Genomic DNA, 55678 nt, shown 5'->3' with positions numbered 1-55678 from the left:
CGCCTGCATCTTCCTCAATCGTCCCGGATTCGCGGCGGGCCCCGGCTGCGCGCTGCACATCATGGCCGTGCGCAAGGGCATCGAACCCCTGGAAGTGAAGCCGGACGTGTGCTGGCAGCTGCCGATCCGGCGCACCCAGGACTGGGTGGAACGCCCGGATGGCGAGCAGATCCTGCGCACGGTGGTCACCGAATACGACCGGCGCGGCTGGGGACCCGGCGGCCTGGATCTGGATTGGTACTGCACCGGCTCTCCCGACGCCCACGTCGGCGCGAAGCCGGTCTGGCAGTCCTACGGCCCGGAACTGCGTGAGCTGCTCGGTGCGCCCGCCTACGACGAACTCGCCAAGCACTGCCGCCGGCGCGAGGGCCTCGGCCTGGTCGCGGTGCATCCGGCGACGGTCGAAGCCGAGCGGATGAACCCCGAACCTCACAGATCGAATCACGCGGAGTGAAAGCCTCGTAACCATTCGGTTCATCTGTAGGTCGTGCATCCGTCACCGAACTCGGGTTGGATAGCTGTTCATGTCCAAGAAAGCGATCTACGCAGCGACCCTCGCGATCGGCGCGACCCTCTCCATGACCGGCCTGGCCAATGCCGAACCGAACGGTGATCCGGCCGCGTACGCGGACTTCACGGCCGACTTCGTGAACTACAACGACCCGGCAGCGATCGACGCCGCCAAGAACGGCAAGTACATCATCATCAGCACGAAGGGGACCTCCTCCCCCATCGGCTGCCGCGGCAACGGCGCCGACGTGCCGATCTACGACTGCAAGCAGTTCGACGGCGTGGAAGTGGTCTCCCTGAAGAAGATCGAAACCCCCCTCGGCACCGCGTGGAGCGTGCTCTGACCGAACGACAAGGATCCCGCCGGTGCGCCGGCGGGATCCTTTCGTTTTCGGGGTGGTGTCAAGCTTCGAGTTTGTAGCCGAGGCCTCGTACTGTCACCAGGTGTTCCGGCTTGGCCGGGTCTGCCTCGATCTTCGAGCGCAGGCGCTTGACGTGCACGTCGAGGGTCTTGGTGTCGCCCACATAGTCGGCGCCCCAGACCCGGTCGATCAGCTGCCCGCGGGTGAGCACGCGGCCGGAGTTGCGCAGCAGGTATTCGAGCAGGTCGAACTCCTTGAGCGGCAACGTGACCTGACCACCGTTGACGTGCACGGTGTGGCGGTCCACGTCCATCCGCACAGGTCCGGCCTCGAGCACGCCGTTCTCGCTGCCGGAGTCGAGCTCGTCACCGGCGCCGCGGCGCAGCACGGCCCGGATCCGGGCGATCAGCTCGCGCGCCGAGTACGGCTTGGTGACGTAGTCGTCGGCGCCCAGTTCCAGCCCGACGACCTTGTCGATCTCGCTGTCGCGGGCGGTCACCATGATCACCGGCACGCCGCTGCGCGTGCGCAACTGCTTGCATACGTCGGTGCCGCTCATGCCGGGCAGCATCAGGTCCAGCAGCACGATATCGGCGCCGGAGCGGTCGAATTCGGCCAGCGCGGACGGGCCGTCGCCGACGACGGTGACGTCGAAGCCTTCCTTGCGAAGCAGGAACGCCAGCGGCTCGGCCAGCGAATCCTCGTCTTCGACGATCAACACACTCGTCATCTGCGTGCCTCCACACCGTTCGTTCGTCCCGCGAGAGTGCGCGGGACGGTGGTTTCTCTCGTGGTGGACTCCGGCGTCTGTTCCGCGTCCTCGTCCCCATCGGTTTCCAGATGGGCGGGGATGCGCAGCGTGAACGTCGAGCCGGTGCCCAGTTTGCTCCACAGGGTGATTTCGCCGTTGTGGTTGGCCGCCACGTGTTTCACGATGGCCAAGCCGAGCCCGGTGCCGCCGGTCGATCGGGAGCGGGCCTTGTCGGAGCGGAAGAACCGCTCGAACACCCGTTCCTGGTCTTCCTTGGCGATCCCGATGCCACGATCGGTGACCGCCATCGCGACATGATCGCCGCGCAGCGACCGGCTCACCGACACATGCGAACCCTGTGGTGAATACGCGATCGCATTCTCCACCAGATTCGACAGTGCGGTCACCAGCAACGTTTCGTCGCCGAGCACTTCCAGCCCGCTGGGCCGGTCGGTGCTGACGGTGATGCCCGCGGCCTCGGCGGCGGTGCGCGAGCGGTCGACCGCCTGCTGCACCACCGTGTCGACGTCGACCACGGCCAGATCGGGCAGTTTCTCGGCGCCCTGCAATCGCGACAGCGCGATCAGCTCGGTCACCATCTTGCCCAGGCGCCGCGATTCCCCGAGTACACGGGAGCCGAAGTGACGGACGGCCTCGGGATCGTCGGCCGATTCCAGCATGGCCTCGGCCAGCAGGCTCATCGCGCCGACGGGGGTCTTGAGTTCGTGGCTGACGTTGGCGACGAAATCGCGCCGCGTGGCCTCCATGCGGGCCTGCTCGGAATCGTCGTCGGCGAACAGCACGACGAAGCTGGTTTCCTCGCGGGAGAGTTTGCGGGCCACACCACGCACGGCGATCCGGCCGCGGCCGGGTAGCGGGTTCTTGGCGGTGAGGTCGTATTCGGCGGATTCACCGGTCGCGAGGACCTTCTCCACGGCGGCCCAGGCGCGTTCGTCGAGCAACCGATTGCGGACCAGCCCGAGTTCCTCGGCGCGCGGATTCACCAGCACCACATCGCGGTATTCGTCGACAACGGCGATGCCGGACTCGGACGCGAGCACGATCAGGTCGAGCACCTGCGACATCGTCAGCCCGGTGTCTTCCTGGGTACGGGCGGCCTGCCTGGCGTTGACGAACGGGATCAGCAGACCACCGACTGCCAGTCCGACGACAGCCGCGAGGACTGCCAACAGCACGGCCTGCGGAACACTCACAAGATTGATCGTACGAGTGCGGACCGACATAACGTCGGCGGGTCGACGAAGTTTCGCGCAGGTCACAGGCACTTGGCATGGCGTTCTTTTGCCGTTCACCCGGCAGGCACCTGGACCTTCGCCGGGCGTGTCAGTCGGGCGGTTCGCCGTACATCGCGGTGGTCACCGCGGGCCCGTGCCGGTCGACCCATGCGCCGAGCGCATAAATCGGAACGAGCAGATCGCGGCCGGCTTCGGTGAGTTCGTAGTCGACTCGTGGGGGCGCTTCGGCATACCGCCGCCTGCGTACGAGTGTCATCTTCTCCATGCGCCGCAACGTCTGGGTGAGCATCTTCTGGCTGATCCCACCGGCGCCCGCGAGAAGTTCGCTGTGACGTTGCGGACCATCGCGCAGCAGGTACACCACCACCGGCAGCCACGAATTCGCGAACAGATCCACCGCCATTCGCGCGGGACAGTCGGCCTCGTAGGCACCGTAGGGCGGGTACTGCACCGGTTCGGCGGTGGTCATGAGAACCAGCCTGCCACCGACGATAGGCACCCGCGGGTGCCTATCGAACTTTCTAGCGTCGGTGTGGTCGATGCCATCGGGCTCGGCACCTGCCAATCACAGGAGTTCTCATGCGAATCGGAATCATCGGCGCGGGCGCGATGGCAGCCGCGTTGGGCGGCGGCTGGGCCGCGGCGGGTCACGAGGTGCGGATCGGCGCCCGCTCGGTCGACGCGGCACGGGCGCTCGCGGCCGAGATCAATGCGATCAGTGGACCGGACGCCGACCGGGCGAGCGGATCTCCGGTCGACGTGCGACCGGCGACGATCAGCGCGGTGATCGCCTTCGCCGAGGTGGTGCTGTTCGCGGTGCCCGTGAGCGCACTCACCGAACTGCTCACCACGCACGGCGCCGAGCTGGCCGGAAAGATCGTCATCGACTGCACCAACGCGTTCCTGCCGGACGAATCGGCCCCCGACGGCACCACCGCCTTCGTCCTGAGCGAGGACGCGGTAGCCGAGCGCATCGCCACCGCCGCGCCGAAAGCCCACGTGGTCAAGGCCTTCAACCTGCTCGCCGCCGAGGTGTGGGCGGGCACCGACCGCGTCTTCGACGGTGTGCGCCTGGCCGTCCCGATCTGTGGCGACGACGCGGCGGCGGTACGGACAGTGGCCCTGCTCGCCGAAGACCTTGCCCTGCAACCGTTTACCGCGGGCGGCTTGCACCGCGCCAGATACCTCGAGGCGACCTCGGTCTTCACCGTCGGCCTCTGGTTCGGCGGCCTCGATGCCCGCGCGATGCTGCCGCCGCTGTCGGCGGCATTCGCCGTCACCGACGCCTGACACAGGTTCAGGCGGCGATCCCCAGCCCCAGCGCTACGGCGACCGGCGCCAGATACAGCACCGGGAACGCGACCGTCTTGTACGACCGCGCCCGCAGCACCGTCACCACCGCACCCGCGAAGTACAGGATCAGCCCGATCGCGGCGAGAACCCCGATCACCGGCACGAACAGGCCGATCAGCAGTCCGATCGACCCGAGGGCCTTGGCGATACCCAGCGGTGTCCACCAGGTCTGCGGCACGCCGTATTCCACCAGCGGCTCCACCACGAAGGGGGCCAGGCGCAGCAGTGAGAACGCCGAGAACCCCACCCACAGTGCGGCGACGACAGTGACGATGACGTAGGCGGTGAACATGTTCGTAACTCCTTCGGCAGCCGCGTGTTTCGCGGTATCTACCGAGGTGACGACACAGCCCTCGCGAGTGTGACATCGCCCGGACAGCACAGCGGCCCCGCACCGTCGGACGGTGCGGGGCCGCAGCGTGGGAAGTTACTTGCCGCCCTGATTGGCGACAGCGGCGGCACCGGCGGCCGCGGCTGCCGGGTCCAGGTACTCGGCGGCCTTCACCGGACGCATGTTCTCGTCCAGTTCGTAGACCAGCGGAATGCCGGTGGGGATGTTCAGCCCGGAGATGTCCTCGTCGGAGATGCCGTCGAGGTGCTTGACCAGCGCGCGCAGCGAGTTGCCGTGCGCGGCGACCAGCACGGTCTTGCCGGTCAGCAGTTCCTTGGAGATGGTGTCTTCCCAGTACGGGACCATCCGCTTGACGACGTCGAGCAGGCACTCGGTCTTCGGGACCTCGATGCCCGCGTAGCGCGGGTCGCCTTCCTGGCTGTACGGGTTGTCGGGCTGGATCGGCGGCGGCGGGGTGTCGTAGCTGCGACGCCACAGCATGAACTGCTCCTGGCCGTACTGCTCGCGGACCTGTTCCTTGTTCTTGCCCTGCAGGTCGCCGTAGTGGCGCTCGTTGAGGCGCCAGTCGCGCACGACCGGGATCCACAGCCGGTCGGCGGTGCCGAGCGCGTTGTCAGCGGTGCTGATCGCGCGGCGCAGCAGCGAGGTGTAGACGACATCGGGCAGGATGCCTGCTTCTTTGAGCAGCTCTCCGGCCCGCTTTCCCTCGGCGATGCCCTTGTCGGTGAGTTGGACGTCCACCCAACCGGTGAAGAGGTTGAGGGCATTCCATTCGCTCTCGCCGTGGCGCAGCAGCACGAGGGTGTAGGTCATAGGGGTCATTCTGACATTGCGGTGATGTCAGGCCCACTCCACCTCGTCGAAGCCGATGACGATCTCGTACGGCCCGCCCTTGACCAGCGCGTCGACCTGTAATCGTGACGCCACCGAGTCGACTTCGCGCACTACGGCGCACACTCCTTGGAACGGACCCTCCGGAATATGGACGACATCGCCCGGCACGTAGTCGGCAGCCACCTCATGGAGGCTACGCCCGCCGGTGACCAGGCAGAACGAACGCGCCGAGCACACTGTCGGCCGGACCGAAGAGTCCTCACATCGCCTCAGTCCGCGGTGGCCTCGACCGCGAGCACCCCCGCACCGACCAGCGTGGCGCCCTCGCTCAACGTCGACAGTTCCACCGACAGCTCGTCGATGAACTCGAGCCCCGCATGCCGGGCGACGGCAGCGCGCAACGGCCCCCACAGCGGCTCGCCCGAATGCGCGAACCCGCCGCTGATCACCACCCGATCCACATCCAGGAGCGCGGCAGCCGACGAGATTGCCTGACCGAGGGCGGTTCCCGCACGAGCCATGGCGGCGAGCGCGATCCGGTCGCCACGATGCGCGGCCTCGGCGAGCTCCATCCCGCTCTCCCCCGCCCAGCCACGCGCCCGCGCCCAGCGCACCGACGACATCCCGCTCGCCACCGCCTCCACGCACCCGAATCCCCCACAGGGACAGGCGGTGTCGTCCCCGGCCACCACGATGTGCCCGAGATGACCGGCATTTCCCGTGCGCCCCACCACAACTCGACCGTCGGCGATGATCCCCCCACCGACTCCCGAGGACACCGTCATGGCCAGCCCGTCGTCCACCCCGCGCAACCCGCCCACCCGATGCTCGGCCAGCACCAGACAGGCGCCGTCGATGGCCAACCGCACCACCGCGTTCGGGAACAGCGCGCGCACATGGTCGACGATCGCGAACCCGCCGCGCCACGCCGCCAGGTTCAACGGCCTGATCGTTCCCGCGGGCACGTCGACCGGCCCCGCCGCTCCGATCCCGACCGCGCTCACCTCGTTGTCACCTGCCACAGCGACCAGAAGGTCTCGACACGCCGCCCACGGGTCGTCCGAGGCAGCGGCCGCCCGGCGCACCCCGTGCAGCCGGTAGTGCGGGTCCACAAGTCCCGCAGCGAATTTCGTCGCCCCGATATCGAGCGCAAGCACCGCCATCACCACTCCTACCTACCGTGCCGGACCACACCGCCGCACACCCCACCACGCCCGGTGTGAACCATCACAACATGTGGCACGGGACACTTTGACTACTGGTCGGTACAAATCTCAGGTTTTCGTTAGATACTTCGACACGGGTCGGGTCATTTCGTTGGGCAGCACTACTGTTGATGAAGGAAAGCTGTGTCGAGAATCGCTGTATTGGTGTTGAGTCTGCTATCTGTGGGGCTCTTCGCCGCGCCTGCGGGCGCGAACCCGCTATATCCGACGCCTGATCCGGATCCGTTCTTCACCGCACCCGCCGACATCGCCGCGCTGGCGCCCGGCGACGTCGTGCGGACCCGCCACATCGACACCTGGATGTACCCGGGCACCGAAGGCCACCAGGTCGCGTTCCGCTCCACCAATTCGGCGGGCAACGCGATCATGGGCATCACCACCGTGCTCATGCCGATCGGCGTGAAGAACCCGCCACTGGTGTCGTACCAGGCGCTGATCAACTCCATCGGCACCCGCTGCAACCCGTCGCAGTCGCTGTTCAACGGCGAGCTGCAGGACGCGCCGGGCGCCATGCTGCCGCTGGCGCGCGGCTGGGCGATCTCGGTGCCCGACTACCTCGGCCCGACGGTGGCCTACGGTGCCGCCAAGCTCAGCGGCATGGTCACCCTCGACAGTGTGCGCGCGGTGCAGAAGGTCGCCGAGCTGGGCGTCGGTAACTCGCCGGTCGCGATCGCCGGCTACTCCGGCGGCGGCATGGCCACCGCGTGGGCGGGCGCGCTGCAGCCCACCTACGCGCCCGAGCTGAAGCTCGCGGCCGTGGTCTCCGGCGGTATCCCCGCCGACCTCGAGTTGATGGCCGACGCACTGGGTTTCGCGCCGCACCCCGGCTTCGGTCTCGCCTTCGCCGCCGCGATGGGCATCGAGCGCGAGTACCCCGACCAGGTGCCGGTGTCGGACCAGCTCAACGAGAACGGCCTGTGGTTCCGCGAATTCACCAAGGACGCGTGCCGTCGCTTCCTGCTGTTCCACGGCGCCCTGCGCAACGCCGACCAGATGGCGGCGTCCAAGGAACTGATGGGCAGCCAGGTGGCCCGTGGCGTGCTGCGCGAGAACAGCCTCGTGCACTTCCAGGGCGCGCCGACCGCACCCACCTACATCTGGCAGGGCAAGTACGACATCCTCACCCCGTACGCTCCGGTCGCCGAGACCATCGCCCGCTGGTGTGGTCAGGGCGCACCGGTTCAGCTGAACACGGTCGAGATCTCCGAGCACATGACCGCCGCCGTGGCGGGCTTCCCCGACGCTTGGAACTACGTCGAGGCCCGCTTCCGCAACGAACCGGTCCCGACCAACTGCTGAGCTGAAAAACGATGCCGGACAGGAACTTTCCTGTCCGGCATCGTTTGGTTTTCAGACCTTGTCGACGTCGTCGATGATGTGCTCGAAGGCGCGCAGGTTCTTCAGTGACTCACCGCGCGAGACCCGCCACTTCCATTCCTTGCGAATGGATTCGGCGAACCCGAGCTCCAGCAGGATGTTGAAGTCGTTGTCGACGGCTTCGAGGATCTGGCCGAAGACACGGTCGAGTTCGTCGGCGGTGACCGACTCGGCGGACATCCGACCGACCAGGTAGATGTCGCCGACATTGTCGAGGGTGTAGGCCACGCCGTAGAGGCGGCGGTTGCGGCGCAGCAGGTATTTGTAGACGCCTTCGAAGTTCTCGTCGGGCTTGCGGCACACGAACGATTCGATGCGAACACCGTGCTTGCCGACGGTCAGCATCACCGTGGTCTTCAGCTTGCGCTCACCGGGCAGCACCACGATGAAAGTGTCGTCACCGTGGCGGGTGTATTCGATCTCGCGATCGCGCAGCGTGTCGTCGATAACCTGTGAAACGGCGCTCACCTGCGCACTCCCGTCCGGCGCCGCAACAGCGCCCGCGATCTGGCCTGCCTGTTCTCGCCCGCGTGCAGGGCGATGGGTCCACGTTCGGTGCGGAACCCGGCCATCGCGGCAGCGTAGCTGTCGAGCAGGCCGTCGGCGGTGTGCGCCCAGGAGAACCTGCCGGCGTGCTCGACGGCGGTGGCGGCCATGCGGGTGAGCCGGTCGGGATCGTCGAGCAGGGCGGCCAGCGCGTCGGCCCAGTCGGGCGTGCGATGCCCCGGCACGAGCAGGCCGGACTCGTGATTGCGGACCGCGGTGCCGAGGCCGCCGACATCGGCGGCGAGGACGGGGGTACCGCTGGCCTGTGCCTCGATGGCGACCAGGCCGAAGGATTCGTTGTAGCTGGGCACGGCCACCACATCGGCCGCGCGATACACCTGCACGAGCTTGTCGGCGGGCTGCGGCGGCAGGAACGTGACCCGTTCGGCGATGCCGAGGTCGGCGGCCAGTTCGATCAGCGCGTCGGGCCTGGCCAGTCCGGTGCCGGACGGCCCGCCCACGATCAGCACGCGCAGCTTGCGGCTCGGATCACGGCCGAGGAGCTCGGCGGCCGCGCGCACGAGCACATCGGGAGCCTTGAGCGGCTGGATCCGGCCGATGAACGCGACGATCTGCTCGTCGGCGCGCAACCCGAGCTCGGTGCGCGCGGCGAGCTTGTCACCGGGCCGGTAGCGGGTCAGGTCGGCGCCGGGCGGCACCACGTCGATGCGGTCGGGCGAGGCACCGTAGAGCTCGACGAGCTGACGGGCTTCGTCACCGGTGTTGGCCACCAACCGGTCGGACTCCGCGATCACCTGCTTCTCGCCGATCACCCTGGTCTCGGGTTCAGGGGTATCGCCCTCGGCCAGCGCGGCGTTCTTCACCGCGGCGAGGGTGTGCGCGGTGTGTACCAGCGGCACCCGCCACCGGTCGCGCGCCAGCCACCCGACCTGGCCGGACAGCCAGTAGTGCGAGTGCACGAGGTCGTAGTGGCCGGGCAGATGCCGCGCCTCCTGGCGCAGTACCTCGGCGGTGAACGGGCACAGCTGGGTGGGCAGCTCGTGCTTGTCGAGTCCTTCGAACGGGCCCGCGACCACGTGGCGAACGATCACGCCGGGTGCGGCTTCGGCCACCGGCGGCAGCTCCGAGGAGGTCGCCCGGGTGAAGATCTCCACCTCGGTGCCCCGTTTGGCCAGCTCGAGCGCGGTTTGCAGCACGTAGACGTTCATCCCGCCCGCGTCCCCCGTACCGGGCTGCGCCAGCGGCGAGGTATGCACCGACAGCACCGCGATGCGATGGGGCAAAAGATCGGTACGACGCTGGCTCACACCCTCCAGTGTGCACGCCGCGACGCCGCCACCGTTGCCCCTACCGGGTTCGGTGACGGCTGTCACAGCGTGTTCGTGAGTGAGTTCACGTCCTCGTCGTGGTCGAGCCTGCCCGATCCGCGGTCCGCGCGCGAGCGGATTTCGGCCCTCGTGTTCGGCCGTCACGCGCGGTGCAGCGCCGCCTCGAACACGGGCCACGATTTGTGCATGTCCTGCTCCCAGTAGCCCCACGAGTGGGTGCCGTTGGGGCGCATGTCCACTGTCGCGGGAATGCCGAGCGATTGCAGTCGATCGCGCAGCTGCTGGGTGCACAGATTCGTGACGGCTTCGAGCCCGGCGCCGAACAGCAACTGCATGGTCAGCTGCGCCGGGTCGCCCTGGGCGGCGGTGATGGTGTCGTACGGCCCGGGAATGCCGGTGCCGGAGGAGATGTAGACGTCGGTGCCGCGCAACGCTTCCGCGTGCAGGTAGGGGTCGTTGGCCGACCACGCGGGATCGGTGGGTGGGCCCCACATATTGGCCGCGTTGCCGAGCCTGCTGCCCACCACGGTCCGCACGATCGCCTGTCCGCGTGGATCACTCGTGCGCACGCACCCGCTGTAGGACCCGATCGCCCGGTACAGGCCCGGCTCGGCGAGCGCGAGCTGGAACACCGAGGTGCCCGCCATCGACAGTCCCGCAATGGCATTGGCGCCGGTGCCGCCGAACTCCGCGTCGATCACGGGCGGTAGTTCCTTGGTGAGGAAGGTGGTCCAGCGCTGCTTGCCGAGCACCGGATCGTCGGTGCGCCAGTCGGCGAAATAGCTTCCGGCCCCGCCGAAGGGGATCACCACGTTGACCTGTTTGTCCTTGAAGAACTCGACGACATCGGTGCGATCGAGCCAGTTGCCGTCGGCACCCCCGCCGACCCCGTTGAGCAGATACAGCGTCGGCGCAGGCGCTTTCGGATCCGCGGCCCGCAACACCCGCACCCGGGTGACGATGTCCATCGCCGGTGAGTACACGCCCACATCGATGGTGTGATCCGGCTCGACCCGCTGATCCTCGATCCGCGCTCTCGGCTCGGCACCGGCGGGCGCCCCGAGCACCAACCCGGCCAACACGACCGACACGGCTACGACAACCCGCACGCCCACTGCCCGACCAAACATCATCGAACTCCGTTCTCGACGCCGAATCCTCTTCTCCACATACGATCCAACGACATTCCAGAACGCTACACACGAATTCAACGGAAGTCTGTGACGATTCCCAGAAGATTTTCCTGAACTCTGGAGGTTCGATCCCATTGGTTAGCGAGAACAATCACAGGCCGATCACATCAGCGCGGCAGACCAATCACACCGATGACCCTACCTGCGTAGACGCCTGTCCCGCTCGGTACGACCCGCGCACCCGTCGGCAGATATCGTCCACATGAATAGACCGACCGGACCTTTTCATACGATGCCGTGAATTGTGAAATATGACGCAACAAGCGTGCAAACATATTCGCATCACCGGAATCGGCGGTGAAGTCCGCACCGAAACCGCAGGCAGGTCGCGTCGGCACAGGCCGCCGACGCGACCGCGCGCGCGGCGTTCAGCCGACGCGCAGGGCCGCGGCGAACAGCGGCCAGGAGTGACGAAGATCCTCGCGCCAGTAGCCCCAGGAGTGAGTTCCGTTGGGGCGCAGCTCGACCGTGGCGGGGATGGCCAGGTCGCCGAAGCGGGTGGCGAGCTGCTGAGTGCACAGCGCCGTGACCGCGTCGAGTGCGCCGCCGATGATCAGCTGGTCGACGAGCTTCATCGAATCACCGTGTAGCCCCGGCCCGTCGACGGTGTCGAGCACACCGGGAAGGCCGGTGCCGGAGGAGACGTAGATCGCCAGGCCGCGCAGGCGCTCGGCGTGCAGGAAGGGGTCGTTGGCGGCCCAGAGCGGGTCGCCGGGTTGTCCCCACATGTTCACAGGGTCACCGTTCTGGCCGGAGACGACGGTGTTGACGATGGCGTGACCCTGTGGACCGCTGGTGGAGACGCAGCCGCTGTAGGAGCCGACGGCTTTGTAGAGCTGGGGCGCGGCGAGCGCCAGCTGGAAGGCCGCGGTGCCCGCCATCGACACGCCCGCAACGGCATTGGCCCCGGTTCCGTGGAACTCGCGGTCGATGACCCGGGGCAGTTCGCGGGTGAGGAACGTGGTCCAGCGCTGACGGCCGAGAACGGGGTCGTCGGCCCGCCAGTCGGCGTAGTAGCTGCCCGCGCCGCCGATCGGCATCACGATGGTGACCTGCTTGTCGGCGAAGAAGGTGTCGGCGTCGGTGCGGGTGAGCCAGTTGCCGCCGTCGCGCCAGTCACCGGCCGGGCCGAGGCCGCCGTCGACGCCGTTGAGCAGATACAGCACCGGCGCCGTCGCCGAACGGTCGGCCGCGGGCAGCACCGCGACCGTCACCGGTTTCGCCATGGCGGCGGAGTGCACCACAAGCTCGACGACGCGGCCGGGACCGGGCTCGACGGAGATCAGCCGCACGGCGTCGGTGGCCGGACTCGCTCCGGCGACCGGGGCGGCACACACCACGCCTGCCACGAGAGCCAGCACACATCGCGTCAAGACGCTCATGCGCCACCTCCATGCCCGGCCGCAGGACATGGCCGTCGAGCTCAGAGTAGGTCGCCCTCACCTGGCCCGGACATGTTTCTGAAACATTGTCGATTCAGAGCAGGTGCGGTCCACCGAGCTCACTCCAGCGCATCGATGAACGCGCTGACCTCGGCGAGGAAGCGTGGCCGGTCCTCGATGAACAGCCCGTGCAGCGCGCCTTCCCAGAAGGAACCGCGAGCGTCAGGGGCATTGTCGAGGATGTACTGACCATTGACCGCCGGGACCACCGGGTCCTCGGTGCCGTGCAGCACCAGAACCGGAACATCCAGAGCGCGCAGGGTTTCGGTGTTGTCGATCGTGCGGTAGAACAGCGCCTTGCGCACCGAGGGCGGAGTCGCGAGACTGCCGCCGAACAACCGCTGCGCGTCGACGCCCTTGTCCGCGCCGGGGCCGGTATTTGCATTGCCGAACACCGAGAACGCCCGCACGGCCCGCCCGGCGGCCTCGTCGAACACACCCGGAATCGCCTTCTCCATCGACGGCCCGGGTGCCGCACCGGGCACATCGCGTCCGATATGGGCGGGCGCGCCGCAGTAGACGACACCGGCGACAGCCGAGGTGCCGTAGGTGGCGAGGTAGTCGGTGGCGACGATCCCGCCGTAGGACCAGCCCAGCAGCACCGCACCGGCGTCGACACCCTCGGCGGCCAGCACCGCGGCCACATCGCCCGCCCATGCCTTGGGGTCGTCGTAACCGGCGCCGGGATCGTCGGAGTACCCGTGTCCACGCAGGTCGACCGCGATCACCCGATAGCGCTCGGCCAGCTCGTCCGCGGCCGCACCCCAGCACCGCAGATTCCCGGCCCACCCGTGCAACAGCACCAGCGGCCTACCGGTACCGGTCACCCGGTACACGATCCTCGTTCCATCGGCACTGACAGCATCGCGAATAGCCATACCGACAGGCTAATCGGGCCCCCAGCGAAGGCACAGCTACGCCTGGCGTCACCGTGATCGTAGCCATGGCGGCCGGGAATCCCGGGCGAATAAGATCGGCAAACATGAGCATTCGCACCGCTGTCGTCACCGGGGCCAGCTCGGGAATCGGTGAAGCCACCGCCCGGGAACTGGCGAAGCAGGGTTATCACGTCTATGTCGGTGCCCGCCGGTTCGACCGTGTCCGGCGCCTCGCCGAGGAGATCGGCGGCACCGCCGTCGAACTCGACGTCACCTCCGAGGAATCGGTGCGCGCGTTCACCGACGCCATCGACCACGTCGACGTGCTGGTCAACAACGCGGGCGGCGCGAAAGGCATGGCCGCGGTCATCGACGCCGACCTCGACGACTGGCGCTGGATGTGGGAGACCAACGTCGTGGGCACCCTGCGCGTTACCAAGGCGCTGCTCCCCAAGCTGATCGCGTCCGGCGATGGCCTGATCGTCACCATCACCTCCATCGCCGCCCTGCACACCTACGACAACGGGTCCGGCTACACCTCCGCCAAGCACGCCCAGGCCGTCGCCCACCGCACCCTGCGCGGCGAGCTGCTCGGCAAGCCGGTCCGCCTCACCGAGATCGCCCCCGGCGCCGTGGAAACCGAGTTCTCCCTGGTCCGCTTCGACGGCGACGCCGACCGCGCCGCCAAGGTCTACGAGGGCATCGATCCCCTGCACGCCCAGGACATCGCCGAAATCGTCGGCTTCGTGGCCACCCGGCCGCCGCACGTCAACCTCGACACCATCGTCGTCAAGCCCCGAGACCAGGCGGGCCCCGGCTCCTTCGCCCGCCGCTCCTGAGTACGTTTTCCCAGTTCCGCACCATTCACTCCCCTCAAACGTGAGACTCGACACCCCGACCGGTCGGGTTCGCCGCCCGGCCCATCGCACGCCGCGATGAGCCGGGCGGTCAATCTGCGCGCGGGACAGGCGAATCCGGGGCTACAGCGGTTCGAGTGGCGGGGGCGGCGGTGGGAATTGATACTGGGAGCGGGCGGTTCGAGTGTTGCTGCTAATTCGCCGCAACAACCGAACTGGCATTAACATCGCCATTTGCCGTTAGCCAGTCTTAGGAGTAGAAGTTCGATGCTCGGTATGAAGTCTGTTTTCAGTGGGTTCAAAGATTTCCTGATGCGCGGGAACGTCATCGACCTCGCGGTCGCGGTCGTGATGGGTACCGCGTTCACCGCGGTGGTCACCTCGTTCAGCAAGGGACTCATCAATCCGCTGCTCGCAGTGTTCGGCTCGACCAACGAACTGGGCCTCGGTGTCCAGCTGATCGCCGACAAGCCTGCGACGTTCATCGCGCTCGGCCCGATCATCACCGCGTTCATCGACTTCTTCATGGTCGCCGCGGTGCTGTACTTCGTACTGATGCTCCCGATGAAGTCGCTGAAGAACAAGTTCGGCACCACCAAGGACGCGGAGCCCACCGAGACCGAACTGCTCATCGAGATCCGCGACCTGCTGGCCAAGCAGCAGGGCCTGAGCACCGACGAGGCCGTCGCGCTGAGCAAGGAACGCGCCAGCGAGTCCGTCGAGGCGTAGTCGCCCCCGATTCCCCCGTCCGGCCGACCGGACGCGAACGACCCCCTGACCATCGAGTCAGGGGGTCGTTCGTTTTCCGGCGGGGTTCAGGCGTAAGCCAGGGTCTTGGCAGGCCAGCGCGGGTGGTTGGGGTCGATCACGTAGGAGTGGGTGTGCTGGAAGTGCCGGGGGCCGACCTGGATCGCGTCGGCCAGGATCGCCGGGTCGACCGAGCCGAGTTCGTGGATGTGGGTGATCTCGGCCGGGTCGTGACGGGGCCACAGCCGGATCGCCGCGGCGGTGCCGATACCGGCGATGACGGCCAGGGTCGCCCAGGTGGTCGTGAAGCCGGCGGTGGTGGCCAGCCAGCCGGTGATCGGGTAGGTGATCAGCCAGGCGAGGTGGGACAGGGAGAACTGGCCGGCGAAGAGGGCGGGACGATCCTGCGGGCGGGCGGAGCGGCGGAGGACGCGGCCCGTGGGGGTGAGGATCAGGGCGGTGCCCGCACCGATGGTGGCCCAGGTGGTGAGGGCCGCGGGCCAGTGCCAGTCGCCCGTGGGCAGGGTCGAGAGAACGAGTGCGGCGGTCAGGCCGGTGAGCAGCACCGCCGCCCCGGTGAGCATGACCGGCCGCTCACCGCGGCGGTCCAGAATCCTGGGCAGGGTGAGCGCGATGAACATCGTGCCGAGACCGTTCGCCGCGAGCAGCAGCGCGACGCCGGACTGGTTGCCGCCCAGCACATCCCGCGCGTAGTTCACGGTGTTGACCATCACCACCGAGCCCGCCGCGGCGACCACCAGATTCAACCCGAGCAGTCCACGCAGTCGCGGCGTCGCCGCGAACAGCCGCAGCCCGGCGGCGAGCCGTTCGGTGATCGCGCCGTCACCGACCGCCGCGTTCGGGATGCGCGCGGCCATCACCAGGGCGACCGACACCGCGAAACCGAGGCCGGTGCCGACGAACAGCCAGTGGAAGCTGATCAGGCTCAGGGCCAGCGCCGCCAGCATCGGGCTCAGCAGCGTTTCCATGGTCGCCGCGAGCTGGGCGGCCGACAGCGCCTTCGTGTAGTCGCGTTCGTCGGGCAGGATGTCGGGCAGAACCGCCTGGTAGGTGGGGGTATAAGCGGCCGAGGCGATCTGCAGCAGCGTGATGAGCACGTAGATCTGCCAGATCTGGTCCACGAAGGGCAGCGCGAGCACGATCGCGCCGCGAACGCCGTTGAGCGCCATCAGGAACTGCCTGCGCGGGAGCCGACCGGCGTAGGCGCCCGCGATCGGCGCGACAGTGACGTAGGCGACCATCTTCAGCGTCAGCGCGGTGCTGAGCACGATGGCCGCGTTGCCGCCTGCCAGTTCGTAGGCGAGCAGACCGAGGGCGACGGTGGTGAGTCCGGTGCCGAACAGGGCCGCGACCTGGGCGGTGAACAGCAGTCGGTAGTCGCGGTGCGCGAACAGTGAGGTGCTCATGATGCCTGCCCTTTCAAGGCTGCTTATCTGCGTATGAACGCAATAAGCAGCATAAGCCGAAAAGTATTCCCGAACCACCGAAATCTTTTTCGGCTTGACCTCAACGACCGTTGAGGTAGGACGGTAGAGCGCAGCGGCGGCCGAGGGCCGTCACCGACGAAGAGGAACGGCATGAGCGCCACGGTTGACCACGTCCGAACCGCAATCAGCCCACTGCGGCTCGCGGTCGTCATCGGCAGTACCAGGCAGGGACGGTTCGGCCCGACGATCGCGAGCTGGTTCGTCCGGCAGGCGGCCCTGCGCGACACCGTCACCGTCGACATCGTCGACACCGCGAGCATCGAGCTGCCGCACGCGTTCGGCACCGCCACCGACCACCCTTCCGTCGCCGAAGCCACCGAAAAGCTCGCGCGCGCTGACGCGTTCGTCGTGGTGACACCCGAGTACAACCACAGCTACCCGGGCACACTGAAGAACCTGATCGACACCCACCACGCCGAATGGCAGGCCAAGCCGGTCGGCTTCGTCTCCTACGGCGGCATCTCCGGCGGACTGCGCGCCGTGGAACACCTACGCCCGGTCTTCGCCGAACTCCACGCGGTCACCGTGCGCGACTCGGTCTGCTTCCCGAATCCGTGGGGCCGATTCGACGACGCGGGCGAGCTGTCCGCGCCCAACGATGCCGACGCCGCCGCGGCGACCATGCTCGATCAGCTCACCTGGTGGGGCGAAGCCCTGCGCGCCGCCCGCCTCGCCCAGCCGTACGGGAAGTGACCGCCGTGATCACCACCGTCGAACCGGCCACCAGTCGCAATCCGATGCGGATCGCCCTGGTCCTGGTGGTCGGCATGATCATGGCGACGCTCGATCAGACCATCGTCAACGTCGCCATCAACAAGTTGTCGATGGAGTTCCACGCGGGCCTGAGCACGATCCAATGGGTCGCCACCGGCTACTCGCTGGCCCTCGGCGCCGTGGTGCCGACCTCGGCGTGGCTGGTCGGCCGATTCGGCGCCAAGCGGCTGTATCTGACGGCGATCACGGCTTTCGCGGTCGGCTCGGTGCTGGCCGGGCTGTCGTGGAACATCGAGTCACTCATCGCTTTTCGATTGGCCCAGGGTGCCAGCGGCGGACTGCTGATGCCGGTCGGCATGACGATCCTGCTGCGCGCGGCCGGGCCGGAGCGCCTGGGACAGTTGATGAGCACGCTCGGGTTGGCCATTCTGGTCGGCCCGCTGCTCGGCCCGGTGATCGGCGGATACCTGATCGACGAGGTGTCGTGGCGGTGGATGTTCTTCATCAATCTGCCGCTGGGCGCGCTGGTGCTGCTGCTGGCGGTGCGGGTGGTGCCCGACGACGCCCCGGAACCGCCGCGTGCGCTCGATATCCGCGGACTGCTGCTGATGTCGCCCGGGTTGGCGCTGGTCATCTACGGAGTCACCGCCGCGGGCGAGAGTGCCGGATTCGCCACGCCGGCGGTACTGGTGCCGCTGCTGGTGGGGGTCGGCCTGATCGCCGCGTTCGTGCGCCGTTCGCTGACCACCTCGGTGCCACTGCTGGATCTGCGCGTGCTCGGCAACCGGATCACCGGCACGTCCGCGGTGCTGCTGGCGGTGTTCGCGGGCGGCTACTTCGGTTCGATGTTGCTGCTGCCGTTGTACTTCCAGGTGGTGCGCGGTGAGTCGGCGCTGGTGGCAGGCGCTTTGGGGATTCCGTTCGCGCTGGCATCGGGTGCGACCATGCAGGTGGCGGGCAGGCTGATCGATCGGATTCCGCCCGGCCGGTACCTGCCCGCGTCGATCACGGTGGCGCTCACCGGGTTCGTGCTGTTCGTGATCCAGCTCGACGCGGACGCGCCGTACTGGGCGCTCTGCCTCACGATGGTGCTGATGGGCGCGGGTGGCGGCGGGACCTTGATGCCGGTGATGACCACGGCGACCCGGCCGCTGAGCCGCGAGCAGCAGCCCGCCGGTTCGACGGTGCTGAACATGATCAGCACCACGTCGATGGCGATCGGCACCGCGGTGGCCTCGGTGACGTTGGGCGCACTGCTCCCGGTGGCGGGTGGCCTCCAGGCGCTCCATGCCATGACGGCGGATCAGCGGGCCGAACTCGCTCCCGCCCTGGCCGACGCGTTCCAGCACACCTATCTGATCGCGCCCGTCATGATCGCGCTGGCGCTCGTCCCGGCGCTGCTCCTGCCCCGACGCTAGGAACGGCCGAGCCGTCGTGCCGTGGCTGTCGAACCACCGCGGCACGACGGCACCGGTGCGGGTCTATTCGGCGGGCAAGGCGGACATGGACTTCCACGTCGGCCAATCGAGGGCCCAGTCGTAGACGTCGCCGTCGGCCTGGGACAACTCGATCGAGGTGCCGGTCACCTCCACCGGATCGCCGTAGAGGGCGGTCGGGAAGTAGGCCTGAGCGTCGCCGGGTGAGAGGTTGATGCAGCCGTTGGTGACGTTCGAGGAACCCTGCGCCGAGAGGGATTCGGGGTTGGCGTGGATGAATTCGCCGTTGTTGGAGATACGGACGGCCCACCGTTCGCGAACGTTGGTGTAGTACGGCGGATTCGACATCATGAAGTCCTCGTACTTCTCGGTGACGATGTGCACGCCAGAGCGGGTCACGTTGCGCGGCTCGTTGCCCTCGCCGTAGGACACCGCGAAGTCGAAGATCGTGGCGCCGTCGCGCACGACCTGCATACGGTGACTGGGAGCGTTCGCGATGACGATCTGGCTGCGGCCGATGGTGAAGTCGGAGGTGACATCGGAATCGCCGTAGGCGCCGCCGCCGAGGTCGACGCCGTAGAGCTTCGCGGCGACGTGCACGGTGGTGCCGGGGGTCCAGTAGTCCTTCGGACGCCAGTGCACCCGCGAGCCGCCGTCGTCGGGCAGCCAGGCCCACGATCCTTCGGTGCCCTGGTCGGTGGTGACGGTGAGAGCCTTCTCCACGGCGGCCTTGTTCGTGACCGGCCCCGCGAACTTCAGGATGATCGGCGCCGCGATCCCGACCTCCTGGCCGTCGCCGATGTTGATCGTGGCCGGGATGGTCGACTGGGGGCTGATCGTGGTGAAGGTGGCCTCGATCGGGATCGGTTTCGCGTCGGCGCCGATGGCCGTACCGGCCCAGGTGTAGGTGGCGCCGTAGCCGAGCGGTTCGGAGACCTTGTAGGTGGTGCGGTCGGGACTGAGCTGACCGGTGATCTGCTTGCCGCCGGCATTGGTGAGGGCGATCTGGTCGATCGTGCCGTGCGCGACCGTCACCGACACGGGCGCGACCGGATCGACATCGGTGGCACCGGGGGTGGGCGCGATGGTGACCTGCGCCACCGGCGCCGCCTCGGCATCCTCGCCCGGCCGGTCGATCGTGCACCCGGTGAGCACGACGAGCACCGCCAGCAAGATCACCGCAACCACGGATCTTCCGCCCCGAACGCCCACTTCACGCCTTTGCGCCGACGAATTGCGCCGCGCGGTCGCCCGCGCGCGCAACAGATCGGTTACCGAATGTTTGCTCACGCATCGAATGTACGCCGAGCTACCGACCTACACCCCGTGAGCGCGGTCTCACCGAGACCACTACTGCCGGTTGAGCCATTCCTCGGTGAAGGTGGCCTCGTTGCCGAGAAGTTCGATCAGGCGCTCGGAGATGGCCGCCTCGATCTTGCCGCCGAACAGCGGGATCTTCACCTCGATGGTGCCGTTGATCGCGGTGGTGGAGCCGGTGCCGCCGTCGGGAGCCATGGTCACCGTGCCGCGGACCACCGCGGGGGCGCCGTCGACGTGGGCTTCGAAGATGCCGCCGGTGCCGGTGTAGGTCTCGGTGCGCGGAATGACCAGGTCACCGGGGCGCACAGCGGTGATGGCGGGCGGGAGCTGGTCGGCGGGGATGGACTGCACCATCTGGACGCGGACCTGGTCGCCGTCGACGGCGAAGGCGTCGAGCCGGGCCCCGGGACCGCCGACCTCGGCGATCCGGGCCTTCCAGTACTGCTCGTCGGAGTACGCGGCGCGCACCGCATCGACGGAATGCGTGTAGCCGGCAGTGAACGCCAGAGGTGTAGCCATGCTCGACACGGTACCGTCTGCGGACGTGCGTACAACACGGGTGGTGTCCTCCGATCAGCTGCGTGACCTGCTTGCCGATACCGGCGCGACGGTCCGCGATTCGGTGCGTTTGTCCGAATTGACGACCTTGCGGGTCGGCGGGCCCTCGGTGCTCGCCGAATGCGCGACCAGCGAGGCCCTGGTGGCCACGGTGCAGGCCCTGGACGCGGCCGGTATCGCGGTGCTGCTGGTGGCGGGCGGGTCGAACCTGCTCATCGACGACGCGGGCTTCGACGGCGTGGTTGTGCTGGTCGGCACGACCGGCGTCGAGCTGGGAACCGACGGCGTGGTGGCCGAGGCAGGCGCGAACTGGGACGAGGTCGTCGCGGCGACCGTCGCGGCCGGGCTGGGCGGACTGGAGTGCCTGTCCGGGATTCCGGGTTCGGCCGGTGCGACACCGGTGCAGAACGTCGGCGCGTACGGCGTGGAGGTCGCGTCGCTGTTGCGCCGGGTGCGCCTGCTCGATCGCAAGACCGGCGACGTGCGCTGGGCCGAACCCGCCGAACTGGGCTTCGGCTACCGGACCAGCGTGCTCAAGCACAGCGACGACGCGGTGGTCCTCGCGGTGGAATTCGCCCTGGATCCGAGCGGGATGAGCGCGCCGCTGCGCTACGGCGAACTGGCGAAGGCGCTCGGCGCGGGCGACGGTGAGACCCGCCCGGTCGCGCAGGTGCGCACCGAAGTGCTCCGCCTGCGGGCGGGTAAGGGCATGGTCCTCGACCCGGCCGATCACGACACCTGGAGCGCCGGGTCGTTCTTCACCAACCCGGTCGTCACCGAGGAGCAGCTGCCGCGGGTACTGGCCTCGATCGCCGCGCACGTCGGCGACGACGTCAAGGTGCCCACCTATCCCGCACCCGACGGCACCAAACTCTCGGCGGGCTGGCTCATCGAACGCGCCGGTTTCGCGAAGGGCTTCCCCGGCGACACCGCCGCGGCGCGCCTGTCGACCAAGCACACCCTGGCGCTGACCAACCGTGGCACCGCGACCGCGTCCGACATCGTCGCCCTGGCCCGCACCGTCCGCGCGGGCGTCCAGGAAAGGTTCGGCGTGACCCTGGAACCGGAACCGGTAACCGTCGGCATCGATTTATAGGACCGAGCACAGACAACCCACCTCTTCCCTCCGCCCGCACCCCAACCACGTAACGTGTCCTGCCATGGCACGCAGACTGGACTACTCGGCTCGCTACCCCCTGCACACCACCGAAGAGCTGTACGCAGCCCTCCAGAGCAGGGACTACTGGGAAGCCCGCGTCGCCGAAATGCGCAAGTACGCGCCCAACAACGAAGTGGTGAGCCTCGACGTCACCGATGACGGCATCGACGTGGTCCTGCACCACACCCTGCCCCGCGAGATGCTCCCCGAGATCGCCCAGACCGTGATGCGCAAAGACATGGTGATCACCCGCAAGGAGAGCTGGGGCCCGTTCGACCACGACGAGACCGAGGGCAAGTTCTCCGCCTCGATTCCGGCCGGCCCCGGCAGCCTGACCGGCTCCATCCGCCTGTTTCCCACCGAAACCGGCGCCACCATGCGTTTCTCCCCCACCGCCAAGGTCTTCATCCCCATGGTCGGCCCGCGCCTGGAACAGTTGATGCTGGTGAACCTCGTCGACCTGTTCCGCGCCGAGCAGGAAGAGACCCTGCGCTACCTGGACAATCAGACCGCCGACAAGTCGGTCTGACGCACCGAGGAGCCTCGACGCCCGTGGCCCCCAGCCGCAAGGCCCTGCCTCCGGTCGGCACCATCACCCGCGGCACCACCGGCGTCAACCGCCTGCGCCGTAGCGATCGCTGGCTCGTCAACGACGAACTCGTCAGCAGGACACTGCGTGAATCGACCACCCCCTTGGTCGTCGACCTCGGTTACGGCGCCGCACCGTGGACCACGTTCGAACTGGCCGCCCGCCTGCGTACCGTCCGCCCCGACCTCGAGGTGGTCGGCCTGGAAATCGACCCGGCCCGCGTGGTGGAGCCCCGCGACGGCGTCCGCTTCGCCCGTGGCGGCTTCGAACTGGCGGGCCTGCGGCCGACCCTGGTCCGCGCGTTCAATGTCCTGCGCCAATACCCCGAGGACGCCGTCCCCGACGCGTGGTCCCGAATCCAGTCCAACCTGGCCCCCGGCGGCCTGCTCGTCGACGGCACCTGCGACGAACTCGGCCGCCGCTGCGCCTGGGTCCTGCTCGACCGCCACCGTCCCCTGTCCCTGACGCTGGCCTGGGATCCGTTCACCGTGGACCGGCCCTCCGACATCGCCGAGCGCCTGCCGAAAGCGTTGATCCACCGCAACATTCCCGGCGAACGCGTCCACGCGCTCCTCATCGCCGCCGACCGGGCCTGGGAGCGGTCCGCGGCCATGGCGCCGTACGGCCCCCGCATCCGCTGGCGTGCAGCGGCGGACATGCTGCGTGCCAACGGTTTCCCGCTACGGACCTATCCCCGGCGAATGCGCGACTGCGTGCTGTCGGTGCCCTGGGACGCGGTCGCCCCGTCAGACCCGGCTTAACGCCCGCCGCACCCGCGCCGACGCTCGCGGCGCCAATTGCTGCCCACCCCACCAGATCTCGTCGGTATCGCACCGGTGGATCGCCACCGCGTCGGCCACCACCTCGTCCAACGCCGACTGCGAGATCTCGGTCTCGGCCAGATCCAGGACCGTCCGCACCGGCGTGGTCACCAGAAACGGCCCAGCCGACTCGACATCGGCCGCGCAGAGCTTGCGCCGGGTCAACACCAACCGTGGGGTCACCGGCGGGCGACCCGCCGACACCGACAGGTGCAGAAACCGCGGCTGCAACCTGCCGATCCCGTGCAGTTCCGCCGCACTCTGATACGACACCGCCGCCGCGCCGTCGAACCACGCCGCCCACATCGCGTACTCGTCGAGCGGCCCCACCCGCCACTGGCCCAGCCGCATCATCCCGACCCCTGCCCTGGTCACCGATCCGTCCCCCAGGGCCGCTCTGACCTGCGATTCGCAGCCGGTACGCAATACCTGACGCGTGGTGAAGAAGCCCGCGTGCCGCCCGGCCAGGCGCCGCAGCACCCGCCATCGATGATCCGCTGTCCCCGCCACCCGGCGCGCGCCCTCGCCAGTCATGAAATCCAGATTACGCCCGGTTGCGTGCGCCAGGTCACATTTTGCTGTGAAGGCTTTCACGACGTCCTCAGAGCGGACACAGAAAGATCGGGAAGAATCCGATGCCATGACCACACAAAACTCCCCACGCCCCAGGATCGGTCGGCGCTCTCTGGTGATCGCGTTGGCCGTGGTCGCAGCTCTACTCGTCGCGGCCATCGCCGGAACCGAAGCCTATGCCCGGCACAAGATCTCGAGCTGCATCAGCGGCGCGTTCGAGCAACAGATGGGCTCGAGCATCGACGTGGGCTTCGGCCTGCGCCCGGTCCTGCTGTCGTATGCGGACGGCAAGGTCGGCACGATCACCGTCGACAGCGAGGACAACAAATTCGGCCCCGCTGTCGGGATGGTCGTGCACGCGAAATTCAACGACATCGAACTCGTCGACCGCGGCCGCGGCGGCGGCACCATCGACAGCTCGACCGCCGACGTGACCTGGAACAACGACGGCATCCGCGAGACCCTCGGGACCATGGTCAGCGGCGTGAGCTCCTCGGCGAGCACCGGCGTGATCACTCTCGATGTGCTCGGCGGCCTCGCCCAGCTGGAGGTGCAGCCGATGATCCGCGACGGCAACATCACTGTGGAGACGAAGTCGGCGCAGCTACTCGGCATCGGCCTGCCCACCGACCTCGTGCAGGGCATCGTCGAGACCTTCACCCAGAGCTTGCAGAGCTACCCGCTCGGCCTGCGCGCGCAGGAGGTCAAGGTCACCGATGACGGTGTGAACGTGCACCTTTCCGGCGGCAAGACCGCACTCGAGAGCGCCCCGTCCGGTCAGCAGTCCGAGTTCACCTGCTGATCGCGCGAGACGGTGACTACTCGGGAAGACCTCGTCTAGTCGGGAAACCCGTCGAGGACCGCGGCCGATTTCGACAACCCGAGCCGCGTGGCGCCGGCCTCGATCATCGCGGCGGCGTCGGCGGCGGTGCGGATTCCGCCGCTGGCCTTCACCCCGAGTCGTCCGCCGACGGTCTCGGCCATCAACCGCACCGCGTGCACGCTCGCACCGCCGGCGGGATGAAAACCGGTGGAGGTCTTCACGAAATCGGCGCCCGCCTGCTCGGCCGCCCGGCACGCGCCGACGATCGCCGCGTCGGGGAGCGCCGCCGATTCGATGATCACCTTGAGCACGGCCCGATCCCTGGTCGCCTCGCGCACGGTGATGATGTCGGCGAGCACGGCGTTGAAATCACCGGCCAGTGCGGCGCCCACGTCGATCACCATGTCCACCTCGTGGGCGCCCTGATCCACGGCCAGCCGCGCCTCGGCGCCCTTCACCAGCGAATGGTGTTTGCCGGACGGGAAACCCGCCACCGTGGCCACCACCAGACCCGGCGCACGCACCGGCAGCATCGAGGGCGAGAGACAGATCGCGTACACCCCCAGTTTGCGCGCCTCGACGATCAGCGAGTCGACCTCGGCCGGAGTGGCTTCCGGAGCGAGCAGAGTGTGGTCGATCATGTCGGCCACGGCGGCCCGGGTCAGCGGCGCGGAAGTCATTCGCCGAGCATCGCATACCCGCGGCCGAGTCCGGCACATCGGGCACGGCACATCATTGCGCTCCCGTACCCAAATCCTGGAGACTTAAGCCTGTGCTGATCCGTCGCGAGACCCCAGCGGACGCCCCGGCGATCGCCGCGATCCACCGCGCCGCCTTCGCCCCGCAGTACGCGGACGATCCGGCCGTCACCGAACCACCCGAACCCGCCCTCGTCGAGACGCTGCGCACCGACGAGTCGTGGATGCCCACGCTGTCGCTGGTCGCCCTCGAATACGACACCGTCGTGGGGCACATCTGTCTCACCAGAGCCGGCATCGGCCCGTTCCCGGTGCTCGCGCTCGGTCCGCTCGGCGTCGATCCGGAGCATCAGAAGTCCGGCGTCGGCTCGGCACTGGTCCACGCCGCCCTCGGCGCCGCCGACGCCCTCGACGAATCGGTCGTCGGCCTGGTCGGCGATCCCGACTACTACGCCCGCTTCGGCTTCGTCCCCGGCGCGCGCCTGGGCATCGTGCCCGACGAATCCGCGTGGGCACCGTACTTCCAGGTCCGCCCGCTCACGGCCTACGATTCCGCCGTGACCGGCGAATTCCGTTATCCGGCGGCGTTTTACGACCTGTAGGTCACTCGAAGACGACCGTGCGCCGACCGTGCACGAGCACCCGGCCCTCGAGGTGCCAGCGCAGTCCACGCGCGAGCACCACCCGCTCGATGTCACGTCCCTGCCTGACCATGTCGCGCACGTCGTCGGCGTGATCGACCCGGATCACGTCCTGCTCGATGATGGGCCCCGCGTCCAGCTCGGCGGTGACGTAGTGGCAGGTCGCCCCGATCAGCTTCACCCCGCGCGCGTACGCCTGGTGATAGGGCCGCGCGCCGACGAACGAGGGCAGGAAGCTGTGGTGGATATTGAGCGCGCGCCCGGCCCAGTGCTCGCACAGCCCGGCGGGCAGCACCTGCATGAACCGGGCGAGGACCACCGCGTGCGGATCGTGGGAGTCGACGAGGTCACGCACCTGCTCGAAGGCCGGACCGCGCTCGGCCGGGTCCTTCGGGAACGGCACATAGTGGAACTTCACCCCGTGCGCCTCGGTCATGCCCGCGAGGTCGGGGTGGTTGCCGATCACGGCCTCGATGGTCGCGGGCAGCTCACCGGCCTGCGCGCGACCGAGCAGGTCGTGCAGGCAGTGCCCGTCCTTGCTGACCAGCAGCACCACCCGCCGGGGCGCACCGGAATCGTGTAGCTGCCACTCGGTCTCGGGACCGAACTCGGCGGCCACCTCGGCGAAGCGCACCCGCAGCTCGTCGATGGAGAACGGCACCGTCGAGTCCTTCACGGCCTGGCGGGTGAAGAACCAGCCGATGTCACCGTCGGAGTGGTACCCGGCCTCCACGATCGAGCCACCGAATTCGGCGATGAACGAGGAGATCCGGGCGATGACGCCCGGCCGGTCCGGGCACCCGAGGGTCAGCACGAACCGACGGTCGTCCGAGGTCACAGCGGTAGAACTCATCCGCCGATTCTCGCAGGCGGTCAGGCCATGGCGCGCACGGGCTCGCGGACGGCGGCGAGCACCCGGGCCACTTCGGCATTGAACAGGTCGAAGCGTTCGACATTGCCGAGATGCCCGGTCGGCAGCACCTCGAACCGGGCGAGCGTGCCTGCTTCCTGCAGCAGTGCGGCCAGGCGCTCGGCGTGGATCGCGGGGGTCATGTCGTCGCGATCGCCCGCGAGCACGGTGGTCGGGACCGAGAAGTTCTTCGCGTCATCGCCGAGATGCAGCTCGGTGAGCAGGAACCCGTAGCGCGAGCGGGTCATCATCGGACAGCCGCGCACCACCGACAGCGCGTAGTTCAGCTTCTCGCGCGAGGTATCGAGGGTCATCACCTGACGGGCGAAGATCCAGCGCACCGGCTTGATCGGCGGGAACACCACAGGGGTGCCGAGGATCAGCCTGCCGAGCCAGTCCGGCGTCGGCATCGAACGCCCACCGAGAATCCGCAGGGGGATGTTCAGACCGGGAACCATGGTCGACACCTCGACCAGCGAGTGCGCGCCGGTGTTGGTGAGGATCACCGCGGCGGCTTGTTCGGCGACCCGCTCGGGGTAACGGCCCGCCCAGGCGATGAGCGTCATCCCGCCCATGCTGTGTCCGGCCAGTACGGCGCGCTGACCCGGCAGCAGCACGGCGTCGAGCACGTCGCACAGGTCGTCGGCGAGCAGATTCGTGCTCGGGCGGGCGTAGCCGTTGGTGCTCTCGCCGTGGCCGCGCTGGTCGTAGGCGACGACGCGGTACTCGCCGGCGAAGGCGTTGATCTGGGCGTTCCAGTATTCGATCGAACATGTCCAGCCGTGGGCGAACACGATGACGGGCGCGTCGACCGGGCCATAGGCGTGCACTCGCAGGCGGGCGCCGTCGGCGGTGACCACCGGAATCACGTCGTAGGGCATCCGCGGCGGATCGAAGGCCGCGATCCCGTGCGTCCGGGTCCGCAAGTCCGCCCGGTGGGCAGCGAGGGTGGTCTCGACCACGGTGGATACCCGGTCGACCAGGTTCACCAGAGCCGTCGGCAACTTTGCGCGCATCGGCACACTCCTTTGTGTTACTGCTAGATACAGTAACACCGCGTACCACTCACCCGCGAGCCCTTCTACGGGCTATTTACCAGCGCGGGCCGCGCTGCACCTCGTCGACCTTCGGGCGCACATCGGCCAGGTACACCCCGGTCGCGATGATCGCGATGAACGACAGCATCCCCAGCCCGCCGATGCCGATCAGCAGAAACACCAGCGCACCGCCGAGAATGGCCAGCCAGATCGGCTTGGTCATCTTGTCGACGGCGGTGAAGGCATCCGAACGCTGGCGCACAGCGTGAATGAGCGCGAACACCGTCGCGCCGAAGGCGCCGATCCACAGGATCAGCAGAATCAGCGAGGTCATCCCATTCACCATGTTCACACCCCCATCATACGAACAGCGGCCCCGCACACACCTGGTGTACGGGGCCGCTGTCAGCGGTGATGCGCGAAGGCTAGACCTTCTTGGGCGCGGCGGCCTTCTTGGCCGGAGCGGCCTTCTTGGCCGGCGCGGCCTTCTTGGCGGCCGGAGCCGCGGCCGGAGCCGGCTCGGTGGTGACCGCGACGACCTCGGCCTCGACCACGGCGTCGACCTTGTCGGCCACCGCCTCGGCCTCGGCCTTGGTGCGGCCCAGCAGGTCGTTGACCTTGGTCAGGGCATCCTCGGCGCGAGCGGAGGCATCCTTGTAGAGGGTCTCGACGCGGCCGATCTGCTCGTCGACGGCCTGGTTGGCACGCAGCCGGTCGACGGTCTCCTCACCGCGAACGGCGAGATCGGCGTAGATGTCGAGCGCCTGGCGGTAGTACTGCTCGGCCAGCTTGCGCAGCTCTTCGGGGGTGAACTTCTCGCGCAGCTCGGCGAGGTCCTCCGGCAGCTCCGACGGCAGGCCGGAGATGCGGTCACGCAGAGTGTCGAACTGGGCCTGCACGTCGGCGGGCACGTTCGCGATGCGCTCGCGGGCCTCTTCGACGCGGGCCTTGGCATCGGTGGCGACAACGCGGCCACGGACGTCGGCGACAACGTCGTTCACGGCGGCGTAGATGGCGTCACCGGCGCCGACGGTGGCGAACAGCGGCTTGGTGACAGTGGCGGTCTTTTCGGTCATCAGTCTTCAGTCTCCTGGTGTGGCGGAGTGTCAGTTGTCGTGAACGAAACGTCACTGTCTCGTTCGTTCCCCCCTGAGCCGGTTTCTTCCCCGTTTTCCCGGCGAAACGACTCATAGATTTCCAGCAACACCTGTTTCTGCCGCTCGGACACCGAAGTGTCGGCGAGCAGGGCGTCGCGGACCGGGCTGTGCGGACGCTGTTCCAGAAATCCTGCCCGCACATACAACACCTCCGAGGAAACCCGCAGTGCCTTGGCGATCTGCGCGAGTACTTCGGCGGAGGGATTACGTAATCCGCGTTCGATTTGGCTCAGGTACGGATTACTTACCCCCGCCAGAGCGGCGAGCTGACGCAGGGACACCTGCGCACCTTCGCGCTGTGCCCTGATGAAACCTCCGATATCTTGAGCCGCGTGCGCTACACGACTCTCGGGTTGGTCTGTCATCGCTCACCTTCTGGCGTTGTAAGGCCAATAGTAGAACAGGGTGCTAGCTATTGCAAGCACTACAGTTAGCACCCGGTCGGCTAGCGTGTACGCAACCCCCGGTTACCAGGTCTTTCAGTGGAACAGCAGCTGCGAGATCGTGTAGATGGCCAGGCCGGCGAGCGAGCCGACGACCGTGCCGTTGATCCTGATGAATTGCAGATCCCGACCGACCTGCAATTCGATCTTCCTGCTCGCCTCGTCGGCGTCCCAGCGCGCGACCGTATCGGTCACCAATGTCGTGATCTCCGCGGAGTAGTTGCCGACCAGATAGCGAGCACCGCGATCGATCCACCCGTCCACTTTGCCACGCATCTCCGGGTCGTCGCGGAGACGCTCGCCGAGCTGCTGCACATTTTCGGCCACCTTGCGCCGAAGGGTGGAATCAGGATCGTCGGCCGACTCCAAGATCAACCGCTTCGCCGCCCGCCAGGTGGCCTCGGCCATTCCGGTGATCTGCTCGCGGCCCATGATCTCGGCCTTGACCTTCTCCGCCTTGGCGATCATCGCGTCGTCGTGTTGCAGGTCCTCGGCGAAATCCTGGAGAAAGCGATCGGCGGCCCGGCGCAATTCATGATCAGGATCGGAGCGCACCTTCCAGGTGAACTCGACGAGTTCCCGATAAATTCGCTCCGACAACAATGTATTGACAAATTTCGGCGCCCACTGCGGCGCATCGCGCACCACGATCCGGTCGATCGTGTCCTGTGAGCCCAGCGCCCACTGATGCGCGCGCTCGGCCAGCAGGTCGATCAGCGGCCGCTGCCGGTTGTCGGCGATCATCTCCGAGAGCACCCGGCCCAGCGGCGGCCCCCACAGCGGTTCGGCGATCCGCTTGACGATGGTGTTGTCGATGATCTGCTCGACGTCCTCGTCGCGCAGGGTGTTGACCACCGCGGTCAGGATCGTCGCGCTCTCCTGCGCCACCCGGGCCGCGTGCGCCGGATCGGCCATCCACCGGCCAACGCGCAGCGAGATCTGCGCCGAGTCCAGACGCGCCGAGACCACGTCGGGGGCGAGGAAGTTGGTGCCGACGAAGGCGCCGAGGCTCTCGCCGAGCTGGTCCTTCTTCTTGCGGATGATCGCGGTGTGCGGGATCGGCAGACCCAGCGGATGCTTGAACAACGCGGTGACCGCGAACCAGTCGGCCAGTGCGCCGACCATGCCCGCCTCCGAGGCCGCGCGGACATAGCCCACCCACTCGCCACCGCCGCCACGCGATTCGAGCCAGCGGCACAGCAGGTAGATCACACTGGCCACCAGCAGGAAACTGGTCGCCAGTGCCTTCATCTTGAACAGGTCACGTTTTTTGCCCGCCTCGTCGGTCATCACCGCGAAGCCGGCGGGCTGTGCGGCGGGCTCGGTGCGCGGCGTGAGAACCGCCGTGTTGCCGGGAGATTTCTCCATAGCCCCCATTCTGCTGTGCGCACGGCGAGTGCGCCGCCGCCAACCCCGCGTGGCGTCGCCCACGACACGGCGAACCGCGCGGTTTGTCGTACGCGCGCGTAAGCACTCGAGTGTGGTAAATGCCGCAACGTGGGCCAAAGGAGCGCCACCCCACACCGGCGCGCCTAAGCTGTTGACTAGAGACGCCAACATCGATCACAAGGGGGCTGTTCTGTCCACCGAAGACCTTGTCGAGATCGGCGAGCAGTCGAGCCGAGCAGGAGTGCGCGGCGGCGGCCAGGCCGACGGCCGCAAACGTCGGTGGCGGCAGCACAAGATCGACCGCCGCGAGGAGCTGGTCGACGGCACGCTCAACGCCATCCGCGCGCGGGGCAGCCAGGCGGGCATGGACGAGATCGCCACCGAGATCGGCGTGTCCAAGACCGTGCTGTACCGCTACTTCGCGGACAAGAACGACCTGGTCCACGCCACCATGCAGCGATTCATCGAAACCACGCTGCTGCCCCGGGTGTACGGCGCGATCAGCCTCGACGCCGACGAATACCAACTCGTGCGCGCCGCGATGACCGAATACGTCGGCACCGTCGACGACGACCCCGAGGTCTACCGGTTCATCATGAGCAACGCCGCGGGCGACAAGTCCTCGCTCGCCGAGTTCGAGCGCCTCTTCGCCGAGGTGGTCACCACGGTGCTGGTCGATCGGGCGGGCGCCAAGGGCATCCGCACCGAGGGCGCGATGCTGTGGTCGTACGTGCTGGTCGGCGGCATCCAGCTGGCCACCCACTGGTGGACCACCACCGACAAGGCCATGCCGCGTCAGGACGTCATCGACTACCTCACGATGATGGCCTGGAGCGCGATCGAGGGCATGGCCCGTGCGGGTGGCTCACCCGAGATCTTCACCGCGCAGCCGCATCCGCTCCCCGAAATGCCGCAGCAGTCGCCCTGACCGGGGTTTTCCCGCGTTCGAGGGAGCCGGGCTCGACAATGCCGCACGGTTGGTTACGCTGAACCCGGGCGGGACGCTGTGGCTTGTGTCACCGCCGTGCGCGTCGGCACCAACGGAGGTATCTCGATGGCGAAGAACGTGCCGACTTCCCGGCTTGCCCGCGGGACGAAGCTGGGGGCGGTCGCGGCGGGGTCGGTCATCCGCTCGAAGAAGACCAGGCTATCGATGCGCGGGCGTTCGGAGGCCGTGCGCGCGCGGATGGCCGAGGAGTCGATGATCCGCACCACCGAACAGGTGGTCATGGTGCTGGGCACCATGAAGGGCGTGGCCATGAAGCTGGGCCAGATGATGTCGGTGCTCGACCTGGATCTGGTGCCGGAGAACCATCGCGAGCGGTTCCAGCAGCGCCTGGCCGTGCTGCGCAACGCGGCGCCGACGGTGTCGTTCGAGTCCATGCGCGCGGTGATCGAGCAGGACTTCGGCGCCCCGGTGGCGGAGATCTTCGCCGAATTCGATCCGGAGCCGATCGCCGCCGCCTCGATCGGCCAGGTGTACCGGGCCACCCTGCACGACGGCCGCGCTGTCGCGGTGAAGGTCCAGTACCCCGGGGTCGACGCCGCCGTGCGCGCGGATCTGAAGAACCTCACCATGTTCCGCCGCGTGCTGGCCTCGGCGATGCCGTGGATCACCCCCGCGGTGCTCGACGAGCTGAAACTGAACATGGAGAGCGAGCTCGACTACCAGGCCGAAGCCGCCACCCAGGCCGAGATCGCGCACCTGTACCGCGACCACCCGTTCATCGTGGTGCCCTCGTCGGTGCCGGAGCTGTCGACCACCCGCGTGCTGGTCAGCGAGTTCATCGACGGCGACGGTTTCGACGAGATCCGGAAGATGCCCGCCGCGGTGCGTGATCGGGTCGGCGAGATCATCTACCGCTTCTACGTCGGCTCGCTGTTCAGCTTCAACGAGTTCTGTGGCGACCCGCATCCGGGCAATGTGCTGCTCGCCCGTGACGGCCGGGTCGCCTTCCTCGATTTCGGGCTGTTCAACCGGATGGATCCCAAGCTGGTCGGATTCGAAATCCAGTGCCTGCGCGCGGCCGCCGAGGATCGCGCGGAAGACCTGCGGCAGTTGATGATCGATCGCGGCGTGATCGATTCGCCCGAGGAGATCGGCGCCGAGGAATGCCTCGAGTACGTGCTCGCCGCCTCGGAATGGTGTCTCGTGGACGAGGAACTCACCATCACCCCGGAACTGGCCAGCGGCGCGTTCCTGCTCGCCGTCGACCCGAGGGCCAGCGAGTTCACCGGCATGAAGCAGCAGAATCTGCCGCCCGAGCACCTGTTCTCACGCCGCGCCGACTTCCTCACCTTCGGCATGCTCGGCCAGCTCGACAGCACCAACAACTGGCATCTGGTCGCCAGGGAATGGCTCTACGGCGATCCGCCGGTCACCGAACTCGGTCTGGCCCACCGCGATTGGCTCACCACTCATCCACCGAAACCGGTGAAGAAGACTCGCGCCCCCCGCAAGGCGAGCGCACCAGCCACCAAGCCCTGAATCATCTTTCGAAAGGCGCGTCATGCCGCAGCACCGTGAGTTCGACCTGATCTTGTTCGGCGCAACAGGTTTCGTCGGCAAACTCACCGCCGAATATCTGCTCACCGCGGCCCCGGCCGATGCCAAGATCGCCCTGGCGGGCCGCTCCGCGAGCAAGCTCGCCGCCACCCGCGACGAGCTCGGGCCCGCCGCCGCGGCATGGGAACTCGTCGTCGCCGATTCCAGCGACCCCGCGTCACTGGCCTCGATGGCCGAGCGCACCAAGGTCGTGGTCACCACCGTCGGCCCGTACCTGCGCTACGGCATGCCGCTGCTGGGCGCGTGCGCCGCGGCGGGCACCCACTACGCCGATCTCACCGGTGAGCCGCTGTTCATCCACGACGCCATCGAGAAGTACGAGCAGACCGCCGTCGACTCGGGCGCCAAGATCGTGAATTCCTGTGGCTACGACTCGATTCCGTCGGATCTGAGCGTGTACGAGATCTACCGCGCCACGATCGCCGACAACACCGGCGAGCTCGAGGACACCACCCTGGTGGCCTATCTCAAGGGCGGCATGAGCGGCGGCACCATCGATTCCGGGCGCGCCATGATGGAGGACGTCGCGGCCGACTCCGCGCGCGGCAAGATCCTGGCCCACCCGTATTCGCTGAGCCCGGATCGCAGCATGGAACCCGATGTCGGCCGACAGTCCGATCAGACGCTGGCCCGCGCCGACAGCATCGACGCCAGCCTGGACGGCTGGGTCACCACGTTCGTGATGGCCTCGCACAACACCAAGGTCGTGCGCCGCACCAACGGCCTGCTCGGCTGGGTCTACGGCAAGCAGTTCCGCTATCGCGAGGTGATGAACGCGGGCACCTCGGCCGCTGCGCCGCTGGTCGCCGCGGGTATCGCGGGCGGCATCGTGGCCGGCATGGCCTCGGGTGCGGTCCTGTCGAGGGTTTCGCTCGGCCGTAAGCTGCTCGACCGGATCCTGCCCAAGCCCGGCACCGGCCCCGACGAGAAGGCCCGCCGCAGTGGGTGGTTCACCATGAAGACCTTCGCCCGCACCAGCTCCGGCGCCAAGTACCAGGCCACCTTCTCCGGCACGGGCGACCCCGGCTACCAGGCCACCGCGGTGCTGCTGGGCCAGAGCGGGCTGAGCCTGGCCTTCGACACCCTGCCCGAACGCGCGGGCGTACTCACCCCCGCGTCGGCGATGGGCGAGGCGCTCACCGCGCGGCTGCGCGAGGCGGGCATGACCATCGAGGTCGCACGACAGTGAATCTCGCCCGCAAGACGATGAACGCCCCGGCGCTGGCGGCGGTCTACGAGCACGCGTGGCGACCCACGCTGTTCTACCTCGCCAGCGGCCGGACCACCGGTACCGACCGCCGCGACGCGGTCGACCGGCTGCGCCTGAGCGGCCCCATGAAGGTGCTCGACCTTGCCTGCGGCCCAGGCAATTTCACGCGATACCTGAGCGAATATCTCACCCGCGACGGTTTCGTCACCGGTCTCGACTACTCAGCCCCGATGCTGGCCAAGGCCGCCACCGACAACGCGAGCCCCCGCGTCGGCTACGTCCGCGGCGACGCCCGCACCCTGCCGTTCGCCGACGGAACCTTCGACGCCGTCTGCTGTTTCGGCGCCCTGTACCTGATCCCCGACCCCTTCGCCGCCACTCGCGAGATGATCCGCGTCCTCGCACCCGGTGGCCGCATCGCGATCAGTACCAGCTACGCCGAGGACAACCTCTTCGGTTCGGCGAGCAGCCTGGCCGCGAGCCTGAGCGGCCTACGCCTGTTCGACCGCGACACCTTCCCGAAGCTGTTCGCCCGCGCGGGCCTGACCGAAATCGACCAGCGCGTCCACCGTTTCATGCAGTACGTGGACGCCACCAAGCCCGTGTCAGACCAGGCTTAGCCAGTAGTCCTGGAACTTCAGGAACACCAGCAGCAGCACCACCGCGTAGAACACCACGACCAGGGTCCAGCGCCATTCGGCGAGGATTCCCATCACCCCGCGCGACCGGCCCCACAGCTCCTGCGTGGTCACCGCGAACAACACCGGCACGGCCACCCACACCACCATGCAGTACGGGCACAGCGCGTTGATCCGGTACAGGCTCTGGAAGATCAGCCAGCACAGCCCGGCGATGCCGAGCACGGTGCCGATCCACAGCCCACCCCAGATCCAGCGCGGGAAGCCGATGCCGACCACCGACAGCACGGCGAGGGTCACCACCACCGAGAACCCGACGACGCCGATCAGCGGGTTGGGGAAACCGAAGACCGCGGCCTGGTCGGTCTTCATGATCGACCCGCACGACAGCACCGAGTTGATGCTGCACGAGGTCACGTAGTTCGGGTCGACGAACAGCTTGAACCGTTCGACGGTGAGCGTGAACGACGCCAGCCAGCCCGCCAGCCCGGCGATCAGCAGCAGCCAGGCCGAGCGGGCGGGGGCGGTGATCACTTCGCCGCGTCAGCGATCACGGGGGCCAGGCCGTTCTCGGTGAAGATCGCGTCGGTCTGGTTCAGCTGGCCGTTAATGTACACCGACGGCGTGGACTTCACGCCACTCTGCAGCGTGGTCTGGGTGACCTGCTGGATGTAGTCGTTGTACGGCTTGTCTTCGATGCAGGTCGCCACGGCCGGATCGGTGTACCCGACGTCGGTGGCGATCTTGATGAGCTCGTCGTTGCTCAGGCCGGCGCCGCCCTCGGCGGGCTGCTTCTCGAACATGGTCTGCAACCAGGACTGGTACTTGGTGGTATCGGACTTCGCCACGCAGAACGACGCGTTGGCCGCGCGCGAGGAGTACTGGTTGGTCGAGGCCTTGTCGAGGAACGAGATGATCTGGTACTCGACGGAGGCGGTGCCGTCTGCGGCGGCCTTGGCGAGCGTCTCGCCGTTGGCGGCCTCGAACTGCTTGCAGGCCGGGCACTGGAGGTCGGCGACCACGCGCACCTTGACCTTGGCATCGGGATTGCCGATCACGACCGTGCCGGTCTCGGTGACCGCCCCGCCCGTCGCGGGCAACTGCGCCGCCGAGGTCGTCGACGATTCCTTGTCGGAATCGGACTTGTTCACCGCGATGCCGATGCCGATGGCCGCGACCAGCGCGACCAGAACGGCGGCGACGCCGACCTGGATCGCGATCTTGCGCTTCTTGTCGGCCGCCTCGGCCGCCGCCAGCGGATTCTTGCCCGAGGGGCTCTTGCCCGTGCTCACCGTCGTCACACGCCTTTCGCTCGTTGGCTCCCCACCGGGAACATCATGCGGGCCGAACCTGAGAGTTTCCGCAATGCTCGTCTCGCTCGTATTCAGGACTCGTCGAGTCGGCGCAACTGCTCGGCGATGTCGAAGTCGGCGGGCGGCCAGTCGAGTTCCAGCTTGGCCAGCGCGGCGATCAGCAATTCGGTGACCGCGAGGCGCGCGTACCACTTGTGGTCCGACGGCAGCACGTACCAGGGCGCGTAATCGGTGTTGGTGCGGTCGAGAACGGCCTGGTATGCCTTCTGATATTCGGGCCAGTAGGCGCGTTCGGTGATGTCGGAGGGGTTGAACTTCCAGTATTTGTCCGGGCGCTCCAGCCGTTCGCGCAGCCGGCTCTTCTGCTCGTCGAGGGAGACGAACATGGCGACCTTCACGATGGTGGTGCCCGCGTCTACGATCTCCTTCTCGAACGCGTTGATCTGGTCGTAGCGCTGCTCCCACTCCGCCTGCGGCACGAGGTCGTGTACCCGCACCACCAGCACGTCCTCGTAGTGGGAGCGGTCGAAGACGCCGATCTGACCGTGGGCGGGCAGCTTGTTGCGGATGCGCCACAGGAAATCGTGCTGCTTCTCCAGCTCGGTGGGCACGCCGAACGACGCGTGGTCGACGCCCTGTGGGTCCACCGACCCGATGACGTGCCGCACGATGCCGCCCTTGCCCGCGGTGTCCATGCCCTGCAAGATCAGCAGCACGCTGTGCTGCCCGCCGGTGCGACCGTGCGCGAACAGCTTCTCCTGCAAGACCGAGAGCACCGTCGCCCGTTCGGCGAGCAGTTCCTTGCCGAGGCGCTTGCCGTCGCTGAAGCCCGGCGTGCTCGCGGTATCCAGATCAGCGACGCGCTGACCGTCGGCGCGCAGCGCGATATCAGCCGGTTCGGTCCACTGTTTCGCCATTTCCCATGCCTACCACTAGTGGGTGGGTTTACCGGGCAAGCTCGACGCAATCGTTGCCTGCCAGCACTGCACGCCCGCCGGGTCGGCGATGTCGGCGCTGTGCACGTACACGGGGTCCTTACCCGCACTGCGCTGAGCGCGGTAGTCGGCGAGCAGGCCGAACGCGACGACGCCGAGCGGGATGATCGCGGCCAGGTTGACCAGCGCCATCACGCCCATGAACACATCGGCCAGGTTCCAGATCAGGCTCACCGAGCCGAGCGCGCCGCCGAACACGGCCACCAGCACCAGGATTCGGAACGCGGTGAGCACCTGGGGACGGGTGGTGATGAATTCGATATTGGCGCGACCGTAGTAGAAGTTGCCGATCATCGAGCTGAACGCGAGCAGGAACACCACAGCGGTGAGCACGTGCCCGGCCCAGCTGCCCAGCGACGCCTGGAGTGCGCTCTGGGTCAGGTCGGCGCTGCGCCGCTCGGACAGATCAGGGTCGGTGGTCAGGATGATGAACGCGGTGATCGAGCAGATCAGCAGGGTGTCGAAGTAGACGCCGAGCGACTGGACCAGGCCCTGTTTCACCGGATGCGAGACATCCGCCGCCGCAGCGGCATTGGGCGAGGACCCGAGCCCCGCCTCATTGGAGAACATGCCGCGCCGGATGCCTTGCGCGAGCGCGGTCCCGATCCCGCCGCCGACCACCTCGCGCAGCCCGAACGCCCCGCCGACGATATCGGCGAGCACCCGCGGCAGGTCGGTGATGTTGAGCGCCACCACCGCGATGCCGAGCAGCAGATACACCACCGCCATCACCGGAACCAGCACCTCGGTGATGTGGCTGATCCGGCGCACCCCGCCGAAGATCACCACCCCGAGCAGCGTGACCAGGCAGAGCCCGACCAGCGGCGCGAACCAGTCACCGTCCAGCGCCGACAGCGACGCCCGCCCGGTGGCCACGATGGTGTTGGACTGCACCGCGTTGAACACGAACCCGAAGGTCACGGTGATGATCACCGCGAAGGCCAGCCCCTGCCACCGGCGGCGCAGCCCGTACTCCATGTAGTACGCCGGGCCGCCGCGGAAGGTGCCCGGCTCGCTCTCGCGCCGCTTGTAGAGCTGGGCGAGCGTCGATTCCACGAACGCCGACGCGGCCCCGACCGTAGCCATCGCCCACATCCAGAACACCGCCCCCGGCCCACCGACACTGATCGCGGTCGCGACGCCCGCGATGTTCCCGGTACCCACCCGAGCCGCCGCGGAGATACTGAACGCCCCGAAGGCCGACACCGCCTTCTTCCCATCCGCCGCCGTCGGCCCCTTCTCGGCCACCACCTTGAACATCTCCGGCAACATCCGCACCTGCACCACCCCACTGCGCACGGTGAAGTACAGCCCCGCCGCTATGACCAGCGGAATCAGCAGCCAGTTCCAGAACACATCATTGACATCGACGATCACCGAGTTCAGCGTGTCCATCCGGCGAACGCTACCGCCGCCACGCCGCACGACCGGTCAGGCTGCGTCTCATGTTGCTCAGTGGCTGACGGCGGCTACGGCGAACATGGCGGCTACGCCGAGCAGGGTGCACAGCAGGGTCAGGCGGGAGGGGTGGCCCGCGTGGGCCTCGGGGAGGATGTCGGCGGTGGCGAGGTAGAGCAGGAAACCGGCGAAGTAGCCCATGTAGAGGCCGATCCAGTTTTCGGGGACGTGGATCAGGGTGCCCAGGATGGCGCCCACCACGGGTGCGACGGCGTCGAGGGCCAGGAGGGTGAGCGCGCGTTTGCGGGCGTTGCCGTAGACGGTGGGGATGGTGAAAGTGTTGAAGCCGTCGGCGAAGTCGTGGCAGATGACGGCGATCGCCACGGACATGCCGACCGCCGCGCCCGCCTGGTAGCCCAGGCCGATGCCGAAACCGTCCAGCGTGCTGTGGAAGATCAGACCGCCCGCCGCGAGCAGGCCGACCGACTCGAGACCGTGCTTGTGCGTACCGAATTCCTGCTCGTGGCCACGGTGGATGGCGACCGCGCGCTCGATCACGTGCAGGCTGAGGAAGCCGAGGACCGCGGCGATCAGCACATACGGGATGCCCCGGAACATGCCGTCGGACTGTTCCAGCGCCTCGGGGATCAGGTCGAACGCGACCACACCGAACATCACCCCGGCGGCCAGCCCGAGAACCAGGTGCTTGCGGTCGCCGATCCGCATGGCGACGAAACCGCCGAACAGCGTCGACAACATCGACACCAGGGACAACAGGATCGCCATGAGCTGCCTATTCGTCGGTGGATGCGGCTTCGGGCTCGGCCTTCTTGCGCTTCTTCTTCACCGGTGGCGCGTCGGCCTCTTCGGTGACTTCGTAGCGCCGCACGTAGGCACCCGCGAAACCTTGCAGCGTGGCGGTGACGGGGATGGCGAGCAGCGCGCCGGTCGGCCCGAGTAACGCGGCGCCCGCGATCACCGCCCCGAAGGCCACCGCCGGATGCATGTCCAGGGTGGTCGCGGTGATGCGCGGCTGCAGAACATAGTTCTCGAACTGCTGATAGGCGATGATGAACAACAGAATCCACAGCGCCGAGATCGGATCGTGCACCAACGCCACGAGCACCGGAAGCGCGCCGGCCATATAGGTGCCGACAGTCGGGATGAACTGGGAGACAACGCCGACCCACAACGCCAGGGCGAACGCCGACGGCACATCGAGCACCCGCAACGCGACGTAGTGCGCGATCGCCGAGCACAGGGCCAGCAGCGCGCGCGAATAGATGTAGCCGCCGGTCTTCTCGACCGCGATGTCCCAGGCCCGCAACACATGCTTCTGCTGTTTCGGCGGCAGCAGCGAACACACCCAGGTGCGGAAACGCGGTCCGTCGGCCGCGAAGTAGAACGTGAACAGCAGCACCCCGAGCAGCTGGAACAGCGCGCCGATCGCGACAGTGCCGATGCCCCAGACGTTTCCGGCCAGCCCGACCAGGTACTTCTCGATCGTGGAACTCCACTCCGAGGCGTACTTGGTCAGGTCGTCACCCGAAATATCCTGATGGAAGGTCGAATTGACCCAGTTCACCAGATCCTGGACGTAGTCGGGGGCGTTCGTCACCAGCATGGTCACCTGGTTGACGAGCAGCGCGCCCAGCGTCCACACGAACGCGACGATCACCACCAGCACCACCAGGAACACCGCGCCGGTGCCCGCCCCGCGCCGAACACCGCGCGCCGCAAGCCAATTCACCGCGGGTTCGATCGCGAAGGCCAGGAAGATCGACACCAGCAGCACCGTCAGCAGGCCCTGCATCTTGCCGAGCACCCAGAACGCCGCGATCAACCCCGCTACCGCGAGCACGGCGTACAGCAGTGCCCGCGGCAGCCAGCGCGGCGGTGTACGCACCGACCAGAAGGCGGGCAGGGCGCTCATGTCGACGGACTGTGCGGCGGGTTCAGCGGATTCGTCCTCGGCAACCACGATTGTCACGGTACCCAGGACGTGCGCCGACAGCCCGTCGGCGCGCTCGCCTTACACGGTGGCCGTGTCGATCACGAACCGGTATTGGACATCGCTGGCGACCACGCGGTCGTACGCGGAGTCGATCTCGTCGGCGGAGATCAGTTCGATCTCCGCGCCGATTCCGTGCGAGGCACAGAAGTTCAGCATCTCCTGGGTCTGCGCGACGCCACCGATCATCGAACCGGCCAGCGACCGGCGGAAACCGGCGAGGTTGCGCCCGGTGACGCTCATCGGGTGCTCCGGCAGGCCGAGGATGACGAGCGTGCCGTCGAGGGCGAGCAGGCGTAGGTAGCTGTCGATGGGCAGGTCGGCCGACACCGTGTTGATGATCAGGTCGAACTGGCCGCGCAGCTGACGGAAGGTGTCCTTGTCGCTGGTGGCGTAGTAGTGGTCGGCGCCCATCCGCAGGCCGTCGTCACGCTTGCGCAGCGACTGGCTGAGCACCGTGACCTCCGCGCCCAGCGCCGCGGCGATCTTCACGCCGACATGCCCGAGCCCGCCCATCCCGATGATCGCGACCTTCTTACCCGGTCCCGCGTTCCAGTGCTTCAGCGGTGAATACAGCGTGATGCCCGCGCACAGCAGCGGCGCGGCGACATCGAGGCCGATGCCCTCGGGAATCGCGACGACGAAGCTCTCGTCGACCACGATCTGGGTGGAGTAGCCGCCCATCGTGTAGCCGCCGGGCTGCGCGGATTCGGGCACCCGCGAGTTGTAGGTCCAGGTGGGGCCGTTGGTGCAGTACTGCTCCTCACCTGCCAGACACGGCACGCACTTGCCGCACGAGTTCACCAGGCAGCCGACGCCGACCCGGTCGCCCACCTGGTACTTGTGCACCGACGAGCCGACGGCGGCGACGATGCCCGCGATCTCGTGACCGGGCACGCACGGATACTGCGCGCCACCCCACTCGTCGCGCGCGGTGTGGATATCGGAATGGCAGATGCCGGCGTATTTGATGTCGATCAGCACATCGTCGGGACCGACTTCGCGACGTTCGATCGTGACCTTCTCGAAGGCCCCGTCGGGAGAGGGTTTGGCGTAGGCGGCAGCGGTGCTCATGGCTACATGCCTACAGCCGCATGCGTGTCTTTGCCAACCCACCGCGTCCGTATCGAGACCGGCGGACGCCGAAAACGGGTCACAATGGACTAGTCGGCTCGCGAGAGAGGACATGTGCTGTGAAGCGTGTCGGACGAGTGCTGGTGACGGTGATGGCGGCGCTGCTCGGGGTGTGCGCGCTCCTCGGGTATCGCGGGGAGTTCGCCCTGGTCGAGACGGAGTTCGTGGCTCGAGCACAGGCGCCCGTGCTGGTGCCGCTGGATCCCGCACTGGTCGCCGGGCAGGTGGGATCGGCGCTGGTCAATATCGATGTCGACGCGGCCGGTTTCGGGATCGGAGCGGCCGGGTCGGGGATCGTGCTCACCCCCGACGGGCAGATTCTGACCAGCCATCATGTGATCAAGGGCGCCGAGGCGATGACCGTCACCGATATCGCCAACGGTCTCGTCTACGAGGCCACCATCCTGGGCTACGACTCCGGCGCCGATATCGCGCTGCTGTCGCTGGGCGGGGCGACAGACCTGCCGACCGCACGCGTCGGCACCTCGGCTGACCTGCGGATCAGCCAGGACGTGCTGGCGATCGGCGACGCGGGCGGCGACGGCGGCGAGCCGACCTCGGTCGCCGGTCCGATCACCGATCTGGACGCCACGATCGTCGCCATGAACTCCGCCGACCTCACCCGCAAGGCCTTGAACGGGATGGTGGAGGTCGCCGCACCGGTGATGGGCGGGCAGTCCGGCGGCGCGCTGGCCGACGCGTCCGGTGCGGTGGTCGGGGTGATCACGGCGGCGTCGGGCGAGGATTCCCGAGCCCAAGGAAAACCGGCCAACGGCTACGCGGTCCCCATCGACACCGCCATGCGGATCGTGGCGCAGATCCGTTCCGGAACGCCCACCGACACCGTCCACATCGGCCCGACCGCCACCCTCGGCGTCCAAGTCATCGATGCCAGGCCCGCGGGCGCCCAGGTGAGCTGGGCTTTCTACGGCCAGCCCGCCCGCGAAGCCGGGATCAGCATCGGCGACGTGATCACCGCGGTCGACGGCACCTCGATCACCACCGCCAAGGCACTGAGCGCGGCTATCAACACCCGCAAGCCCGCCGACCCCATCCGGCTCGAGGTCACCTCCCCCAACGGCGCCACCCGAACCGTCGACGTAGTACTGGCCCACGGAACACCCAACTGACCTTCCGCGATGGCGGCGGAGAACGACGTCACTCGAGAGTTTGCAGAAGTTCGATGAGGGTGAGGCGGAGCTTTTCCATCTGGGGGCGGCTGTAGAGGGTGGTGTCGTATTCGAGTTGGAGGGTGAGGCGGCCCGCGATGGTGAAGGCGGTGAGTTTCGGGGGCATCGCGGGGCCCATGGCGTAGATGTCGTCGCGGACGAACGCGATGTGGTCGGGGATCGAATGGGGTTGTACGCGACCGATGTTGGAGAGCGCGAAGGTGGGAGGCGCGGTGAGCAGGGCCGCGGTGACGTCGTCGTTCACGAGCTGGGCGGCGAGGGGAAAGAGGGCGGGTTCGCGGCGGTCGAGGCCGGCGCGCAGGCCGGTGTCGACCGAACGAGCGAGTTCGAGCTGGGTGTTTTCGCCGGTCGCCAGGACCAGCGCGCCCCCGCCCGAGGCGTAGTTGACGATCGTGTCGACGGGTACCGGCGGGTCGAATTCCGCGCGGACGTCGGCCGCGTAGCCGCAGAACATCGGCACGCTGCCCGATTCGGGGAACCGAGTTCTGACGGCGGCCAGCACCGTACCGGTGAGCACACTGTTCACCGAAAGACCTTGGGAGCGCGCCGCTGTGACCAGTTCGGCGGTCTCCGCGGCGGTCAGTTCGATGCGCTGCATCGCGAATCGGCCGAGCCGGTCGGTGTCGGTACCGTCGCGGGGCAGTGTCCGGGGCGCGTCCTCGGGGCTCATCATCGCCGCGCCCGCCCTCACCTCGGCCAGCCACGTTTCGGCCGCCTCGACCGAAACCACTTCGGCCAACCGGGTATCCATGGCCTCGGGCATGGGCTGATCCGAATCCGCTTCCGGTACAGCCGTACCCGTCACGTGCGCCGTGTAGTGCCGCCACATCTGTGCGAGCAACGCGAATCCTGATCTGCCATCGGAGATTCCGTGATGGATGACCAAGACGATCTGCTGACGAAGGCCCGCCCGCAGCAGGTACGCGCGGAACAGCCCGTCGCTCCAGTCCCGCGGCCCGTTGACCAGTGCCAGATATTCGGCCTCGCCTCCTTCTACGAGATCCAGCCGGGGCCGGAACGCGTCGTCGCGGACGAAATAGCCCACACCGTCCTCGGTCACCACCCGGCTGCGCAGCAGCGGATGCGCCGCGGCGAGCTCGTCGAGCACCGTCCGCAGGATCGCGGGGTCCAGCTCGCCGTGCACGGTGGTGCCGAGGAACAGTGGCATCCCGCCGGTCGGCACGCTGCCGATGGTCGTGCCGATGCCGAAGTAGCTGGATTCGAACGGGGAGATACGTCGCCGTGAGGTCATAGTCGAAACATACATCTGTTTCATACGCTTGTCACTGACGCTTGTTTGAAACCGATGTCACAAACAGGCGTATGCGCGACTTGCTATCGTGCGCGAGTGGGAACGCGCGAAGATCTCCTGGAAGCCGCCAAGCAATGCCTGGCCGAACGCGGCTACGCCCGCACCACCGTGCGCGACATCGTCGCCGCCTCCGGCACCAACCTCGCGGCCATCAACTACCACTTCGGCACCCGCGACAAGCTGCTGCAACAGGCGATGCTGGAATCCAGCGCGACCGCGGTGACACAGATCCTCGACGCACTGCCCGCCAACGACCCGACCGATCCCACCGCCCGCCTCGAAGCGTTCTGGCACAGCCTGATCACCTCGTTCGTCGAGAACGCGCCGCTGTGGCACGCCAACGCCGAATGCCTGAACCAGGCATTGCACTCGCCCGAGCTGCGCGCCGAACTCGCCGACGCGCAGGGACGAGCCCGCCGCGGCCTGACCGAGGCCTTCGGTGACGGCGACAGCAACGTCGGCGCGATTCTGCAGACGATGATCGGCGGCCTGCTCCTGCAATGGCTGATCGACCCGGAGCACGCCCCCTCCGCGGCCGAGCTCACGGCGGGCGCCCGCGCCATGATCCGGGCCTGACGCGCTCGACCACCGAACCGGCACGCGGCGATCTCACCCGGTCCGGGCGATGTGCGCCGATCGAGCATCGGCGGATGCTGGTCTCGCGCGGTCCGACGACGGTCGCGCGACGCGGACGCCAGGACGAGGAGCGCACATGCCGGATCAGAACGTCCCCGAATTGACCGCACAGGCCTATCTGTACGGATTCCCCCTGGTCTTCAACCTCGATTCGATCGAGCGACTGCTCCACGAGGGCATCGGCGATATCCCCGCGACGCCGTTCAACGACTTCTCCCATGCCCGCACCCTCGCCGGCGCCTCGGCGACCTTCGTCTCGGTCAACAACGACACCGTGTACTCGATCGCCCTGATCGATCTGTCAGTCGGTCCGATAACCTTCCACGTGCCGGAGGCCGGCGATCGGTACTACGTCATGCAGTTCATCGACGCCTGGACCGACAACTTCGCCTACGTCGGCACCCGGGCCACCGGAAACCGCGCGGGCGACTACCTTCTCGTACCGCCGGAATGGACCGGTACCGCCCCCGATGACACGACGGTCATCCATTTCCCCACCCTTGTCGGTGTGATCGCCGGTCGATGGGCGTGCGCCGGCGCGGACGACCTCCCCGCCGTGCACGCCTTGCAGGACGCGCTGACCTTGACCCCCGCCGACCGAGCCGCACAGCCGACGGGACTTCCGTCGCCGGATCCGACGGTCGCCCCGGACCTGATGTTCCTCGAGAAGGTCCGTGTCCGGTCGCAGGCCTTTCCTCCCGCGAAGCGCGATCTCGCGCTCCAGGAATCGTTCGCGCCGATCGGCCTGACGACAGCGGGCGCCTCGCCCTACCCGTCCCTCGACCCGGATCGAGCCTCCGCGCTGCGCGCCGGATTGGGTGAGGGCCAGGAAGAACTGAGCAACGCCACGAAGAGCGGGGCAGGCGCCGGGGAGAACGGCTGGCAGCTGACGCTGCACCTGTTCGACTACAACGTCGACTTCTTCGAGGTCGGCACGCTCGACGACGAGAACTTCAAGATCGCCGACCCGAAACAGCGCATCATCGCTCGCGCCGTAGCCGCCAAGGCCGGACTCTGGGGCAACCACGCCTACGAGGCCGCCTACGCGATGATCTACACCGACAGCACCGGCCAGCAGTTGACCGGCGCGAACACCTACACCCTGCGCCTCGACCCCACCCCGCCGGTCAACGCCTTCTGGTCGGTCACCATGTACTCGACCCCGGACTTCTACCTCTGCGCCAACCCGATCGACCGCTACTCGATCGGCGACCGCACCCCCGGCATCGTCTACGACGACAACGGCGCCCTCACGATCACCATCAGCCACACCGAACCCACCGACCCCAAGGCCCGCGCCAACTGGCTCCCCGCCCCGGAAGGCGACTTCCGCCCCTGCATGCGCATGTACGAGCCCCAGCCGCCAGTCCTCGACCAGTCCTACATCCTCCCCCCGATCACCAGAACCTGACCTATTCCTCGTCCCGCCTTGCCCGTTCGAGTACTTCGGCCTCGGTCGGCGGGCTGGCGGGATGGTGGCTCAAGCACAGCGGGGTCGCGAGTTTGCGGAACGCCCGGCCTTCGGCAGCGCCGTAGAACTGGCCGGTTTTCAGGCGGCCGATGTCGTCCAGATTTCCACCCCAGCTGGCGGCGATGCTCTTGGCTGTTTGGATCTGGACTGCGGTGCCCAACTTGCCGAAGAACTGGATCGCCGTGTTACCGACGACCCTGCTGTCCAGGCCTTTTGGCGCCTGCGTGGCGTAGGCGATACCCAGTCCGTACTTTCTTGCCTGCGCCGCGAGCATCAGCGTGCTGGCGGAGGCCGGAGTGTGCTTGCCCGAGGGCGCGAGCATCTGCGCTTCGTCGAGGACGAGCAGCGCCCCGAGCGGTCGATCACCTGCGGGGTTGGTCTTGAAGTAGGTGAACAGGGCGACCTGTAGCTGGCTGACGAAAGTGGCGCGTTGGTCGGGGTCGGGCAGTCCGACGCAACTGACCACCGAGACTCGAGCCTTCTTGCCGGGCGCGGGGGTCAGCAGAACGCCGGGGTCGAGGGGTTCGCCGTCGCCACCGAACAGTGGGTCGTTGATCATGGAAACCGTAAGACCGTCCGCCATTTCGGCGGCGAGGTCCGCGGCGTTGCGCACGCGGCTCACACCGTCAGGCAGGTCAGCGAGTAGGTCGATGAGGCCCGCCAGTTTCGACTCCCCCGACCTGGCGAAATGAGTGAGCGTCTGCAACAGCACCGCGCGCGCTTTTTCCGACTTCGTCCGTGCGATGCCGGACCGGGTCAGCAAATCACCGGCGGCCACCTCCACCGCGGTCCGCAGTTCGTCCGGGTCGTCGAGCACTGCCGCGAAATCCGGGAGCGGGTTCAGAATGAGCGGACGCCCGGCCTGTCGACGCGGGGTCCACACGACCACATCGGTCTCGGCCAGATACCGCGCGGCCTTCTCTGCATCGCCCGCCTGCCATGCAGACGGCGCTTCCTGCCATGCGTCGCCGAGCCGAGAGAGGTCGTTGTTGACGTCGAGCACGATCACCGAAACACCGTGCAGTGCTACCTCTTCCACCAGTCGGCGCAGTAGCACCGTCTTGCCCGAGCCGCTACTGGCGAACAGGACCAGGTGCTTGCGCAGCAGTTCGAGCGGAATGACGAACTCGCGGTTGTCGGCGATCCCATGGCCGAGCACGACCGTCGGCTCTGCGGAACCGACTGGGACGACGCGCGATCGGTCGTTCGCGGGATCGGACCCGGTGGACACCGGCGAGTCCGGCGAGTCCGGCGAGTCCGGCGAGTCCGGCGAGTCCGGCGAGTCCGGCGAGTCCGGCGAGTCCGGCGAGGGATCTTGCAGGACAGCGGGTTCCGGCAGATCACCGAACACCCGCCGAAACAACTGAGTCTTTCCAGCAGGCCCGCGTTCCACCAGCCAACCGTCGAATCCCGGCCTCGCCTCGGCGAGCATCTGCTGCAACGCGGTGAACGTCCGGAGATCATCCTGCGAAATCGGTAGCGTCCGCCCCTCCGACTCGGCCAGCTCATCCAGCATCGCCAGGGTTTTGGGACCCTTCGAAAACGGGATGTTGCGCAGGATCGCCAGGTGACGGTTGCCGTCAGTCTGTTCGATGCCGGATTCGATGACCGCTGAACGCATCCGGGACTGCACGGCCAGGTGATGGGTGTGGCCGATCGCCCGGAAACTCCAGTGCTCCTGTTCTTCGAGAACCGGGTCGACCGTGCGCAGCAGACGGGCGTGCAGCGCACGCCCGGTGGCGGTCGCCGGATCGATGCTCAGGTCGTCGCGGTCGCGGTGTTCGAGGACGAAACACTGCAGGGCCGCCTTGAGCAGGTCAGCCATGATTTCGTCTTCTTCGGCCGGGTCGAGCGCCTTAGTGGAATCGGCAGCTTGGCGCAGCTCAGCAAAATGGTTGTCGAAACCACTGTGATCCGCCTGCGACACCGGCACCTTCGCCTCGGCACCCTTCCCGATATCGGTGAAATCTCCGAGTTCCTGAATCTCTTTTCGCTCCAGGCAATTGCGCACGTGCTCGGCGACCAGTTGCAGCAATCTGCGCGGGGTGTACTTGGTTACCGCATCAGCTTCGAAGGCGCGCGGGGCGATGGGCCACGTCGGGTAGGCCGGTAGGAAGTCGACCTCGTCGTAGAGCACCCGCAGATGTCCCGCAACCACCGCCGCCGCCACCGCGGCGCCGGGCAGCTTGGTCGCCAGAAACACGTCGGTGAACCGGTCTTCGACCGAGGCCACCCCTTGCTTCTTCAGGTAATCCCAGGTCGTAGGGATACACGCGGCGATCACAATCGTTCGGACCGTTTCCTCGCGGAGCTTCATCATGCTGTCCGCGAGGTGCGCGGTCCGTGCGGCGCCACCCTTGGCCATCACGTCATCGATCTGGTCGACCGCGACCACCACTGGGCCTACCGCAGCGAACAACCTGATCAGATCGTGAAAAATCAACTGCGCGTCGCGGTTCCCGGGCCGGAAGCCCCACTCCATCGCGATGTCGCGATCGAGCGGATCTCGCAGAATCAGAAATGTGTCGCCCACGTAGCGCAAAGCGCCACCCGCCCGAAACAAGACCAGAGCCCGCAACGTGTCCCGGCATTCGTACGCCAACCGTGGCTCCGGGACCGACAGGTCGTCCAGAAACCGTTCGATATCCTCGGGTTTGGGGCGCATCGGCCCTGCGATCCGTGCGGTGCGTTCGGGATCGAACCCAGCCCGTTTCGCGAGGGCGACAAGTAATCTGCGTAGCTGATCACCGTCCGCGTCGACCAAACGGTTCATCACGCCGTGAACGGCGCCGTCCCAGAATGACTTACCGTCGAGCAACTTCGGCATGAAGAAGAATCCGCCCACCGCCGGATCTTGGACATGCTGTCGAATCCACCCGAGCAAGTGGGTTTTCCCGACTCCCGGATCGCCGTTGAGAATGAACCCGGTCGGCGACATATCCGGCCGATCCTTGGCCAGCCCGATCGCCCTGGCGATCTCCGCCGACGCCGCCCGATGCAGCTCCTCGACGTGGTAACTCTGCGGCCGCCAGATCGAATCCGGGCCGAGTGCGGTGCTGAACTGCACCCGCGCGAGCGCGCGATATTCCAGGTCGTTCACCGCACCGCCTCGACGGTCAGCAGATGGCGAGCCGTACCGCCCAGCACGATGGCCGCCGCGTGATCATCGTCAGTCAAGGTCTTGCGATCGGCCTCGGCCCGTATGTGCACGCCGTCGCGATCGGCGAGCAGCACCATCGCGTCCGAGAAGTCGGCAGGTGGGATGTGCGGCAGCCTGTTTCGCAGTTCGGCGAGTCGGATCTGGTCCGGCTTGCCCTTGGTGAGCTCGGTGTACTTCCGGATGATCTGGCCCGCCACATCGGGCACGAAGACATCGGTGAGCAGTTGTCCGGAGTTCTCGAGATGCCGGTGCAGCCCGGCCAATACCGCGTACAGGGCCCCGCCGTAGGAACCGGACTTCTCGGGGCGCGGGCGAGCGAGTTCCGCGGTGCACCACTCGGCCCCGTGCTCGGTGAGTTCATGTACGAGCGCGCGACCGACCTTCACGCTGTCGACCAGCCCCAACTTGTTCAGCCGACGTCGCGGTGTCCCGTCGAGCGTCACCCCCGCCACCGCGAACAGCTCGGCGTTCGTGAGTTCGCGTGCCTCCGCCAACAGCGTCAGCAGCACTGCGAGTTCTCGTGGACTCATCTGATCCGACAATGTTCGATCCGTTCTCTCACGATCCGTCGCCTTCGATGACGGTGAATCCGTTTTCGGACACTTGCAGGTCACGTCTACCGTCGAAGGTTCCGGTAGCGCGTACCCGAACAAGGGAGCTATGTGCCGCAAGGGCTTTCGCGTACTCGTCGGCGGTCCGCAGCCGCACTGTGACGCGTCGTTGCCGCCCGGTGGTCGTCTCGTCGACGACGAGCACGCCCCGCACGATCGCCTTCGGCCCGCCGTCGTTGTCCAGCCCGACCACGACCCCTTCGATCACCGCGGGTGACTCGGGGCCTGGCAGCGATTCGAGCCGATCGCTCGGCAGCGGCGAGGAAGCCACGGCGTCGTCGAACAGTCTCGGCAGGCGGGCGACCGCGCTGCTGGAGAACTCGACCGCGACGTCCGGGCGCGGAATCTGGCGTGACCAGCGGAAATTCAACTCGAACCGCATCGGGCTCCGCTCTGCGGATCCGAGCGCGCTGAACAACTCGACGGTGTCGTACCGGATCTCGTGCGCGATGCCGAACCGCTCCCCTTGCGCCGCGCCCCGCACCGTCGCCGCGATATCGAGCAACCGAATCGCCGAGCCGCGCCCCAGCCGTGAACCGGGACCGGCGAGGAACACGTCGAAGCCGAAAGTGTCCCGACGCGGCAGCAGGGTGGTGTCGTCGAGCAGTTCGGCGACTGCGCGCTGACGCATCGACGACATCCTTATCTCGCTGCCCGCGACCTGATACGCGCAGGTGACGAGCAACGAACGCAGAGCCGCCAGCGCGGCTGTGCCCGCTTCGAGCGAGACCTCGCCCTCGCCCGCGCGATATCCGACAATGTCGACACCACCGGAAACGATGTCGCGCACCACGACTTCCGCCGACCGCTGCTCGGAGTCCGCGACACAACGCACCAGGGCCCGCATGCGCGCGGTGAAGTCGGCGACCTCGCCGTCGGGCACCAGCACGTCGAACTCGCCGTGCGACCAGACCCGACCGTTGCGCCACGGCACCTGGGGCGTCCACCCCTGGGCCTGCAGATACCCGATCACGTCATCGAGGCGGGGCGGATCGACCATCGGCCCTACCGTGACGATCCGGCGACGAGCGCGGCGAGCGCCTCGACGTCGAGCACATTGCTGACCGGAATCGGTACCGCCACCTTGCGCTTGGCATTGTCGACGGCGAATCGGGCCCGATCACGCAGTGAGAGGAAATATCCCGTGTGACGAAGCATCAACCCGCCGGTGACAGAGTCGGTGAACAGATCGGCGACGACGGGCACGTGGATAGCGAAAAGATAACGCGGAACGGCGAAATCGGTGCCTGCGAGCTGGTTGAACTGGGTATGACTGAGCCCGCCGAAGATCAATTGTCCCTGCCGGTATTTCGGCCGCGACACGGTCTTGATCTGCACTTCGATCTGCGGGGAGAATCCGTATCTCGTCCGCCCCGGCTGCTTGATAGTCAGGTCGACCCCGTCGACATCGAGATCATCGGTCGACCAGACCAAGCCGGCCGCCGAAGCGAGCACGCGAATGTAATCGTGCCCGAACTTCCCCTGATGGTGATGCGGATCGAGCACCGCGCCCCTCCTGACCCCACGCCGACGCCGCGAACTGTAGTCGATGATGCCGAGATCTGCTGAGGTTCAGGCGTTTTCATGTTTGGCGGAGAACAGTCCTGGGTATAGGGGTCACCCGGCAACAAAAAGGGGCGCACCGGAATTGAACTGCTCCCCGATTGTTGGACTGACCAAGTAGAAGTCTAGGCCGCGAGGGCCTGGGCTCGGTATTGCACCGGGCTCAGGCCCTCGAGCTTTGTCGAGATACGTTCGGTGTTGTACCAGCGGATGTACTCGCGCAGCGCGGTCGCCAACGCGTCTATGTCGAGGTATCGGACGTGGTGGAAGAGTTCTTCTTTGAGGTGACCGAAGAAATTCTCGATCACGGCGTTGTCGTAGCAGTTGCCCTTGCGTGACATCGATTGAGTCGCACCGGCATCGGCAAGCATGCGTCGCCAGGACACATGCTGGTACTGAAATCCCTGGTCCGAGTGCACAAGCGGGCTCTGGCCGTCACTGAAGTTCTCGATCGCGGCACGCAAGGAACTGTTGGTCAGTGCCAGGCTCGGTGAGGTGCCGATCGAGTAGGCGATGATCTGACGGTCGAACAGATCCATCACCGGCGACAGATACAGCTTCTGTCCACCGACACCGAACTCGGTCACGTCAGTGACCCACTTCTGATTCGGCGCACTGGCGGTGAAGTCGCGGTCGAGCAGATTCGGAGCGACCTTGCCGGCCTCGCCCCGATAGGAGTTGAATTTCTTCCGCCGCCGCACCTGGCAGACCAGCCCCAGCGCCCGCATCAGCTTGAGCACGGTCTTCTTCGCCACCCTCCATCCGGATCTGCGCAGGTCATGGTGGATACGGCGATGTCCGTACCGGCCTTTGACGCCTTCGAATACCTCCCGGATCGCGGACTTGAGGTCTGCGTGCGGGTCGGGCGCGGCCAAGCGAGCTTGGTGATAGAAGAATGTCGAGCGAGCCAGTCCCGCGACTTCGAGTAGCAGGTCGAGCCGGTATTCGGCCTTGAGAGCGATGACAGCACCGACCTTCACCGCCGTTGCTGCGCTCTCAAGGCCAACACTTTTCCCAGGTAGGCGTTCTCGGCCCGCAACCGCTCGTTCTCCCGGCGAAGCTTCGCGAGAGTCGACTCTTGCGAGGCAGCTTCGGCCGGATCTGTTCTCGGGCGGCCTGTCGGTTTCGGGCGTAACCCGTCCTCACCGTCGTTGCGGTACTTCCTTGCCCAGGTCTCGACGAGCTTCGGCGAGGACAGCGCGAGCTCACGCGCGAGCTCGACCTTCGTCTCACCTGCTAGGAAGCGCTGCACCACACCTAGTTTGAACTCGAACGAGTAGGTCTGCTTCGTCGGTTTGGTCACCAGGGTTGCCCTTCCGCGAACCCGCCACCGGTCATACAACCGTCTTACCGCCGGAACGCTAGCTCCTAGCTGCGTCGCGACCGCGCGCTCACCCGCGCCGGTCTCGAACAACGCTACCGCCGTGAGACGTTGCTGCTCGGACAACGAACTTCGTGCACGCATAGAACTGCTCCCCGGAAGTCGGAACTGAGTTTCTCAGTCCGACTTCCGGGGAGCAGTTCAAATCCGGTGCGCCCCCTTGTCTTGTTCGCTTACTCCTCGGTCGCGGCAGCCGCCTGCGCGGCCAGCGCGCGCCGGCGAACCCGGCGAGCCGCGGCCACCATGTTCCGCAAGGACGGCTCCAGCTGCCAGTAGTGGCGGGTCTTGAGGCCACCGTCGGGGTTGGCCCACAACCGTTGCGGGGTCACGGCATTCGCGGCTTCGGTGAGCAGCTCGTCGAACTCGTCGATATCGGGGATGCGGGCCGAGCGGCTCTCGTACACGCCGGGGCCGACACCGTGGGTGAGGCCGTGGCCGGAGGACAGGTCCTCGGTGAGTGCCTCGATGACCCATTCGATCGAGCGGGTCGCCACGATCGCGGTGACGTCGGCGTCGAGCTGATCGATCGCGTCGACCACCTCGGTGCGGCCGGAATAGCCGATGTGGGTGTGGATCTGGGTGTCGGGGCGCACGCCGGAGGTGGCCAGCTTGAACGCGCCGACCGCCCAGCGCAGGTACTCCTCGCGGCCGTGCGGGCGAGCGGGGAGCAGCTCGCGGATGGCGGGTTCGTCGACCTGGATGATCGCGATCCCGGCCTTCTCCAAATCGACCACTTCGTCCCGGATCGCGAGCGCCACCTGGTCGGCCGTCTCGTAGAGCGGCTGATCCTGGCGCACGAACGAACGCGCCAGCATCGTGACCGGCCCGGTGACCATGCCCTTCACCGGCTTGTCGGTCAAAGACTGCGCGTAAGTGGTCCATTCGACCGACATCGGCGCGGGCCGCGCCACATCGCCGTAGACGATCGGCGGCCGCACACAGCGTGAGCCGTACACCTGCACCCAGCCGAAGCGGGTGGTGGCGAAGCCGTCGAGCTGCTCGGCGAAGAACTGGATCATGTCGTTGCGCTCGTGCTCACCGTGCACGAACACGTCGAGGCCGATGTCCTCCTGGAGCCGGATCGTGGCCTCGATCTCGGCCTCGACCTGCTTGCGGTAGTCGTCGTCGGACAGCCGGCCCGAGGCCACCTCGTGACGGGCCTGACGCAGCTTGCCGCTCTGCGGGAACGAACCGAGCGTGGTGGCGGGCACCAGCGGCAGGTTCAACCGCTCCTGCTGCGCGGCCGCGCGCACCTCGTAGGACTCGCGTTCGCGCATCTCCGGCGTCACCGCGTACACCCGCTGGCGCACCGCGTGCTTCTGCTTGAAGTGCACCTCGGTGGGCCGCTTGCGCCAGTTCTCCGACGGGCCCTCGGTGAGCGCCTTGGCGAGCGAGACGACCTCGCCCACCTTCTGTTTCGCGAAGGCGAGCCGGTCGGCAACATTGCCTTCGATGTCGTACTCGGCGAGCACGTCGTAGGGCACGTGCAGCAGCGTGGTGCCGGTCGACACCACCAGATCCGGGCACACCTCGGCGATCGAGTTCAGGTAGTTCAGCGTGACCACCCGGTCGGCGCGCCACACGTTCTGGCCGCTGATCACACCGGCGTAGATCCGCTTGCGCTTGATCCCCGGGATCGCCGCCAGCTCCTCCGGCTGCATCCGGTAGGAGGCCAGATCCAGCCCGATGGCCTCGACATTGCTCGCGGCCAGAATCCGCAGCGCCTCACCGAAGTCGCCGTACTGCCCGGTGACCAGGATGCGCGGACGCAGCGGCGCCTTCGCCAGCCGGTTGTAGGCCTTCTCGAACGCGGCCAGCTCGGCGGGAGTGCGCTCGCCGGTGAAGCAGGGTTCGTCGAGCTGCACGCAGGTCGACCCGCGCTTGGCGAGGATCTCGAACAGCTCTTCGTAGAACGGCAGCAGCTGATCGAGCAGGCTCAACGTGTCGAACTCGGCCTCGCCCGGCACATGCCCGGCCTTGGACAGCAGCAGCAGCGACACCGGTCCGAGCACCACCGGACGCAGCTCGATCCCGCGGGCGGCGGCCCGGTCCCACTCGTCGAGCAGGGCCTCGGGGTGCAGCGAGAACGTGGTGTCGGCGTCGAGTTCGGGCTGACGGTAGTGGTAGTTGGTGCCGAAGAAACGCACCAGCTCGAGCGGCGGGGTATCCGGGTTGCCGCGCGCCATCAGGAAGTAGAAGTCGAGCGGGTCGAGCCCGTCGGCGAACTCCTTGAAGCGCGAGGGCACCGCACCGAACAGCAGCGCGTTGTCGAGGATGTGATCGTAGAAGGAGAAGGTGTTGCCCGGCACCTGCGTGAGTCCGGTCGCGGCCAGCTCGTTG

General features: G+C 67.4%; 58 protein-coding genes and 1 pseudogene (2 of these 59 running past the window's edge). 20 read left to right on the top strand and 39 right to left on the bottom strand.

Annotation, left to right across the window (positions count from 1 at the left end; translation table 11 throughout):
• Together ACFVJ5_RS23635 and ACFVJ5_RS23630 are read left to right on the top strand one after the other, a co-directional pair.
• Positions 1-454, top strand: the 3' portion of a protein-coding gene (locus ACFVJ5_RS23635; RefSeq protein WP_379223123.1) for a hypothetical protein. It extends 425 nt beyond the left edge of the window; only the last 454 of its 879 coding nucleotides appear in the window; its start codon lies off the left edge, out of view; the stop codon is at positions 452-454.
• 70 nt (positions 455-524) lie between these two features.
• Positions 525-854 (top strand): hypothetical protein, encoded by a 330-nt coding sequence (locus ACFVJ5_RS23630; RefSeq protein ID WP_379223121.1) that lies wholly within the window; start codon positions 525-527, stop codon positions 852-854.
• Between the two features lie 58 nt (positions 855-912).
• Here ACFVJ5_RS23630 and ACFVJ5_RS23625 read toward each other — a convergent pair whose 3' ends face one another.
• The 3 genes from ACFVJ5_RS23625 to ACFVJ5_RS23615 all read right to left on the bottom strand — a co-directional run bounded on the left by ACFVJ5_RS23625 (position 913) and on the right by ACFVJ5_RS23615 (position 3348).
• Positions 913-1602 (bottom strand): response regulator transcription factor, encoded by a 690-nt coding sequence (locus tag ACFVJ5_RS23625; RefSeq protein WP_056814516.1) that lies wholly within the window; start codon positions 1600-1602, stop codon positions 913-915.
• The gene (locus ACFVJ5_RS23620) at positions 1599-2837 is read right to left on the bottom strand and encodes a cell wall metabolism sensor histidine kinase WalK (RefSeq protein WP_056816211.1); all 1239 of its coding nucleotides are present in this window, start codon (positions 2835-2837) and stop codon (positions 1599-1601) included. The genes ACFVJ5_RS23625 and ACFVJ5_RS23620 overlap by 4 nt, the downstream gene beginning before the upstream one ends.
• 130 nt (positions 2838-2967) lie before the next feature.
• Entirely contained in the window at positions 2968-3348 is a 381-nt protein-coding gene (locus ACFVJ5_RS23615) for a winged helix-turn-helix transcriptional regulator (RefSeq protein WP_379223119.1), read from the bottom strand.
• Between the two features lie 110 nt (positions 3349-3458).
• Here ACFVJ5_RS23615 and ACFVJ5_RS23610 point away from each other — a divergent pair, with 110 nt between their 5' ends.
• Positions 3459-4169, top strand: coding sequence for an NADPH-dependent F420 reductase (locus ACFVJ5_RS23610; protein WP_379223117.1), 711 nt, complete (start codon positions 3459-3461; stop codon positions 4167-4169).
• 7 nt (positions 4170-4176) lie between these two features.
• Here ACFVJ5_RS23610 and ACFVJ5_RS23605 read toward each other — a convergent pair whose 3' ends face one another.
• The 4 genes from ACFVJ5_RS23605 to ACFVJ5_RS23590 form a co-directional block, all read right to left on the bottom strand.
• Entirely contained in the window at positions 4177-4524 is a 348-nt protein-coding gene (locus ACFVJ5_RS23605; RefSeq protein ID WP_379223115.1) for a DoxX family protein, read from the bottom strand.
• Positions 4525-4659: 135 nt separating this feature from the next.
• The gene (locus tag ACFVJ5_RS23600) at positions 4660-5397 is read right to left on the bottom strand and encodes a phosphoglyceromutase (protein WP_101465517.1); all 738 of its coding nucleotides are present in this window, start codon (positions 5395-5397) and stop codon (positions 4660-4662) included.
• Between the two features lie 27 nt (positions 5398-5424).
• On the bottom strand, positions 5425-5601 hold the full coding sequence (locus tag ACFVJ5_RS23595) for a hypothetical protein (RefSeq protein WP_170112119.1): 177 nt from the start codon (positions 5599-5601) through the stop codon (positions 5425-5427).
• Between the two features lie 86 nt (positions 5602-5687).
• Positions 5688-6581, bottom strand: a complete 894-nt coding sequence (locus ACFVJ5_RS23590) for an ROK family protein (RefSeq protein ID WP_379223113.1) — start codon at positions 6579-6581, stop codon at positions 5688-5690.
• A 204-nt stretch (positions 6582-6785) separates the two neighbouring features.
• On the opposite strand from ACFVJ5_RS23590, the gene ACFVJ5_RS23585 reads away from it, so the two are divergent.
• On the top strand, positions 6786-7943 hold the full coding sequence (locus ACFVJ5_RS23585) for a lipase family protein (RefSeq protein WP_379223401.1): 1158 nt from the start codon (positions 6786-6788) through the stop codon (positions 7941-7943).
• 51 nt (positions 7944-7994) lie between these two features.
• Here ACFVJ5_RS23585 and ACFVJ5_RS23580 read toward each other — a convergent pair whose 3' ends face one another.
• The 5 genes from ACFVJ5_RS23580 to ACFVJ5_RS23560 all read right to left on the bottom strand — a co-directional run bounded on the left by ACFVJ5_RS23580 (position 7995) and on the right by ACFVJ5_RS23560 (position 13369).
• Positions 7995-8489 (bottom strand): YbjN domain-containing protein, encoded by a 495-nt coding sequence (locus ACFVJ5_RS23580; RefSeq protein ID WP_379223111.1) that lies wholly within the window; start codon positions 8487-8489, stop codon positions 7995-7997.
• Entirely contained in the window at positions 8486-9844 is a 1359-nt protein-coding gene (gene mshA / locus ACFVJ5_RS23575; protein WP_379223400.1) for a D-inositol-3-phosphate glycosyltransferase, read from the bottom strand. The genes ACFVJ5_RS23580 and mshA overlap by 4 nt, the downstream gene beginning before the upstream one ends.
• A 152-nt stretch (positions 9845-9996) precedes the next feature.
• Positions 9997-10986 carry an alpha/beta hydrolase gene (locus ACFVJ5_RS23570; RefSeq protein ID WP_379223398.1) on the bottom strand — a complete coding sequence of 330 codons (990 nt, stop codon included), beginning with the start codon at positions 10984-10986 and terminating at the stop codon, positions 9997-9999.
• Between the two features lie 431 nt (positions 10987-11417).
• Positions 11418-12431, bottom strand: coding sequence for an alpha/beta hydrolase (locus tag ACFVJ5_RS23565; protein WP_379223109.1), 1014 nt, complete (start codon positions 12429-12431; stop codon positions 11418-11420).
• A 119-nt stretch (positions 12432-12550) separates the two neighbouring features.
• Entirely contained in the window at positions 12551-13369 is an 819-nt protein-coding gene (locus ACFVJ5_RS23560) for an alpha/beta fold hydrolase (RefSeq protein ID WP_379223107.1), read from the bottom strand.
• Between the two features lie 104 nt (positions 13370-13473).
• Here ACFVJ5_RS23560 and ACFVJ5_RS23555 point away from each other — a divergent pair, with 104 nt between their 5' ends.
• The gene (locus ACFVJ5_RS23555; protein WP_379223105.1) at positions 13474-14208 is read left to right on the top strand and encodes an SDR family NAD(P)-dependent oxidoreductase; all 735 of its coding nucleotides are present in this window, start codon (positions 13474-13476) and stop codon (positions 14206-14208) included.
• 294 nt (positions 14209-14502) lie between these two features.
• Positions 14503-14955 (top strand): large conductance mechanosensitive channel protein MscL, encoded by a 453-nt coding sequence (gene mscL / locus ACFVJ5_RS23550; RefSeq protein ID WP_379223103.1) that lies wholly within the window; start codon positions 14503-14505, stop codon positions 14953-14955.
• Between the two features lie 86 nt (positions 14956-15041).
• On the opposite strand, the gene ACFVJ5_RS23545 is transcribed toward mscL, so the two are convergent.
• Positions 15042-16400 (bottom strand): MFS transporter, encoded by a 1359-nt coding sequence (locus tag ACFVJ5_RS23545; protein WP_379223101.1) that lies wholly within the window; start codon positions 16398-16400, stop codon positions 15042-15044.
• Between the two features lie 171 nt (positions 16401-16571).
• Here ACFVJ5_RS23545 and ACFVJ5_RS23540 point away from each other — a divergent pair, with 171 nt between their 5' ends.
• Both ACFVJ5_RS23540 and ACFVJ5_RS23535 read left to right on the top strand, forming a co-directional pair.
• Positions 16572-17174: an NADPH-dependent FMN reductase gene (locus ACFVJ5_RS23540; protein ID WP_379223100.1), complete on the top strand. Its 603-nt coding sequence runs from the start codon at positions 16572-16574 to the stop codon at positions 17172-17174.
• Positions 17171-18613 (top strand): DHA2 family efflux MFS transporter permease subunit, encoded by a 1443-nt coding sequence (locus tag ACFVJ5_RS23535; RefSeq protein ID WP_379223098.1) that lies wholly within the window; start codon positions 17171-17173, stop codon positions 18611-18613. Before ACFVJ5_RS23540 ends, ACFVJ5_RS23535 begins: the two co-directional genes overlap by 4 nt.
• A 63-nt stretch (positions 18614-18676) precedes the next feature.
• Here ACFVJ5_RS23535 and ACFVJ5_RS23530 read toward each other — a convergent pair whose 3' ends face one another.
• Positions 18677-19819 carry an Ig-like domain-containing protein gene (locus tag ACFVJ5_RS23530; RefSeq protein WP_379223096.1) on the bottom strand — a complete coding sequence of 381 codons (1143 nt, stop codon included), beginning with the start codon at positions 19817-19819 and terminating at the stop codon, positions 18677-18679.
• A gap of 162 nt (positions 19820-19981) precedes the next feature.
• Positions 19982-20470, bottom strand: coding sequence for a DUF2505 domain-containing protein (locus tag ACFVJ5_RS23525; protein ID WP_379223094.1), 489 nt, complete (start codon positions 20468-20470; stop codon positions 19982-19984).
• Between ACFVJ5_RS23525 and ACFVJ5_RS23520 the strand changes: the two genes are divergently transcribed.
• From ACFVJ5_RS23520 to ACFVJ5_RS23510, 3 genes are all read left to right on the top strand, one after another.
• Positions 20469-21605, top strand: coding sequence for a UDP-N-acetylmuramate dehydrogenase (locus ACFVJ5_RS23520; protein ID WP_379223092.1), 1137 nt, complete (start codon positions 20469-20471; stop codon positions 21603-21605). The genes ACFVJ5_RS23525 and ACFVJ5_RS23520 overlap by 2 nt on opposite strands.
• A gap of 64 nt (positions 21606-21669) precedes the next feature.
• The gene (locus ACFVJ5_RS23515) at positions 21670-22197 is read left to right on the top strand and encodes a DUF2505 domain-containing protein (RefSeq protein ID WP_379223091.1); all 528 of its coding nucleotides are present in this window, start codon (positions 21670-21672) and stop codon (positions 22195-22197) included.
• 23 nt (positions 22198-22220) lie between these two features.
• Positions 22221-23018: a class I SAM-dependent methyltransferase gene (locus tag ACFVJ5_RS23510; protein ID WP_379223089.1), complete on the top strand. Its 798-nt coding sequence runs from the start codon at positions 22221-22223 to the stop codon at positions 23016-23018.
• Here ACFVJ5_RS23510 and ACFVJ5_RS23505 read toward each other — a convergent pair.
• The gene (locus ACFVJ5_RS23505) at positions 23004-23612 is read right to left on the bottom strand and encodes a hypothetical protein (protein WP_358186434.1); all 609 of its coding nucleotides are present in this window, start codon (positions 23610-23612) and stop codon (positions 23004-23006) included. The genes ACFVJ5_RS23510 and ACFVJ5_RS23505 overlap by 15 nt on opposite strands.
• A 106-nt stretch (positions 23613-23718) precedes the next feature.
• Between ACFVJ5_RS23505 and ACFVJ5_RS23500 the strand changes: the two genes are divergently transcribed.
• The gene (locus ACFVJ5_RS23500; protein ID WP_379223087.1) at positions 23719-24453 is read left to right on the top strand and encodes a DUF2993 domain-containing protein; all 735 of its coding nucleotides are present in this window, start codon (positions 23719-23721) and stop codon (positions 24451-24453) included.
• Between the two features lie 35 nt (positions 24454-24488).
• Here the strand turns inward: ACFVJ5_RS23500 and deoC are convergent, their stop codons facing one another.
• Positions 24489-25154, bottom strand: a complete 666-nt coding sequence (deoC, locus tag ACFVJ5_RS23495; RefSeq protein WP_379223086.1) for a deoxyribose-phosphate aldolase — start codon at positions 25152-25154, stop codon at positions 24489-24491.
• A gap of 92 nt (positions 25155-25246) precedes the next feature.
• Here deoC and ACFVJ5_RS23490 point away from each other — a divergent pair, with 92 nt between their 5' ends.
• A complete protein-coding gene (locus tag ACFVJ5_RS23490) occupies positions 25247-25774 on the top strand; it encodes a GNAT family N-acetyltransferase (protein WP_379223084.1) in 528 nt (175 codons plus the stop codon).
• Position 25775: 1 nt separating this feature from the next.
• On the opposite strand, the gene purU is transcribed toward ACFVJ5_RS23490, so the two are convergent.
• The 6 genes from purU to ACFVJ5_RS23460 form a co-directional block, all read right to left on the bottom strand.
• Positions 25776-26666, bottom strand: a complete 891-nt coding sequence (purU, locus tag ACFVJ5_RS23485) for a formyltetrahydrofolate deformylase (protein ID WP_379223082.1) — start codon at positions 26664-26666, stop codon at positions 25776-25778.
• Positions 26667-26686: 20 nt separating this feature from the next.
• Entirely contained in the window at positions 26687-27739 is a 1053-nt protein-coding gene (locus ACFVJ5_RS23480; protein WP_379223080.1) for an alpha/beta fold hydrolase, read from the bottom strand.
• Positions 27740-27815: 76 nt separating this feature from the next.
• The gene (locus tag ACFVJ5_RS23475) at positions 27816-28094 is read right to left on the bottom strand and encodes a DUF2516 family protein (protein WP_235569396.1); all 279 of its coding nucleotides are present in this window, start codon (positions 28092-28094) and stop codon (positions 27816-27818) included.
• 91 nt (positions 28095-28185) lie between these two features.
• The gene (locus ACFVJ5_RS23470; RefSeq protein ID WP_379223078.1) at positions 28186-28836 is read right to left on the bottom strand and encodes a heparin-binding hemagglutinin; all 651 of its coding nucleotides are present in this window, start codon (positions 28834-28836) and stop codon (positions 28186-28188) included.
• Entirely contained in the window at positions 28836-29282 is a 447-nt protein-coding gene (locus ACFVJ5_RS23465; protein WP_379223076.1) for a helix-turn-helix domain-containing protein, read from the bottom strand. Before ACFVJ5_RS23465 ends, ACFVJ5_RS23470 begins: the two co-directional genes overlap by 1 nt.
• A gap of 114 nt (positions 29283-29396) precedes the next feature.
• On the bottom strand, positions 29397-30650 hold the full coding sequence (locus ACFVJ5_RS23460) for a DUF445 domain-containing protein (protein ID WP_379223396.1): 1254 nt from the start codon (positions 30648-30650) through the stop codon (positions 29397-29399).
• A gap of 313 nt (positions 30651-30963) precedes the next feature.
• Here ACFVJ5_RS23460 and ACFVJ5_RS23455 point away from each other — a divergent pair, with 313 nt between their 5' ends.
• The 4 genes from ACFVJ5_RS23455 to ACFVJ5_RS23440 all read left to right on the top strand — a co-directional run bounded on the left by ACFVJ5_RS23455 (position 30964) and on the right by ACFVJ5_RS23440 (position 35145).
• Positions 30964-31677, top strand: a complete 714-nt coding sequence (locus tag ACFVJ5_RS23455; protein ID WP_379223394.1) for a TetR/AcrR family transcriptional regulator — start codon at positions 30964-30966, stop codon at positions 31675-31677.
• A gap of 126 nt (positions 31678-31803) precedes the next feature.
• The gene (locus ACFVJ5_RS23450; RefSeq protein ID WP_379223074.1) at positions 31804-33237 is read left to right on the top strand and encodes an ABC1 kinase family protein; all 1434 of its coding nucleotides are present in this window, start codon (positions 31804-31806) and stop codon (positions 33235-33237) included.
• A gap of 22 nt (positions 33238-33259) precedes the next feature.
• The gene (locus ACFVJ5_RS23445; protein WP_379223072.1) at positions 33260-34504 is read left to right on the top strand and encodes a saccharopine dehydrogenase family protein; all 1245 of its coding nucleotides are present in this window, start codon (positions 33260-33262) and stop codon (positions 34502-34504) included.
• Positions 34501-35145: a methyltransferase domain-containing protein gene (locus ACFVJ5_RS23440; RefSeq protein WP_379223070.1), complete on the top strand. Its 645-nt coding sequence runs from the start codon at positions 34501-34503 to the stop codon at positions 35143-35145. The genes ACFVJ5_RS23445 and ACFVJ5_RS23440 overlap by 4 nt, the downstream gene beginning before the upstream one ends.
• Here ACFVJ5_RS23440 and ACFVJ5_RS23435 read toward each other — a convergent pair.
• The 7 genes from ACFVJ5_RS23435 to ACFVJ5_RS23405 all read right to left on the bottom strand — a co-directional run bounded on the left by ACFVJ5_RS23435 (position 35131) and on the right by ACFVJ5_RS23405 (position 41954).
• The gene (locus ACFVJ5_RS23435) at positions 35131-35697 is read right to left on the bottom strand and encodes a vitamin K epoxide reductase family protein (protein WP_379223068.1); all 567 of its coding nucleotides are present in this window, start codon (positions 35695-35697) and stop codon (positions 35131-35133) included. The genes ACFVJ5_RS23440 and ACFVJ5_RS23435 overlap by 15 nt on opposite strands.
• A complete protein-coding gene (locus tag ACFVJ5_RS23430) occupies positions 35694-36464 on the bottom strand; it encodes a DsbA family protein (protein ID WP_379223066.1) in 771 nt (256 codons plus the stop codon). Before ACFVJ5_RS23430 ends, ACFVJ5_RS23435 begins: the two co-directional genes overlap by 4 nt.
• Positions 36465-36547: 83 nt before the next feature.
• Positions 36548-37393, bottom strand: coding sequence for a polyphosphate kinase 2 family protein (locus tag ACFVJ5_RS23425; RefSeq protein WP_379223064.1), 846 nt, complete (start codon positions 37391-37393; stop codon positions 36548-36550).
• A 15-nt stretch (positions 37394-37408) separates the two neighbouring features.
• Positions 37409-38866: an alanine/glycine:cation symporter family protein gene (locus tag ACFVJ5_RS23420; RefSeq protein WP_379223062.1), complete on the bottom strand. Its 1458-nt coding sequence runs from the start codon at positions 38864-38866 to the stop codon at positions 37409-37411.
• Between the two features lie 57 nt (positions 38867-38923).
• Positions 38924-39655 carry a ZIP family metal transporter gene (locus ACFVJ5_RS23415; RefSeq protein ID WP_379223060.1) on the bottom strand — a complete coding sequence of 244 codons (732 nt, stop codon included), beginning with the start codon at positions 39653-39655 and terminating at the stop codon, positions 38924-38926.
• A gap of 7 nt (positions 39656-39662) precedes the next feature.
• Positions 39663-40850, bottom strand: a complete 1188-nt coding sequence (locus ACFVJ5_RS23410) for an AI-2E family transporter (RefSeq protein WP_379223058.1) — start codon at positions 40848-40850, stop codon at positions 39663-39665.
• A gap of 51 nt (positions 40851-40901) precedes the next feature.
• Positions 40902-41954, bottom strand: coding sequence for an NAD(P)-dependent alcohol dehydrogenase (locus ACFVJ5_RS23405; protein WP_379223056.1), 1053 nt, complete (start codon positions 41952-41954; stop codon positions 40902-40904).
• A 119-nt stretch (positions 41955-42073) separates the two neighbouring features.
• On the opposite strand from ACFVJ5_RS23405, the gene ACFVJ5_RS23400 reads away from it, so the two are divergent.
• On the top strand, positions 42074-43144 hold the full coding sequence (locus ACFVJ5_RS23400; RefSeq protein ID WP_379223054.1) for a S1C family serine protease: 1071 nt from the start codon (positions 42074-42076) through the stop codon (positions 43142-43144).
• A 28-nt stretch (positions 43145-43172) separates the two neighbouring features.
• Here ACFVJ5_RS23400 and ACFVJ5_RS23395 read toward each other — a convergent pair whose 3' ends face one another.
• Positions 43173-44456 carry a hypothetical protein gene (locus ACFVJ5_RS23395; RefSeq protein WP_379223053.1) on the bottom strand — a complete coding sequence of 428 codons (1284 nt, stop codon included), beginning with the start codon at positions 44454-44456 and terminating at the stop codon, positions 43173-43175.
• Positions 44457-44552: 96 nt separating this feature from the next.
• Here ACFVJ5_RS23395 and ACFVJ5_RS23390 point away from each other — a divergent pair, with 96 nt between their 5' ends.
• Both ACFVJ5_RS23390 and ACFVJ5_RS23385 read left to right on the top strand, forming a co-directional pair.
• Positions 44553-45092, top strand: coding sequence for a TetR/AcrR family transcriptional regulator (locus tag ACFVJ5_RS23390; protein WP_379223051.1), 540 nt, complete (start codon positions 44553-44555; stop codon positions 45090-45092).
• A gap of 136 nt (positions 45093-45228) precedes the next feature.
• Complete coding sequence (locus ACFVJ5_RS23385) at positions 45229-46563, top strand: DUF1254 domain-containing protein (protein WP_379223050.1); 1335 nt, start codon at positions 45229-45231, stop codon at positions 46561-46563.
• 1 nt (position 46564) lies between these two features.
• On the opposite strand, the gene ACFVJ5_RS23380 is transcribed toward ACFVJ5_RS23385, so the two are convergent.
• The 8 genes and pseudogenes from ACFVJ5_RS23380 to metE form a co-directional block, all read right to left on the bottom strand.
• Complete coding sequence (locus ACFVJ5_RS23380) at positions 46565-49723, bottom strand: ATP-binding protein (protein ID WP_379223048.1); 3159 nt, start codon at positions 49721-49723, stop codon at positions 46565-46567.
• On the bottom strand, positions 49720-50313 hold the full coding sequence (locus ACFVJ5_RS23375; RefSeq protein WP_379223046.1) for a hypothetical protein: 594 nt from the start codon (positions 50311-50313) through the stop codon (positions 49720-49722). The genes ACFVJ5_RS23380 and ACFVJ5_RS23375 overlap by 4 nt, the downstream gene beginning before the upstream one ends.
• Positions 50314-50341: 28 nt before the next feature.
• A complete protein-coding gene (locus ACFVJ5_RS23370; RefSeq protein ID WP_379223044.1) occupies positions 50342-51394 on the bottom strand; it encodes a hypothetical protein in 1053 nt (350 codons plus the stop codon).
• Positions 51395-51399: 5 nt separating this feature from the next.
• On the bottom strand, positions 51400-51900 hold the full coding sequence (locus ACFVJ5_RS23365; RefSeq protein WP_379223042.1) for a DUF4365 domain-containing protein: 501 nt from the start codon (positions 51898-51900) through the stop codon (positions 51400-51402).
• Between the two features lie 182 nt (positions 51901-52082).
• Entirely contained in the window at positions 52083-52937 is an 855-nt protein-coding gene (locus ACFVJ5_RS23360) for an IS3 family transposase (protein WP_379223040.1), read from the bottom strand.
• Positions 52934-53260 (bottom strand): transposase, encoded by a 327-nt coding sequence (locus tag ACFVJ5_RS23355; protein WP_379218007.1) that lies wholly within the window; start codon positions 53258-53260, stop codon positions 52934-52936. Before ACFVJ5_RS23355 ends, ACFVJ5_RS23360 begins: the two co-directional genes overlap by 4 nt.
• Positions 53261-53332: 72 nt before the next feature.
• A pseudogene (locus ACFVJ5_RS23350) lies at positions 53333-53422 on the bottom strand (hypothetical protein); the annotation flags it as partial.
• A gap of 89 nt (positions 53423-53511) precedes the next feature.
• Positions 53512-55678, bottom strand: the 3' portion of a protein-coding gene (gene metE / locus ACFVJ5_RS23345; protein ID WP_379223038.1) for a 5-methyltetrahydropteroyltriglutamate--homocysteine S-methyltransferase. The gene runs 158 nt beyond the window's last position; 2167 of the gene's 2325 nt are visible here — the last part of the coding sequence; its start codon lies off the right edge, out of view — the gene reads right to left on this strand; the stop codon is at positions 53512-53514.

It is taken from the genome of Nocardia sp. NPDC127606 (assembly GCF_042671725.1).
Taxonomy (GTDB): Bacteria; Actinomycetota; Actinomycetes; order Mycobacteriales; family Mycobacteriaceae; genus Nocardia.
This window is presented reverse-complemented; position numbering and strand designations above follow the sequence as displayed.

Bases quoted from the DNA above. Each gene is read 5' to 3' on its own strand.
- ACFVJ5_RS23630 (WP_379223121.1), top strand. From the start codon at position 525: ATGTCCAAGAAAGCGATCTACGCAGCGACCCTCGCGATCGGCGCGACC.
- ACFVJ5_RS23625 (WP_056814516.1), bottom strand. From the start codon at position 1,602: ATGACGAGTGTGTTGATCGTCGAAGACGAGGATTCGCTGGCCGAGCCG.
- ACFVJ5_RS23615 (WP_379223119.1), bottom strand. From the start codon at position 3,348: ATGACCACCGCCGAACCGGTGCAGTACCCGCCCTACGGTGCCTACGAG.
- ACFVJ5_RS23610 (WP_379223117.1), top strand. From the start codon at position 3,459: ATGCGAATCGGAATCATCGGCGCGGGCGCGATGGCAGCCGCGTTGGGC.
- ACFVJ5_RS23605 (WP_379223115.1), bottom strand. From the start codon at position 4,524: ATGTTCACCGCCTACGTCATCGTCACTGTCGTCGCCGCACTGTGGGTG.
- ACFVJ5_RS23600 (WP_101465517.1), bottom strand. From the start codon at position 5,397: ATGACCTACACCCTCGTGCTGCTGCGCCACGGCGAGAGCGAATGGAAT.
- ACFVJ5_RS23590 (WP_379223113.1), bottom strand. From the start codon at position 6,581: ATGGCGGTGCTTGCGCTCGATATCGGGGCGACGAAATTCGCTGCGGGA.
- ACFVJ5_RS23570 (WP_379223398.1), bottom strand. From the start codon at position 10,986: ATGTTTGGTCGGGCAGTGGGCGTGCGGGTTGTCGTAGCCGTGTCGGTC.
- ACFVJ5_RS23565 (WP_379223109.1), bottom strand. From the start codon at position 12,431: ATGAGCGTCTTGACGCGATGTGTGCTGGCTCTCGTGGCAGGCGTGGTG.
- ACFVJ5_RS23560 (WP_379223107.1), bottom strand. From the start codon at position 13,369: ATGGCTATTCGCGATGCTGTCAGTGCCGATGGAACGAGGATCGTGTAC.
- ACFVJ5_RS23555 (WP_379223105.1), top strand. From the start codon at position 13,474: ATGAGCATTCGCACCGCTGTCGTCACCGGGGCCAGCTCGGGAATCGGT.
- mscL (WP_379223103.1), top strand. From the start codon at position 14,503: ATGAAGTCTGTTTTCAGTGGGTTCAAAGATTTCCTGATGCGCGGGAAC.
- ACFVJ5_RS23545 (WP_379223101.1), bottom strand. From the start codon at position 16,400: ATGAGCACCTCACTGTTCGCGCACCGCGACTACCGACTGCTGTTCACC.
- ACFVJ5_RS23540 (WP_379223100.1), top strand. From the start codon at position 16,572: ATGAGCGCCACGGTTGACCACGTCCGAACCGCAATCAGCCCACTGCGG.
- ACFVJ5_RS23520 (WP_379223092.1), top strand. From the start codon at position 20,469: ATGCTCGACACGGTACCGTCTGCGGACGTGCGTACAACACGGGTGGTG.
- ACFVJ5_RS23525 (WP_379223094.1), bottom strand. From the start codon at position 20,470: ATGGCTACACCTCTGGCGTTCACTGCCGGCTACACGCATTCCGTCGAT.
- ACFVJ5_RS23515 (WP_379223091.1), top strand. From the start codon at position 21,670: ATGGCACGCAGACTGGACTACTCGGCTCGCTACCCCCTGCACACCACC.
- ACFVJ5_RS23505 (WP_358186434.1), bottom strand. From the start codon at position 23,612: ATGACTGGCGAGGGCGCGCGCCGGGTGGCGGGGACAGCGGATCATCGA.
- ACFVJ5_RS23500 (WP_379223087.1), top strand. From the start codon at position 23,719: ATGACCACACAAAACTCCCCACGCCCCAGGATCGGTCGGCGCTCTCTG.
- deoC (WP_379223086.1), bottom strand. From the start codon at position 25,154: ATGACTTCCGCGCCGCTGACCCGGGCCGCCGTGGCCGACATGATCGAC.
- purU (WP_379223082.1), bottom strand. From the start codon at position 26,666: ATGAGTTCTACCGCTGTGACCTCGGACGACCGTCGGTTCGTGCTGACC.
- ACFVJ5_RS23480 (WP_379223080.1), bottom strand. From the start codon at position 27,739: ATGCGCGCAAAGTTGCCGACGGCTCTGGTGAACCTGGTCGACCGGGTA.
- ACFVJ5_RS23475 (WP_235569396.1), bottom strand. From the start codon at position 28,094: ATGACCTCGCTGATTCTGCTGATCCTGTGGATCGGCGCCTTCGGCGCG.
- ACFVJ5_RS23470 (WP_379223078.1), bottom strand. From the start codon at position 28,836: ATGACCGAAAAGACCGCCACTGTCACCAAGCCGCTGTTCGCCACCGTC.
- ACFVJ5_RS23465 (WP_379223076.1), bottom strand. From the start codon at position 29,282: ATGACAGACCAACCCGAGAGTCGTGTAGCGCACGCGGCTCAAGATATC.
- ACFVJ5_RS23460 (WP_379223396.1), bottom strand. From the start codon at position 30,650: ATGACCGACGAGGCGGGCAAAAAACGTGACCTGTTCAAGATGAAGGCA.
- ACFVJ5_RS23450 (WP_379223074.1), top strand. From the start codon at position 31,804: ATGGCGAAGAACGTGCCGACTTCCCGGCTTGCCCGCGGGACGAAGCTG.
- ACFVJ5_RS23445 (WP_379223072.1), top strand. From the start codon at position 33,260: ATGCCGCAGCACCGTGAGTTCGACCTGATCTTGTTCGGCGCAACAGGT.
- ACFVJ5_RS23425 (WP_379223064.1), bottom strand. From the start codon at position 37,393: ATGGCGAAACAGTGGACCGAACCGGCTGATATCGCGCTGCGCGCCGAC.
- ACFVJ5_RS23420 (WP_379223062.1), bottom strand. From the start codon at position 38,866: ATGGACACGCTGAACTCGGTGATCGTCGATGTCAATGATGTGTTCTGG.
- ACFVJ5_RS23415 (WP_379223060.1), bottom strand. From the start codon at position 39,655: ATGGCGATCCTGTTGTCCCTGGTGTCGATGTTGTCGACGCTGTTCGGC.
- ACFVJ5_RS23405 (WP_379223056.1), bottom strand. From the start codon at position 41,954: ATGAGCACCGCTGCCGCCTACGCCAAACCCTCTCCCGACGGGGCCTTC.
- ACFVJ5_RS23395 (WP_379223053.1), bottom strand. From the start codon at position 44,456: ATGACCTCACGGCGACGTATCTCCCCGTTCGAATCCAGCTACTTCGGC.
- ACFVJ5_RS23385 (WP_379223050.1), top strand. From the start codon at position 45,229: ATGCCGGATCAGAACGTCCCCGAATTGACCGCACAGGCCTATCTGTAC.
- ACFVJ5_RS23375 (WP_379223046.1), bottom strand. From the start codon at position 50,313: ATGAGTCCACGAGAACTCGCAGTGCTGCTGACGCTGTTGGCGGAGGCA.
- ACFVJ5_RS23370 (WP_379223044.1), bottom strand. From the start codon at position 51,394: ATGGTCGATCCGCCCCGCCTCGATGACGTGATCGGGTATCTGCAGGCC.